Below are 54,900 nucleotides of genomic sequence, written 5' to 3'. Positions count from 1 at the left end.
CCCGAGGGCCTCGATGCCGGCCACGGCGGCCGCGGCGGCGAGACGGGTGGGTCGCGGGGTCTGCTCCGTACTGCTCATGGAAGGCAGGGTAGCCGGGCGGGTGGCGGCACCGGGTGGGCCGGGTGCGGGGCGGCCGGGCAAGGCTGGGCTGGGCCCCGGTACCGCCGGGTAGGTACGCTGGCGGTCATGCGCGCACTTCTCGTGGTCAACCCGGCAGCCACCACCACCAGTGCCCGCACCCGTGACGTGCTCATCCACGCGCTGGCGAGCGAGATGAAGCTGGAGGCGGTCACCACCGAGTACCGCGGGCACGCGCGCGACCTGGGCCGGCGGGCCGCCGAGGAGGGCAACATCGACCTGGTCGTGGCCCTCGGCGGCGACGGCACGGTGAACGAGGTGGTGAACGGGCTGCTGCACGGCGGGCCCGACCCCGACCGGCTGCCGGGCCTCGCGGTCGTGCCGGGGGGTTCGACCAATGTCTTCGCCCGCGCGCTCGGCCTGCCGAACGACGCCGTGGAGGCGACCGGCGCCCTGCTCGACGCGCTGCGCGAGCGCCGGGCACGCACGGTGAGCCTCGGTCTCGCCTCGGGGACGCCCGGCACCGAGGACGAGGGGGTGCCGTCCCGCTGGTTCACCTTCTGTGCCGGGCTCGGTTTCGACGCGGGCGTCGTCGGCCGGGTCGAACAGCAGCGGGAGCGCGGGAAGAGATCCACGCACGCCCTTTATCTGCGGCAGGTGGCGCGCCAGTTCCTGGAGGAGCCGCACCGCAGGCACGGCACGATCACCCTGGAGCGCCCGGGGGCCGAGCCGGTCGAGGACCTGGTCCTCTCCATAATCTGCAACACCTCCCCCTGGACCTACCTGGGCAATCGTCCGGTGTACGCGTCCCCGGAGGCTTCCTTCGAGACGGCGCTCGACGTGCTCGGGCTGAGCCGTCTGTCCACTCCGGCGGTGGCCCGGTACGCCACGCAATTGCTCACCTCGACCCCCGAGCGGGGCCCGCGGGGCAAGCATGCCGTGACTCTGCACGACCTGACCGACTTCACCTTGCATTCGAAGGTTCCCCTCCCTCTGCAGATGGACGGAGACCACCTGGGACTGCGTACGAGCGTGACGTTCACAGGCGTACGCCGTGCACTGCGTGTGATTGTGTGAGTGGAAGGGCCCAAAGTCCTTTCACTCGAACGTTTAGGCGCGCATCCACCCCTTAGAAGTACGGCTGTGACCTAGCCGACACCGAGGAATCAAAAAAAACTTTCCGGAAGGGGTTGTATCCGTTGCTGGGGTTTGGGAGTCTCTTCTTGGCGATCGGGACGGCCCGCAAGACCGGCCTCCACTGAGAGCCAGAACCCCTCCTCAGTAACCAGGACCACACCAGTTCACCTGGCAGTCGGCCCTTCCCTTGCGGGGGGATTCGTGAAAGCGTTCACATTCACAAGCAACTGGCACGTAACACTGAGAGAGGTAGCAGCCATGGACTGGCGTCACAACGCCGTTTGTCGTGAGGAAGACCCCGAGCTGTTCTTCCCCATCGGCAACACCGGTCCTGCGCTGCTGCAGATCGAGGAAGCCAAGGCCGTCTGCCGCCGCTGCCCCGTCATGGAGCAGTGCCTGCAGTGGGCGCTCGAGTCCGGCCAGGACTCCGGCGTCTGGGGTGGCCTCAGCGAGGACGAGCGCCGCGCGATGAAGCGCCGTGCCGCTCGCAACCGGGCGCGCAACGCCAGCGCCTGACCACCGACAGCCTGAGGCCTGCGGCGCATACATCGCGTATGCATTCACCGCCCTTGAGCCGCAGCGCGCAGCAGTAACCCACAGCATTCGAGCCCCGGCCGATTCACTTCGGCCGGGGCTCGCTGCTCTGCGCCCGCGGGTACACATGCCCTCCGCGCGCGGGGAATTGCCTCCCCCGCGCGCGCGTACGGCTATTTCTGCGGCTGTACGGGAATGTCGAGGATCACCTTCGTGCCGCGCTCGGCGCCCGGGAGCATGTCGAAGGAACCGCCCAACTCCCCTTCGACCAGGGTCCGTACGATCTGGAGACCGAGATTGCCGGCCCGCTGCGGGTCGAAACCCTCGGGCAGACCGCAGCCGTCGTCCTGGATCGTGATCAGCAGCCGGGCGTCGGCCCTCGGCTCGCCGCGCACGGCGGACACCTCGACGGTGCCCTGCTCGCCCTGGGAGAAGGCGTGTTCCAGCGCGTTCTGCAGGATCTCGGTGAGGACCATGGAGAGCGGGGTCGCGACCTCGGCGTCGAGGATGCCGAAGCGGCCGGTGCGCCGGCAGGTGACCTTGCCCGGGGAGATCTCGGCGACCATCGCGATCACCCGGTCGGCGATCTCGTCGAACTCCACCCGCTCGTCCAGGTTCTGGGACAGCGTCTCATGGACGATGGCGATCGAACCGACGCGCCGCACGGCCTCGTTGAGGGCCTCGCGGCCGCGGTCGGAGTCCATCCGGCGGGACTGGAGGCGCAGCAGGGCGGCCACCGTCTGGAGGTTGTTCTTCACCCGGTGGTGGATCTCCCGGATGGTGGCGTCCTTGGTGATCAACTCGCGCTCGCGGCGGCGCAGTTCGGTGACGTCGCGGAGCAGGACGAGCGAACCGATGCGGGTGCCCTTGGGCTTGAGCGGGATGGCCCGCAGCTGGATGACGCCGCCGTTGCCCTCGACCTCGAACTCGCGCGGCGCGTAGCCGGAGGCCAGGGTGACCAGGGCCTCGTCCACCGGGCCGCGCGACGGGGCGAGTTCGGCGGTGATCTGGCCGAGGTGCTGGCCGACGAGGTCGGCGGCGAGGCCGAGGCGGTGGTACGCGGAGAGGGCGTTGGGCGAGGCGTACTGGACGATGCCCTCGGCGTCGAGCCGGACGAGGCCGTCGCCGGCCCGGGGCGAGGAGTCCATGTCGACCTGCTCGCCCGGGAAGGGGAAGGTGCCGGCCGCGATCATCTGGGCGAGGTCGGAGGCCGACTGGAGGTAGGTGAGCTCAAGGCGCGAGGGGGTGCGGACGGTGAGCAGGTTGGTGTTGCGCGCGATGACGCCGAGGACCCGGCCCTCACGGCGTACGGGGATGGACTCGACCCGCACCGGGACCTCCTCGCGCCACTCGGGGTCGCCCTCGCGGACGATCCGGCCCTCGTCGAGCGCGGCGTCGAGCAGCGGGCGGCGGCCGCGCGGGACCAGGTGGCCGACCATGTCGTCCTGGTAGGAGGTGGGGCCGGTGTTCGGCCGCATCTGGGCGACCGAGACGTACCGCGTGCCGTCGAGGGTCGGGACCCAGAGGACGAGGTCGGCGAAGGAGAGGTCGGAGAGCAGCTGCCACTCCGACACCAGCAGGTGGAGCCACTCGAGGTCGGAGTCGCTCAGGGCGGTGTGCTGGCGCACGAGGTCGTTCATGGAGGGCACGGTGCGAGCGTACCTGCGGAATTCAGGGGCGGTGAACCTGGATCTCCGGGCCTCCGTGTTGGAGGATGGGCCCGGAAGCACCGCGTTCGCATGGATGGACAGACAAGAATGGTCTAGTCCACAATGAACGCAACAGAGCCTCCATCCTCCCCGCACAGGAGGATGGAACGAGGTACCCGACGCTCTCTGCCCTGACTGCGTCGAGACCTCCCACAACGGCCGAGGGACCGCACACCCCCGGCCGGGCAACTCCGGGCTGCGGTGCCGGACGGGCTGAGGGTCCCGTCAGGCGCCGCGGCCCGCGGGTGTTTCCGGGGCCTTTTCGCCCCCCTCTCCCTTGAAGTACGCCAGGCGGCCGGCCTCCTTGAAGGACCTCAGGCGGCCGGCCTCCTTGAAGGACGTCAGGCGACCGGGACCGGCCAGGCCCGCATCGCGGCGGCGGCCACGGCCTCCAGCTCTTCGGCCGTGGCGCCGTCGCGGGCCTGCTGGGAGAGGCCCTGGAGGACGGCGCCGCTGAAGCGCGCGAGAGCGCGGGCGTCGGTGGCGGGCGGGAGCTCGCCCGACTCGACGTCCCGACGGATGCGGGCCTCGAAGGAGGCCAGGTTGGCGTTGCGACGGTCCCTGAGGGCCTCCTCGACCTCCGGGGTCGAGCAGTTGACCGCCGCCGAGATCATCAGGCAGCCGCGGGGGTGACCGGGCTCGGTGAAGAGCGTGGCGGCCTCGTGCAGCATCCGCCCTATGGCCTCGCGCGCGGTCGGCGCCTCCGCGAAGGCCCGGCCGCCGTAGGCGCCGTAGGACTGGGCGTAGGCCTCGACGACCTCCTCGAAGAGGGTCTTCTTGTCGCCGAAGGCCGAGTAGAGGCTGGGCGCGCTGATGCCCATGGCCCGGGTCAGGTCGGAGACCGAGGTCGTCTCGTAGCCGTGCTCCCAGAAGGCCAGGGTGGCCTGCTCCAGGGCCGTGAGCCGGTCGAAGGAGCGGGGCCGGCCGCGCTTGCTCGTCACCATGGAGTGAATTCTATAGCGCGCGCTACGAAAAGTGGGGTACGGTCTTTTCGTAGCGACCACTACGAAATTGAGAGGGGCGTGCCATGGGTGCGTTCGCAGGAGAGTCCACGGGGGAGCTCGCGGGAAAGCTCGCGGGGAAGACGGCGCTGGTCACGGGCGGCAGCCGGGGCATCGGGCGGGGCATCGCCGAGCGGCTCGGCCGCGAGGGGGCCCGGGTCGCGGTGCACTACGGGGGCAACGAGGCGGCGGCGAAGGAGACCGTCGCCGCGATCGAGGCGGCCGGCGGCGAGGCCTTCGCGCTCGGCCAGGAGCTGGGGGTGCCGGGGGACGCGGCGGCGCTGTGGAAGGCGTTCGACGCCCAGGCGGACGGCCTCGACATCCTGGTGAACAACGCCGGGATCGGGGCCTCGGAGCCCTTCGCGACGATCGGCGAGGAGGAGTACGACCGGATCTTCGCGGTCAACGCCAAGGCGCCCTTCTTCCTGGCACAGCTGGGCGCGGAGCGGCTGCGTGACGGGGGCCGGATCATCAACGTCTCCAGCGGCCTGAGCAAGTCCGCGGCCATGCCGCACCTCATCGCGTACGCGATGTCGAAGAGCGCGCTCGACACCTTCACCCGCAATCTGTCGAAGGTCCTCGGCCCGCGCGGGATCACGGTGAACTCGGTGGCGCCCGGGATCGTGGACACCGATATCAACGCGGCCTGGCTCCGCGGCGACGAGGCCGCCTGGGCCGGGGCGGCGGCCATGTCGGCGCTCGGCGGGGTCGGCACTCCCCCGGACATAGCCGACGTCGTGGCCTTCCTCGCCTCCGACGACGCGCGCTGGATCACGGGCGACTGGATCGACGCGTCGGGCGGCTCGCTGACCTGACGGGAGCCCGGAGGAGAGGAGTCGGGGCAGGCGCGGACGAGAGGAGTCGGGGCAGGCGCGGACGAGAGGAGTCGGGGCGGGCGCGGACGGAGAGCTCGGAAGGGGCTCGGACGAGGGTCGGGGAGGGTGTCGGGAGGGGTTCGAGTGGCTGAGGGGTCGGGGGCGGCCGACGATGGATGCGGTGGCCGTCCGTGGGGTGGAACGGCATGAGGAGAAGGCCCCTCCTCTGCTAGATTTGACCTTAGATTGGTCTATACCACCAGCCTCTCATCAGCCCCCTCACCAGCCCCTCACCAGATCGGCAGGCACAGCGTGGAAGTTGTCATCGTCAAGGACGCCAAGGCGGGCGGCGAGCTCATCGCGGACGGCATCGCCGACCTCCTGCGCCGCAAGCCCGACGCGCTGCTCGGCGTGGCCACGGGTTCGACTCCGATCCCGATCTACGACGCCCTTGTCGCCCAGGTCACGTCCGGCTCCGTGGACGCCTCCAAGGCCCGGATCGCCCAGCTGGACGAGTACGTCGGCCTGCCCGCCGGGCACCCGGAGTCGTACCGCTCCACCGTGCTCCGCCAGGTCGTCGAGCCGCTCGGGCTCTCCCAGGACGCCTTCATGGGCCCCGACGGCTCGGCCGAGGACGTCCAGGCGGCCTGCGAGGCCTACGACAAGGCGCTGGCCGAGGCCGGCGGCGTGGACCTGCAGATCCTCGGGATCGGCACCGACGGGCACATCGGCTTCAACGAGCCGTGCTCTTCGCTCGCTTCCCGGACCCGGATCAAGACGCTCACCGAGCAGACCCGGGTGGACAACGCGCGCTTCTTCGACAACGACATCGAGCAGGTCCCGCACCACGTCATCACCCAGGGCATCGGCACCATCCTGGAGGCCCGTCACCTGGTGCTGCTCGCGACCGGCGAGGGCAAGGCCGAGGCCGTGGCGCAGACCGTCGAGGGCCCGGTGGCGGCGCTGGTGCCGGCCTCCGCGCTGCAGCTGCACCCGCACGCCACGGTGGTCGTCGACGAGGCCGCCGCGTCCAAGCTGAAGCTCGCCGACTACTTCCGCCAGACCTTCGCGGCCAAGCCCGCCTGGCAGGGCATCTGAACGAACCGGCTTCCCCCGGTCACGCGAGAAGCGAGAGAGGGGCCCGGCACCTGTTCAGGTGCCGGGCCCCTCTGTCATACGACGCTCGTACAAGCCCCGTGCGTCAGGCGCCGGTGCCCACGACGGCCTCGGCGGCGGCGCGGCCGCAGACACGGGCCGCTCCGTGCGTGGCGATGTGCAGGGCCCCGCGGGGCTCCGCCTCGTTGAGGCCCATCTCGACCACGACGGTGTCGGGGCGGGCGGCGAGCAGCGCGTCCAGGGCGGCGGTCATCCACGGGTAGCGGTGGACGTCCCGGACGACCGCGACGATCCGCCGCTCCCCCGCCGCCGAGAGGACGGCGTCCACGGAGCAGGACTCGTCGTACGAGCCGGTCTCCGTGCCGGGCAGCAGGCGCTCCAGCTCCGCCGCGATGCCCCAGGGGGTCTCGTCGCCGACCGCGAAGTTCGCGACGGGGGTGAAGGAGGCCACGAAAGGAGCGCTGGTCATCGGCGTGTAGGGACGCTCCCCGCGGGTCACCTTGAGGGCCCGGCGGGCGGCGACGAGACCGATGTCGGTGCCGGGCGCGGTCCCCTCCTGCACTGCCGCGCCCGGCACCGTCTCAGCCCCGCCCCTCGCCCGGTGCGCCTGGGTCCAGGCCGCCAGGGCGCGCACGCGCGCCGCGGCGTCGGCCAGCCGCTCCTCGGGCAGTTCACCGGTCCGTACCGCGTCGACCAGCGCGTCGCGCAGTCGCAGCACGGTGTCCTCGTCGCACAGCCCGCCGCCGACACAGATGGCGTCGGCGCCCGCGGCGATCGCGAGGACGGATCCGCGCTCGATGCCGTACGTCGCCGCGACGGCCTGCATCTCCATGCCGTCGGTGACGATCAGGCCCTCGAAGCCCAGCTCCTGGCGCAGCAGACCGGTGAGGATCTGCGGGCTCAGGGTGGCCGGACGGTTCGGGTCGAGCGCGGACAGCAGGATATGCGCGCTCATGACCGCTTTGGTACCCGCGGCGATGGCGGCGCGGAAAGGTACCAGCTCACGGGCGTGCAGTGTGGCGAGGTCCACATCGATCCGGGGCAGGGCGTCGTGGGAATCCACGTTGGTGTCGCCGTGTCCGGGGAAGTGCTTGGTGCAGGCCGCGACCCCGACGCCCTGGAGGCCGTCGACGTACGCCACGGTGTGACGGGCGACCAGGTCCGGGTCGGGTCCGAAGGACCGGACGCCGATGACCGGGTTCTCGGCGTTGGAGTTGACGTCCGCCGAGGGGGCCCAGTTGAGGTCGACGCCGCAGGCGGCGAGCCGGCGGCCGAGCTCGCGGGCGACGGCCCGGGTGAGCTCGACGTCGTCGACGCTGCCCAGGGCGTAGTTGCCCGGGAAGGACGAGCCCTGCTTGACCTCGAGGCGGGTGACGTCCCCGCCCTCCTCGTCGATGGCGACGAGGACGTCGTCCCGCTCGGCCCTCAGCTGAGCCGTGAGCGCGGCGAGCTGGCGCGGGTCGGCGATGTTCCGGCCGAAGAGGCCGACCGAGGACAGGCCCTCGCCGATGCGGCGGAGCAGCCAGTCGGGGGCGGTGGTGCCGACGAAGCCGGGCTGGAGGACCGTGAGCGCGTCACGCGTCAGGGTGTCCGAGCCGTGTACGAGTGTGGTCATGGGGCGCGGTTATCCCTTCACCGCGCCGGCGGTCAGGCCGGCGGCCATCTTGCGCTGGACGAGCAGGAAGAGGATCACGATGGGGACGGCCATCATGGTGGAGCCGGCCATCATCGGGGCGTACTCGGTGCCGTTCTTGGTGATGAAGTTGCTGAGCCAGACGGTGGCCGTCTGGTTCTGCTGGCTCATCAGCATCAGGGCGTAGAGGTACTCGTTCCAGGCCTGGATGAAGCCGTAGACCGAGGTGGCGACCATGCCGGGCGCGAGGAGCGGGAAGACGACCCGGATGAAGGCGCCGGTGCGGGTGCAGCCGTCGACCATGGCCGCCTCCTCCAGCTCCTTCGGGATGTTGACGATGAAGCCGCGCAGCGTCCACACCGTGAAGGGGAGGATGAAGGTCAGGTACGTGATGATCAGGCCGCTGAGCCTGTCGTACTGGCCGAGGTCGTTGAGCAGCAGGAAGACCGGGATGATCATGGCGACCAGCGGGACCATCTGGACCGCGAGGATGCCGACGATGACGATCTTGCGGCCGCGGAAGGCGAAGCGGGAGATCGCGAGGGCGGCGAGCAGGCCGACCGCGATGCCGATGACGACCACGACGAGCGAGACGACGAGGCTGCGCAGGACCGGGCCCCAGAAGTCCGCGATGTCGAGGGCGCGCTTGAAGTTCTCCAGCGTGAACGTCGACGGGAAGAAGTGCGGGTCCGGGTCGATCGCGTCCTTGGCCGGCTTGAAGGCCGTGTTGATCATCCAGTAGACCGGGAAGCCGGCCGTGAGGACGACGAGCAGGCCGAGGAGGTTCCAGCCGAGCTTGGACTTGCGGCGGTGGGTGACGGCGGGCACCGGCTTCTTGGCCGGGGCTGCCGTGGCGTTGGCGGCGCTCACTCCACGTCTCCGATCTTGAGCATCTGGCGCATGTAGACGGCGACGACGCCGAGCAGCAGCAGGACCGTGACGAGCGCGATCGCGGAGCCGGTGCCGTAGTCGTTGACGACGAACGCCCGGTCGAAGGAGTACGTGGTGAGCAGCTGGAACTCGGGCTCGGGGTGGCCGTTGCGCATCACGTAGACCTGCGGGAAGACACCCATGTCCCAGATCACCGACAGCGTGGTCAGCATGACGATGATCGGCTTGAGGATGGGCAGGGTGACGAAGCGGAAGACGCCCCAGGCGCCGGCTCCGTCGAGGCGGGCGGCCTCTTCGAGCTCCTTGGGCACCTGCGTGAGGCCGGCGCTCAGGGTGATCACGACGAAGGGGACGGCGCCCCAGACGACCAGGAGCATGATCACGGCGAGGCCCTGGGGGCCGCTGGCGAACCAGTTGTGGCCGATCATGTCGACGCCGGGGATGCGGCTGAGCAGCCAGTTCAGCACGCCGTAGTCGGCGTCGAAGAGCCACTTGAAGATGGCGGTGGCGACGATGATGGGCATGCCCCAGCTCGCCACCAGCACGATGTTGATCAGTGCCTTGACCCAGCCCGAGACGCGCTGGAGGAGCAGGGCGATCATCATGCCGAGGACCATGGTGACGATCACGGCACCGGCCGCGAAGAGCACGGTGCGCAGGACGACGGCCCAGAACTCACCGTCGGTGAGGATCTTGGTGAAGTTGTCGAAGCCGGCCGACTCCGCTTCCTGGAAGCCCCACAGCTGGGGCTGGCCGAACTTCTGGAACGAGAGGGCGACCAGGCGGACCAGCGGATAGCCCAGCACCAGGAGCAGGACGAGGAGGCATGGCGCGAGCAGCAGCCATGGGACGCCTGCCCCGCCGTTCTTCTTGCCGGGCTTCCCCGGACCACCGGCTGTGGAGCCGGAGGGTGGCGATTGCCGCACCGGCGGCACCTTCGCGGTGGTTGTGTCTGCGGCACTCATCCCGTGCTCCTCAGCGATCCCTCTCGTGGTACGGGCGGCAGGGCCCCGTCACGGTGACGGGGCCCTGCCCATAGGTCACTTGGTGTTGATGACCTTGTCGATCGCGGTGTCGGCGGCCTTGGCGGCCTCCTCCACGGACTTGCCCTTGGCGATGTCGATGAGCATCGTCTTGAGGATCTGGGCCTTCTCGACCTGGCCCCAGCCCGGAGCGGTCGGGACGAAGTAGCTCGACTCGGCGGCGGTGGCCGCGACGGTCGTGGCCGGGTCGGCCTTCAGCGGGGCGAGGTCCGCCTTGTTGTTCGGCAGGTTGCCCTTGGCGACGAGGCCCTTCTGGCCCTCGGCGCCGGTGAAGGCGGCGATCCACTCGCCGGCGACGCCCTGCGCCTTGGACTTGACCGGGATGGCCAGGTCGGAGCCGCCGAGGAAGACCGGGAGCGGCTTGCCGGACGGGCCGGGCATCACGAAGTTCTCGAGCTTGTCCTTCAGCCCGCCGACCTTGTCGGACTTCGGGTCGGCGGCGGTGGCGCCCTCCCAGCCGGCGGCGAAGATCGTGGCGGACTTGCCCTGGCCGAAGACGACGGGACGGTCGGACTCGTCCTTCGTCTTGTCGCCGTGCATGTACTTGTCGAGGATGTTCTTGTACTCGGTGAGGCCCTTGAGGGACTCGGGCGAGGAGAGGTTCGACTTCCAGTTCTCGCCGTCCTGCTTGGCGATGGAGCCGCCCGCGTCGAAGACGAAGGACATCGCGGCGTACCAGTCGGGCGACGGCTGGTACCAGGCGCTGAACTTGTCGCCCTTCTTCTTCTGGATGGCGTCCAGGGCGGCGGTCAGCTCGGCCCAGGTCTTCGGGGCGGCCTTGACGCCCGCCTCGGCGGCGACGTCCTTGCGCCAGGTGCCGACACGGCCACCGGCGTAGTAGGGGACACCGTAGGTCTTGCCGTTGTAGGTGACCGAGTCCTTGAGGGCGTCGAGCCACTTGTCGGAGTTCTCGAACTTCGACGCGTCGACCTCGGCGAAGGCACCCTTCACCATGTAGCTGATCATCTCGGTGTTGCCCATTTCGACAACATCCGGGGCCTTGTCCGTGGCGAGCACCGCGTCGAGCTTGGTGTTCTTGTCCGGCCAGCCGTAGTACTCGTGCTTGATCTTGATGCCCGGGTGCTTCTTGGTCACCGCGTCGTCGGCGGCCTTGACCAGCTCGGGCCAGTTGTTCTGGGCGTCGACCGTCAGCCAGACGGTGAGCTCCTTGGCGTCTCCGCCCGCGTTGTCTCCGGACTTGTCGGAGCCGCCACACGCCGCGATCGAAACCATCATGCCCGCGACGCCGATCGCCGCGATGAGCTTGCGCTTCACGCCACCCTCCTCAGGGATGCCTGCAACCCCTGCCCACCGCGCGAAGACATACGTCGGGTAGTGCTCGTGGGGCTGGGACCTGGTCTTTAATGGTTTAGACCAGTACCCGGAGCTTGGCCTAGACCTTTTGGGGTGTCAAGAGTGTGTAAGACGGGTAGTGGCGTCCGTTATCGGACCGACACCTCACCCCCGGCGCGCCCCCCGGCGGCGGGTGGAGGACCCTGAAAGAGACCCGCACCTCTCGGCCTGAATGGCCTAGACCAACGAGGGACTCCTCGGTGTATAAGAGGCAGGGAACGACTCCTCCTCGCCGAACCGGCACATATCGGCAGGAGAAACGGTGAGGGCACACGAAGCGTGCCACCATGTGAGCCGCGACAGACGGAGGAGCCGGTGACGGCAGCAGCACAGGAGTCGGGAAGGCAGGCCATGGCCACGGACGCGGGGGGCACAGAGACAGAGGGCGGGGCGGTCACCCGCACCGCGCGCGTGCCCAAGTACTACCGGCTGAAGCGCCACCTCCTCGACATGACGGAGACCCTCCCGCCCGGTACGCCGGTGCCGCCGGAGCGCACCCTCGCCGCCGAGTTCGACACCTCGCGCACCACCGTGCGCCAGGCCCTCCAGGAGCTGGTCGTCGAGGGGCGCCTGGAGCGCATCCAGGGCAAGGGCACCTTCGTCGCGAAGCCCAAGGTCTCCCAGGCCCTGCAACTCACCTCGTACACGGAGGACATGCGGGCCCAGGGCCTGGAGCCGACCTCCCAGCTGCTCGACATCGGGTACGTCACCGCCGACGACACCCTCGCCGGCCTGCTCGACATCTCCACCGGCGGCCGCGTCCTGCGCATCGAGCGGCTGCGCCTCGCGAGCGGCGAGCCGATGGCCATCGAGACCACCCACCTCTCGGCCAAGCGCTTCCCCGCGCTGCGCCGGTCCCTGGTGAAGTACACCTCTCTCTACACCGCGCTCGCCGAGGTGTACGACGTGCACCTCGCCGAGGCCGAGGAGACCATCGAGACCTCCCTCGCCACCCCGCGCGAGGCCGGCCTGCTCGGCACCGACGTCGGCCTGCCGATGCTGATGCTCTCCCGCCACTCCCTCGACGGCCAGGGCGAGCCCGTGGAGTGGGTCCGCTCGGTCTACCGCGGCGACCGCTACAAGTTCGTCGCCCGCCTCCAGCGCCCCAACGGCTGATCCGGGCCCCTGGCACCTTCCGCCCGGCAGGAACGTGACACCTCCGCCGCACCGCAGGTCACCCCGCCGCCCCCGGCGTCCGGGACGGCGGCACCAAGTGACCGGGCGGAGGCTGCCACCCCCTCCTCGATGACAGCGCGGGCTCCACGGCGCGAGCCTTGAGCCCCGCACACGAGGAGAGAACCATGGAGTACACCACCCTCGGGGGCCCGTCGGGCCCGCGAGTGAGCGCCCTCTGCCTGGGCACCCTGCCGTTCGGCACCCGGATCGACGAGGCCGCGGCCTTCGCCGTCCTGGACCGCTTCCACGAGGCCGGCGGCACGTTCATCGACACCGCGAACACCTACGCCTTCTGGGAGCCCGGCGCGACCGGCGCCGAGAGCGAACTGGTCATCGGCCGCTGGCTGCGCAGCAGGGGCGTACGGGACGAGATGGTGCTCGCCACCAAGGTCGGCGCGCTGCCCGACCCGCCCGGATCCGCCTGGCCCGAGTGCGCGGAGGGCCTCTCCGCGCCGGTGATCCGCCGCCAGGTGGAGGAGAGCCTGCGCAACCTGGGCACGGACCGGATCGACCTCTACTACGCCCACATCGACGACCGCTCGACGCCCGTCGCGGAGACCATGGGCGCCTTCGGCGAGCTGGTGGCGGCCGGGAAGATCGGCCGGGCCGGCTGCTCCAACTTCGCGGCCTGGCGGATCGAGGAGTCGCGGGGTGCGGCGGTGGCCGCCGGCGTGCCGGACTACGCGGCGGTGCAGCAGCGGTACACCTATCTGCGGCCGCGCCCCGGGGCGGAGTTCGGGGTGAACCCGCACGCCTCGGACGAGCTGCTCGACTATCTGGGCACCCGGCCCGAGCTGGGCCTCGTGGCGTATACGACCCAGCTGTCCGGCGCGTACACCGATCCGCGCAAGGAGGTGCCGGAGCAGTACCGGCACGAGGGTTCGGGGCGGCGTCTCGCGGTGCTCGCCGAGGTGGCGAAGGAACTGGGGCTGACCGCGAACCAGGTCGTGCTCGCCTGGGCGCTGGGCGGGAGGCTTCCGGTCCTGCCGGTGATCGGGGCGAGCTCGGTGGAGCAGCTCGACGAGTCGCTGGACGCGGTGGGCGTACGGCTCGACGAGGAGCTCAGGCGGCGGCTCGACCGGGCCGACTGACCGGCAGGACAAGCTCATTGGTCTAGACCTGACTGGTTCTCCCCCTCTACGATCGCTCGCGGCACGGCCGGCGACGAGGGGGAAACACCGGATGCTGGAAGCACTCGGCATAGAGAAGCCGGCGGAGGCCGTCTACCGGCTGCTCCTGGAACGGCCCCGGTCCGCCACCGCGGAGCTCGCGGCCACCCTCGGCCGCCCCGAACCCGAGGTGCGCGAAGAGCTCACCCGCCTCGCCGCGCTCGGGCTCGTCCGCCTCGACGACCCCTCCGGCACCGCCGAACCCCTCACCCCGGACGTCGGCTTCTCCTTCCTGCTCGCCCGCGCCGAGGCCGAACTGGGCAGGAACAGACGCCGGTTCGAGCAGGCCGGCCGTACCGTGGCCGACATCCTCGCCGCGTACGGCGACGGCCCCGGAACCGGCGTCCGGCACGACGTCGTGGACCGCATCACCGGCCTCGACCGGGTCCGCGAACGCCTGGAGGACCTGGCCGCCAACGCCCGCACCGAATGCCTCTCGCTGCTCACCGGCGGGGCCCAGCTCCCCGACACGATGGACGCGAGCCGCCCCCTCGACCAACTGGCCCTGGAACGCGGGGTGCGGATCAGGTCGATCTACCAGGAGAGCCTGCGCAACGACCCGCCGACCGTCGACTACGTCCGCTGGTACCGCGACCTCGGCGGCGAGGCCCGGACCGTCCCCGTCGTCCCGATGCTCATGGTGATCGTCGACCGCGAGGCCGCGCTCGTCCCGGTCGACCCGCGCGACGGACGCGCCGGCGCCCTCGAAGTGCGCAGCCCCGGCCTGGTCCACGCGCTCGTGGTGCTCTTCGACCGGCTGTGGGAGTCGGGCACCCCGTTCGGCGAGGCCCCGCGCCGCGACGAGCACGATCTCTCGCCGCAGGAGCGGGAGTTGCTGCTGCTCCTCGGCATCGGCTGCACCGACGACGTGGCGGCCAGGCGGCTCGGGATCTCGCTGCGGACGGTCCGCCGGATGAGCTCGGAGCTGATGAACCGGCTGGGGGCGCGCAGTCGTTTCGAGGCGGGCGTGCGGGCGGCCAAGGAAGGCTGGCTCTGAAAATGCGGTTCCGTTATGCGGACAGGGGTTCCCAGCAAAGAAACCGTCCCCTAGATTTCCCCAGCATTACCGAGGTGATCAGTGAGGGGACGGAATCGCCATGTCAGAAGCGACACAAGGGAAACAACCGGCCATCACGCCAGTGAGGGTGGTGATCGGGCTCTGCCTGTTCGCCCCGTTCGTGGCGATGCTCTGGGTGAGTTCGTACGCGAAGGTCGAACCGCTCTTCGCCGGCATCCCGTTCTTCTACTGGTACCAGATGCTCTGGGTGCTGATATCCACCGCGCTCACCATGGTCGCGTACAAGCTGTGGCAGCGGGACCAGCGTGCCCGCAAGGGGGGTGACGCGCGATGAACGACGGCGTGAACGGCGTGGCGCTCGGCGTCTTCGTCTTCTTCTTCCTGGCCGTCACGGTCATGGGCTTCCTGGCCGCGCGCTGGCGCAAGGCCGAGAACGAGCACAGCCTCGACGAATGGGGCCTCGGCGGCCGGTCGTTCGGCACCTGGGTGACCTGGTTCCTGCTCGGCGGCGACCTCTACACCGCGTACACCTTCGTCGCCGTCCCGGCGGCCATCTACGCGGCGGGCGCGGCCGGCTTCTTCGCCGTGCCGTACACGATCCTGGTGTACCCGCTGATCTTCACCTTCCTGCCGCGCCTCTGGTCGGTCTCGCACAAGCACGGCTACGTCACCACCTCCGACTTCGTGCGCGGCCGCTTCGGTTCCAAGGGCCTCTCGCTCGCGGTCGCGGTCACCGGCATCCTCGCCACGATGCCGTACATCGCGCTCCAGCTCGTCGGCATCCAGGCCGTCCTGGACGTGATGGGCGTCGGCGGCGGGGAGAACACCCACTGGTTCGTCAAGGACCTGCCGCTGCTGCTCGCCTTCGGTGTGCTCGCGGCCTACACGTACTCCTCGGGTCTGCGCGCCCCGGCGCTCATCGCCTTCGTCAAGGACACCCTGATCTACATCGTCATCGCGGTGGCGATCATCTACATCCCGATCAAGCTGGGCGGCTTCGACGAGATCTTCGCCAAGGCCGGCGAGGCGTACGCGCAGACCAACCCGGCGACCGGCAAGCCGCGTGGCGCCCTCGTCCCCGGTGAGGCAGGCCAGTGGACGTACGCGACGCTGGCGCTCGGCTCGGCGCTCGCGCTGTTCATGTACCCGCACTCCATCACGGCGACCCTGTCGTCCCGGAGCCGTGAGGTCATCCGCCGCAACACCACGATCCTGCCGCTGTACTCGCTGATGCTGGGCCTGCTCGCGCTGCTCGGTTTCATGGCGATCGCCGCCGGCATCAAGGTGAAGAACGGCCAGCTCGCCATCCCGCAGCTGTTCGAGACCATGTTCCCGGCCTGGTTCGCGGGCGTCGCGTTCGCCGCGATCGGCATCGGCGCGCTCGTCCCGGCCGCGATCATGTCGATCGCCGCGGCCAACCTCTTCACCAGGAACATCTACAAGGACTTCATCAAGAAGGACGCGACCCCGGCGCAGGAGACCAAGGTCTCCAAGCTGGTCTCGCTCCTGGTGAAGGTCGGCGCGCTGGTCTTCGTCCTCACCATGGACAAGACGGTCGCGATCAACTTCCAGCTGCTCGGCGGCATCTGGATCCTGCAGACCTTCCCGGCCCTGGTCGGCGGTCTGTTCACCCGCTGGTTCCACCGCTGGGCGCTGCTCGCCGGCTGGGCCGTCGGCATGGTCTACGGCACGGCGGCCGCGTACGGCGTCGCCAGCCCGACCCAGAAGCACTTCGGCGGCTCGGCCGCCGAGATCCCCGGCATCGGCGAGATCGGCTACATCGGTCTCACCGCCTTCGTCCTCAACGTCGTCGTCACGGTCGTCCTGACCTTCGTCCTCAAGGCCCTCAAGGCCCCCGAGGGCATCGACGAGACCTCCCCCGAGGACTACACGGCCGACGCGGGCGACGCCGTCTCCCGCACCGCGGCCCCGAAGGTCGGCGCCGGCGCGCACTGACCCGTAGGCACGGCGGGGGCCCGGGGGAAATCCCCGGGCCCCTTCGCGCGCCGCCGGGGCAGACTGGCGTCATGGACTTCACGATCAGGGCGGTACGGCCCGAGGAGTACGAGGAGCTCGGCGACCTCACCGGCTTCACGTATCTGAACGACGGGCTGCTGCTGCACGGCGAGGACGATTTCTACCTGGCCGTACTGCGCGACACGGAGCGCCGGGCGCGCGAGAGCGAGGTCCTGGTCGCCGCCGACGCGGACGGCCGGATCATCGGCGGGGTGACCTTCGCCCCCGGCGGCACCACCTGGGCGGACATCGCCGTCCCCGGCGAGGCCGAGTTCCGGATGCTCGTGGTCGCGCCGGAGGCCCGCGGCAGGGGCGTCGGAGAGGCGCTCGTACGGGCCTGTGCGGACCGGGCGCGGGCCCTTCCCGACTGCGCCCGCCTGGTGCTCTCCACGGACGCCAAGATGGTCTCGGCGCACCGGATCTACGAGCGGATGGGCTTCGTCCGCACGCCGGAACGGGACTGGCAGCCGATCCCCGAGCACTCCCTGCGGACCTACGCCCTGGAGCTGTAGCCCCCGGACCGACACAACATGTGGGGGGTGCCGTCAGCGGCGCCCCCCACATGTATGCTCATCCTCGCTGTCGACGCAGGGAAATCCGGCGCGAATCCGGAACTGTCCCGCAACGGTGTGCTTCGTGCGGTTTCGTACGGAGCGAGTCCGAGGACCTGCCGGCGGCGCACCCGGTCCGTCCGTTCCGGGTGTCACTGACGTCCGGGCCTCGCGGAGTGGGCCGGTGGACGCGGCGCATCCGCGCGTACGGATGCCTCGCCCGCCTTCCCCCGCCCGCGGCCAGGAGCCGAGCGAGGGAGAGCCCCCACGTGACCATCGCGCCCGCCGATCCGGCCACGGAGATCGAGAGCGACGGACCCGGCACCGTACTGCTGCGGACCCTGACCGATCTCACCGCCGATCTCCCCGACACCGACCCCGGCAAGGTCGCCGCCGCCGCGCTGCGCGGCCGCAGCGCCGCGTCGGACGAGGCGGAACTGCGCGAGCTGGCCACCGAGGCGGCCGCGGGCCTGATCGCCGAGGACCCGGCGTACTCCCGGCTCGCCGCCCGGCTCCTGACCCTCACCATCGCCGACGAGGCGGCCGGCCAGGGCGCGGTCTCCTTCTCCGCCTCCGTGGCCGTCGGTCACCGCGAGGGCCTGATCGCCGACCGCACCGCCGACTTCGTCGCGCTGCACGCCGACCGCCTCGACGCCACGATCGACGCCGCCGGCGACGACCGCTTCGGCTACTTCGGTCTGCGCACCCTCTACTCGCGCTACCTGCTGCGCCACCCGATCACCCGCAAGGTGATCGAGACCCCCCAGCACTTCATGCTCCGGGTGGCCTGCGGCCTCGCGGAGGACGAGAGCGTCCGCGCGCTCGACGAGGTGGCGGCCCTCTACGGCCTGATGAGCCGCCTGGACTACCTGCCCTCCTCCCCCACGCTCTTCAACTCGGGCACCCGCCACCCGCAGATGTCCTCCTGCTACCTCCTGGACTCCCCCCAGGACGAGCTGGACTCCATCTACGACCGCTACCACCAGGTCGCGCGCCTCTCGAAGCACGCCGGCGGCATCGGGCTGTCCTACTCCCGCATCCGCGCCCGCGGTTCGCTGATCCGCGGCACCAACGGCCACTCGAACGGCATCGTCCCGTTCCTGAAGACCCTCGACGCCTCCGTCGCCGCCGTGAACCAGGGCGGCCGCCGCAAGGGCGCCGCCGCGGTCTACCTGGAGACCTGGCACGCCGACATCGAGGAGTTCCTTGAGCTCCGCGACAACACGGGCGAGGACCAGCGCCGTACGCACAACCTGAACCTGGCGCACTGGATCCCGGACGAGTTCATGCGCCGGGTCAACGCGGACGCCGACTGGTCGCTGTTCTCCCCCTCGGACGTGCCCGAGCTCGTCGACCTGTGGGGCGACGAGTTCGACGCCGCCTACCGCGCCGCCGAGGCCAAGGGCCTGGCCCGCAAGTCGATGCCGGCCCGCGACCTGTACGGCCGCATGATGCGGACCCTGGCGCAGACCGGCAACGGCTGGATGACCTTCAAGGACGCCTCGAACCGCACGGCCAACCAGACCGCCGAGCCGGGCTCGGTCGTGCACTCCTCGAACCTCTGCACCGAGATCATCGAGGTCACGAACGACGGCGAGACCGCGGTCTGCAACCTCGGCTCGGTCAACCTCGGCTCGTTCGTCGTGGGTTCGGACATCGACTGGGACCGCCTGGACGAGACCGTCCGCACGGCCGTCACCTTCCTCGACCGGGTCGTCGACATCAACTTCTACCCGACCGAGCAGGCCGGCAACTCCAACGCCCGCTGGCGTCCGGTCGGCCTGGGCGCCATGGGTCTCCAGGACGTCTTCTTCCAGCTGAAGCTGCCGTTCGACTCCGCCGAGGCGCGCGCGCTGTCCACCCGTATCGCCGAGCGGATCATGCTCGCCGCCTACGAGGCCTCCGCCGACCTCGCCGAGCGCAACGGCCCGCTCCCCGCCTGGGAGAAGACCCGCACGGCCCGCGGCGTCCTGCACCCGGACCACTACGACGTCGAGCTGAACTGGCCGGAGCGCTGGGCCGCCCTGCGCGAGCGGGTCGCCGCGGTCGGCATGCGCAACTCGCTGCTCCTGGCGATCGCGCCGACGGCGACCATCGCCTCGATCGCGGGCGTCTACGAGTGCATCGAGCCGCAGGTCTCCAACCTGTTCAAGCGCGAGACGCTCTCCGGCGAGTTCCTCCAGGTCAACTCGTACCTCGTCGACGAGCTGAAGAAGCTCGGCGTGTGGGACGCGCAGACCCGGGACGCGCTGCGCGACTCCAGCGGTTCGGTCGCCGGCTTCACCTGGATCCCGGCCGAGACGCGCGAGCTGTACCGCACGGCCTGGGAGATCCCGCAGCGCGGCCTGATCGACATGGCCGCCGCCCGTACGCCGTTCCTGGACCAGTCGCAGTCGCTGAACCTGTTCCTGGAGACGCCGACGATCGGCAAGCTGTCGTCGATGTACGCGTACGCCTGGAAGCAGGGACTGAAGACGACGTACTACCTGCGCTCGCGCCCGGCGACCCGGATCGCCCGCGCCGCCCAGGCGTCCACCACGGCCGCCGCCCCCATCCCCGTCCAGCAGGCGGTCCTCGACGCCGACGCGCTCGCCTGCTCCCTTGAGAACCCCGAGTCCTGCGAGGCCTGCCAGTAATGAGCACCAACGAGAAGAAGAACCTGCTCGACCCTGGCTTCGAGCTGACTCTCCGCCCCATGCGCTACCCGGACTTCTACGAGCGCTACCGGGACGCGATCAAGAACACCTGGACGGTGGAGGAGGTCGACCTCCACTCCGACGTCGCCGACCTCGCCAAGCTGACCCCGGCCGAGCAGCACATGATCGGCCGTCTGGTCGCGTTCTTCGCGACGGGCGACTCGATCGTCGCGAACAACCTGGTCCTGACGCTCTACAAGCACATCAACTCCCCGGAGGCGCGGCTGTACCTGAGCCGTCAGCTCTTCGAGGAAGCGGTCCACGTCCAGTTCTACCTGACCCTCCTGGACACCTACCTGCCCGACCCGGACGACCGCGCCGCCGCGTTCGACGCCGTCGAGAACATCCCCTCCATCCGCGAGAAGGCGCAGTTCTGCTTCAAGTGGATGGACTCGGTCGAGAAGATCGACCGGCTGGAGACGGCCTCCGACCGCCGCCGCTTCCTGCTGAACCTGATCTGCTTCGCCGCCTGCATCGAGGGCCTGTTCTTCTACGGCGCCTTCGCGTACGTGTACTGGTTCCGGTCCCGCGGCCTGCTGCACGGCCTGGCGACCGGCACCAACTGGGTGTTCCGCGACGAGACCATGCACATGAACTTCGCGTTCGAGGTCGTCGACACCGTCCGCAAGGAGGAGCCCGAGCTCTTCGACGCCGAACTCCAGCAGCAGGTCACGGACATGCTGAAGGAGGCCGTCGAGGCGGAGCTCCAGTTCGGCCGTGACCTGTGCGGCGACGGCCTGCCGGGCATGAACACCGAGTCCATGCGCGAGTACCTCCAGTGCGTCGCCGACCAGCGCCTCCAGCGCCTCGGCTTCGCCCCGGTCTTCGGCTCCGAGAACCCCTTCTCCTTCATGGAGCTCCAGGGCGTCCAGGAGCTCACCAACTTCTTCGAGCGCCGCCCGTCCGCCTACCAGGTGGCCGTCGAGGGCTCGGTGGACCTGGACGAGGACTTCTAGGTCTCCGCTGTACGAGGAAGGGCCCCGCACTCGACGAGTGCGGGGCCCTTCCTCGTAGGCCCCTTCCTCACAGGCCACTTCCGCATAGGCTCACCGGCATGGGTGATCTCGTACGGATGCGTGTCCTGGCCGGAGCCGCGGCCCTGGCGACGGTGGCGGCGGGCCTGGGGACCAGATCCGTGGCGTCCGGAGAGATCGCCAAATACGCGGGGGACGCGCTCTACACGGTGCTGATCGCGGCCCTGGTGGTGCTGGTCGCGCCCCGGACGCGGCCCCTGCTCGCGGCGGGGATCGCCCTCGGGTTCAGCTGCGCCGTGGAGTTGTTCCAGCTGACCGGCCTGCCGGCCTCGATGGCCGCGCACAGCACCCTGGCGCGGCTGGTGTTCGGCACGTCGTTCAACGCGCCGGACCTGTTCTGGTACGCGATCGGCGCGGCGGTCGGCTGGGCCGGCCACCGCGCCGTGAGCGCGAGAAGGCGAGATCAGGCGTTCGGCACCGTCTCGTAGCGGGGGGTGCCCTCCGCCATCTGCTTCAGGGCGTCCTTGCGGTCGCGCTTGGAGAGGCGGTCGATGTACAGGTAGCCGTACAGGTGGTCCGTCTCGTGCTGGAGGCAGCGGGCGAAGTAGCCGGTGCCGCGGACCTTGATCGGGTTGCCCTGGGCGTCCTGGCCGTGGACCTCCGCGTAGTCGGGGCGGGCCAGCTCGGCGTAGGCGGTCGGCACCGAGAGGCAGCCCTCGTTGGACTCGTCCAGGACGCGCAGGTCGGCCGGGAGCTCCTGGAGGACCGGGTTGACGACGACGCCGGTGTGGCGGACGCCCTCGTCGTCGGGGCAGTCGTAGACGAAGACCTTGAGGTCGACGCCGATCTGGTTCGCGGCCAGGCCCACGCCCTCGGCGGCCTTCTGGCTGGCGAACATGTCGTCGATGAGCTTCGCGAGCTCGTCGTCGAACTCGGTGACGTCCTTGCACTCCTTGTGGAGGACCGGGTTGCCGACCACCGTGATCGGACGCGCGGTGCCGCGCTCGCGGTACGCGAGCTCGCGCGCCTCGCAGTCCTCCGTGTCGACGACGAACCCGTCGTTGATCTGCTCGTCAGTCTCCTGCTGCGCCATTCCGCCGCACGCCTTCCTCAGAACCCCAGTCGATGGTCCTGTACAGCCTAAGGGCAGGCTCAGCAGACCTCTTCCAGATCCCGCCACTCACGGCTGTCCGGACTGTCCGCCACCCAGCCGTCGAGGAGCCCGCGGACCAGGCCCGCGGGGGCCGCGATGCCGCACTCGCGCTCCGGCACCCACAGCTCGCCGGGCGAGCGGTGGCCGAGCGGTCCTGGATGGCCCGGCTCGCTGTGGTCGTGCGGGTCGGAGTGCTCGCCCTCGCCCTCGGCGCTCGGCATCGTCGACTCCGAACAGGCGCGGCAGAGCAGCCGCACGGACGACGACCAGTCCTCGGCGGCGAAGCCCGCCTCGGCGGCGAGCTGCTCCAGGGCGTCCCGGTCGGCCTCGGTGGCGGCCTCCAGGAGGACCACCCAGGTGGGGACGGGGGACGGCGCCCACAGCTCGATCTCGTCGAAGACGGGGTAGGAGGGGCCGGCGGTGGTGGTCCGCTCGCCGTTCGGCACACCGTCGTGGAGCACGACCTCGCCCCAGCGGCGCCCGGAGGACGGCAGCGGGATGGAGAGGACCTCGATCCGGGCCGGGTCGAGCCTGCGGCCCCACACGACCTCGGCCTCGCCCTCGGGCGAGAGCCGGACGGCGGCGCTGCCCAGCTCCATGCCGGCGGGCTCGCCGGTGCCCGCGGCGGCCCCCGGCACCTTGAGGCCGTAGGCCTGCCAGGCGCGGCGGGCCAGCGGCCAGTCCTGGAGCGCGGTGGCGGCGATGCCGACGTTCCACCAGTCGGGGGCGCCGGACTCCTTGTCGAGCAGCGCGACCGCGCGCAGCCCGGCGGCCCTGGCCTGCTCCCAGTCGTGCCGGAACTTGTGCAGCAGCGCCAGGTTGAACCAGGACTCGGAGAGCCAGGGCTCCAGATCCGCCGCACGCGTCAGAAGGGCGCCCGCGTCCTCGTACCGGCCGTCGCCGATCAGCGTGAACGCCCGGTCGGTGGCCTGCCGCCACGAGGCGGAGGGCCGATGCCGTACCTTCCCGAAGATCTTCACGATTCCCGCCTGCCGGTCGCTTCACCCTCTTGTTCGCATCCAACCATGCCCGGTCGGAGGCGCGCTCATTACCCATGGGTTACCCCAGAGGGACGGAGGTCACCCCAGCGGCTCCACCTCGCGCCAGGACCCTGGCCAGGCATTCGACGACATCCGGGTGATAGTCGCGGGCGGTGCCGAGCCTGAGGCGTTCGAGCGCGTCCAGGGCCGCGCCCGCCCCGTCGCCGGCGAGGTCGTCGTAGGCGTTGACCGCGCGGACGATCCGGGCGGGCACCGGCTGCTCGCGGTAGGGGTCGGCCTGCCGCTCGACGATCACGGCGACGGAGGCGGCTACGCCGGTCATGCGGACCACCTCGCCGCCCAGGAGGGCGATCCTGCGCTGTTCCTCGGCGGGCAGCAGGGCGGTGGCTCCGCCCTCGACCGGGTCGACGAGGGAGAGCTGTCCGATGTCGTGCATGAGCGCCGCGTGCTCGAGGACGGTCAGCTCGGGCCCGGAGAGGCCCAGCTCGCGCCCGACGGCGGTGCTGAGCGCGGCCACCCGGCGGGCGTGCCCGGGCGGGGTGCAGCCGGCGATCTCGGTGGCGCGGGCCAGGGAGGCGATGGTCTGCCGGTTGACGGTCCGCACGGCCGCGTACCGCCGGAAGGAGACCTGGGTGAGCAGCAGGGGCACGGCGAGCACGGGCAGCGCCCACAGGCCCGCGCCCGCCACGCCGAGGGCCATGACGGCTCCGGTGGCGCAGACGGCGGAGCCGATGCCGAGGAGCGCGCGCAGTTCGTCGCGGAGGAGGGGGCCGTACGGGAATCCCGTGCGGGCGCGGAGCACCAGGGCGGCGAGCACCGCGTCGCACAGGGCGGTGAGGACGAGCAGGAGCAGCAGGAACAGGGCGTACCAGGGGCCCTGGCCGAGGTACTCGACGACGGCCCCCGAGTTGTAGAGGGGCTGGAAGCAGAGGGCGGCGAAGCCGACGGTGAGGACGCGGCGGGCGAGGTGGTCGAGGCCGGGTCCGTGGCCGCGGGCCAGGTGGGGGACGATCCCGGCGAGCCCGGCGGCGACGACGACGGCGACGATCTGGAGGACGCCGTGCGTGGTGACGCCGCCGGCGCTCTGTCCGAGCAGGGCGTACGCGAGGGCTCCGGCGGCGGCCAGCGGGGCGGGTTCCCGTTCCCCGGTCTCTCCCGCGGCGGAGCCGGGCCCGGGGGCGGCGCCCCAGCGGGCGAGCTCGCCGAGGACGATGAGGGTGCCGAAGGCGAGGGCGTTGCCGGGTTCGTCGACGCCGTACCAGAGGGTGGAGCCGAGGCCGGCGAGGCTGAGCAGCGCCGCCGCCCCGTACAGGGTGCCGACGGTGACGGTTCCCGGTCTCACGCGCGCTCCTTGGGGCGGTCGGCGGCGGGGGCGGCCTCGTCGCGGGGCGGCGGCACCCGGTCGGGCTGGGGTGCCTCGTCGGCGGTGACGGCGGGCTGCCAGCCGTGCCGGTCGAGGGCGCTGACGAGGGCGGCGACCATCCGGGGGTCGAAGTGGGTGCCGGCGCACCGCTCCAGTTCGGCGACGGCCGTGGGCACCGGGCGGGCCCTGCTGTAGGAGCGGGTGGAGGTCATGGCGTCGAAGGCGTCGGCGACGGCGACCACCCGGGCGAATTCGGGAATCTGCTCACCGCTCAGGCCGTACGGGTAGCCGCTGCCGTCCATGCGTTCGTGGTGGTGGAGGATCGCGTCCCGTGCCTCGCCGAGGAAGCCGATGCCGCGGACCATCTCGTGGCCGTACTCCGGGTGCAGTTCGATGACCCGGCGCTCCTCGGGGGTGAGGGGCCCGTCCTTGCGGAGGACCCGGGTGGGCACGCCGAGTTTGCCGACGTCGTGCAGGATGCCGGCGAAGCGGACGACGTCCAGGCGCTCCTCGGCGAGTCCGAGTTCACGGGCGATCAGGACCGAGGCGTGGCCGACCCGTTCGCTGTGGCCGCGGGTGTAGCGGTCCTTGATGTCGACGGCCTGCACGAGGGCGCGGATGGTGGCCTGGTGGGCGGCGCGCTCGCGGTGGTACTGGGCGAAGACCCAGCAGGAGATGTACATCGGGAGCATCACGAAGAGGGCGGCGACGGGTCCGTAGGTGCTGCGCCAGAGGACGGCCATCATCAGTCCGGCGAGCCCGTGCACGAGGTGCGGGGCGACCGCCCGGCCGAGCGGGCCGCGCCAGGCGGAGCGGAGCGGCAGGGCGTCCGCGGTGGCCCGGATGCCGCCGTCGAGGGCGGTGAGGACGAGGCAGAAGGCGAGCGCGGCGGCGCTCGCGGGCAGCAGCGCGTACGGCAGGTCGGGGGCGGCCGCGCCGCGGCCGAGGGCGGCCGGCCCGCCGAGGGCGCCGGCGGTGACGGCGGCGGCCCAGACGGCGAGGGCGGTGGAGGCGGCCCGCCAGGCGCGGCGGGGTGCGACGGGCGGCTCGTCGACGCGGGCGAGGAGGCTGCCGGGCAGCGCGGTGAGCACCGCGGCGGCGGGTGGCAGCAGCAGTGCGGCGGCGAGGAGTACGGGGAAGAAGGAGCCGGTGCCGGCGGGGACGGAGCCGCCGAGCGCGCGGCCGATGAGCCGGCAGCGGGCGGGCAGCTCGCAGAGCGCGTACAGGGCGGCGAGGAGCGCGACCGTCCCCCAGGGGACGCCCGCGCCGGGCCGCAGCGCGGGCAGCGCGGAGGCTCCGGCGGCGAGCAGGGCGCAGCCGATGTACACGCGTGCCGCTCGCGGAATGACCTTCACGCCCATCACGGCTGTCACGCTAGCGAGTCGAACGGCGTCGTACGGCCGGGTACAGGCGATTCGCACCATCGGGTGATACAAGCTGATATATGCGTAAGGCCGCCGTGAGCATGCCCCGGCGGCCTTCGTCCCCGCACGGGAGGGTGCTACTCCTGCGGGGCCGGCGTCGCCGGAGCGCTCGCCGTGATGTCCTGCTCCGGCACCAGGTGCCCGGCGCGGATCAGGTCGATCCGGCCCATGACCTTGGCGCGCAGGTCGGTGGGCACGTCGTCACTGCCGCAGCAGCGCTTGACGAGCTTCTTCACCGCCTGCTCGAGGCCGTACTTCTCCAGGCACGGGGAGCACTCCTCGAAGTGCACCTCGAACTTGGTGCAGTCCGTGTCGGGCATCTCGTTGTCGAGGAACTCGTAGAGATGATCGAGGACCTCAGAGCAGTCCGTCTCGTGCGGCTCTCCGCAGCTCATGAGCCCGAGCCTTTCAGATCGTTCGACGACTCACCGGCGCCCGCGGGAACGAGCCCGCGGTCACGGGCGTAGTCCTCGAGCATGCCGCGCAGCTGGCGGCGACCCCGGTGCAGTCGGGACATCACCGTACCGATGGGTGTCCCCATGATGTCCGCGATCTCCTTGTACGCAAAGCCCTCGACATCGGCGAGATAGACGGCGATGCGGAACTCCTCGGGAATCGCCTGGAGCGCTTCCTTCACGTCCGAGTCCGGCAGGTGGTCGAGGGCCTGCGACTCCGCCGAGCGCAGCCCGGTCGACATGTGCGACTCGGCGCGGGCGAGCTGCCAGTCCTCGATCTCCTCGGCGGCGCTGCGCTGGGGCTCGCGCTGCTTCTTGCGGTACGAGTTGATGAAGGTGTTCGTGAGGATCCGGTAGAGCCACGCCTTGAGGTTCGTGCCCTCACGGAACTGGTGGAAGGATCCGTACGCCTTCGCGTAGGTCTCCTGCACCAGGTCCTCCGCGTCCGCGGGGTTGCGCGTCATGCGCAGCGCGGCCGAGTACATCTGGTCGAGGAATCCGAGGGCGTCCCGCTCGAAGCGCGCGTTGCGCTCAGCGGTCGTCTCCTCGGGGCCGTCGTCGGTCCCTGTGTCGGTCCCAGTGACCGGACCCACCTCCTCCAGCGCGGCGGCGAGCCCGAGGGCGGACCCGCTCGTTTCGGAGGATAGACGAGGAACCGCTCCGCCCGCCGCCCGAATAGGGGCCGCCTTGGGCGCGGGCAGCACTGTCCAGTCGAGGTCAGCGGCCTGCGCGCGCTCCGGGCAGATGGTCGAACCCATGCGACGGACTCCCTCTTCCTTGCTCTCACACCGACGCACCGAACAACAGCGGCCCCCCCGCTTCGCATTCCCGGTTCCGGGCGGTGTGTCAGCGGAGTCCGTCGATCCACTCGGCGACCCCGTCCACCAGGAGGCCGAGCGCCTCCTCCTGGCCGAGCGGCGCCCGCTTCGGGAGCGCGAAGCCGTGGTCCCCGTACGGGATCTCCACCAGCCCGTACGGACCTTCCGGGTACTCCTCGGGCCGACCGAAGGGGTCGTTGCCGCCCTGGACGACCAGGGTGGGCAGCCCGGTGCCGAGGAGCTCCTCGGCGCGGGACCGCTCCGGCTTGCCCGGCGGGTGCAGCGGGAAGCTCAGCGCGAGGACAGCCCGCGCGCCCAGCTCCCGCCCGGTCCGGCAGGCGACCCGGGCGCCGGCGCTGCGGCCGCCCGCGACGACCGGGAGTCCCGGCTTCGCGAGGGCGGGCCAGAGTCCGCGCCAGCCGGTGTCGAGGGTCTTGGGCGCGGGGGCGACCTTCTTGCCGGCGACCCGCCACGGCTGTTCGACGAGGGCGACGGTCACCCCGCGCGCGGGGAGCGCGCCGGCGAGCGCCTGGAGGTCGCGGGCCTCGATGCCGCCGCCGGCGCCGTGGCCGAGGGCGAGGACGGCCCAGGGCTTCGTCGCCTCGTGCCAGGTGACGCGGGCCTCGCCGGCGTCGGTGGAAACGGTCTCGTACTGTGTCACGTCCTTGGTCACGCCCCCATCCTGCCGCGCGCGACCGGCCCGGGGGCGGCGCTCAGAACAGCGTGCCGAGCTCCGGGCCCGACAGCTCCGCAAGCAGCTCGGGGCCGTTGTTGCGGACGCTGCTGACGGCGGTGGCGACGGGATAGGCCCGCATCAGGCCCTGCGGTGGCGGCGCGAGCAGGCCCCGCAGCTCGTCCGGGTCCGTGCGCGCCGGGTCGAGCCAGGCGTCCCAGCGCTCCGGGGTCAGCATCAGCGGCATCCGGGGGTGGATGTCGTGGAGCGAGCGGGGGCCCTCGGCCGGGGCGACGCCCAGAGGCCCGGTCTCGGCCTCGGTGGTGATCACCGAGCAGGTCACCCACCAGGCGTTCGGATGCCCGGCGGGCATCGTCGGGTCCCGCCAGAACTCGTAGAGCCCGGCCATCGCGAAGACCGAGCCGTCGGCGGGGGTCACGAAGTACGGCTGCTTGCGCGCCCGCTTCCGCTTCCCCTCGACCTCAAGGTCCCGCTCGTCCACGCCGGTCACCCACTCGTAGTAGCCGTCGGCGGGCAGGATGCAGCGGCGGGAGGCGAAGGCGCTCTTGAAGGAGGGCTTCTCGTGCAGGGTCTCCGCCCGCGCGTTGATCATCCGGGCGGCGCCCTCGGGCGACTTCGCCCAGGACGGCACGAGTCCCCACTTCAGCGCGCGCAGCTGGCGAACCGGACGGGGGGATCCGGCGTCTTTCACAGCACGCTCCAGGACCACCCAGACGTCCTTGGTGGGCGCCACGTTCCAGTCCGGGGCCAGGGTCTCCGCCGGCACCCCCGTCTCCACCCCGAACAGCCCGACGAGGTCCTCGGGCCGCCGGCTCGCTGCAAACCGTCCGCACATGCGTGCCACACTGCCACGATCCCGAACCCCATCGAGGAGCCGTCCGCGAAATGACCGAGATCCTCGGCACCCAGCCCGCTCCCGACCTGTGGATCGTCTACGTCACCGCCGCCTGCGCGCTGGCCCTGGTCGCGTTCCGCACCCTCTGGCTGCCGGCCCGCAACGCGATCACGATCGCCCACGAGGGCGGCCACGGGCTCGTCGCGGTCGCCACCGGCCGCCGGCTCGAAGCGATCCGGCTGCACTCGGACACCAGCGGGCTGACGGTGAGCCGCGGCCGTCCGACCGGCGTCGGCGTCGTCCTCACCCTGGCCGCCGGATACCCGGCGGCCCCGCTGCTCGGCCTCGGCGGCGCCGCCCTGCTCGGCACCGGCCACGTCACCCTGCTGCTGTGGGCCGCGACCGCCCTGCTCCTCGCCCTCCTGGTGATGGTCCGCAACGCGTACGGGATCCTCACCGTCGTCCTGACGGGCGCCGCCTTCCTCCTGATCTCCCTGCTGACCGGCCCCGACGTCCAGTCGGCCTTCGCCTACGCGGTGGTGTGGTTCCTGCTCCTCGGCGGCGTCCGGCCGGCCTTCGAGCTCCAGGCGAAGCGGCGCCGCGGCGGCGCCCCCGACTCCGACGCGGACCAGCTCGCGGGCCTCACCCACGTGCCCGCCGGGGTGTGGCTCCTCTTCTTCCACACGGTGTCGATCTGCTGCCTGATCGGCGGCTGCCGCTGGCTCCTGCGGTTCTGACACCCCCGTACAGTGAGGACATGACCGCAGCAGCTTCCGCGCACACCGACCCGCCCGCCGACCTCTGGCCCGCCCCGCACGCGAGCGGCGCCGTCGACGCGACCGTCACCGTGCCCGGATCGAAGTCGGTCACCAACCGGGCCCTGGTGCTCGCCGCGCTCGCCTCCGAGCCCGGCTGGCTGCGCCGCCCGCTGCGCTCCCGCGACACCCTCCTGATGGCCGAGGGGCTCCGTACCCTCGGCGTGAAGATCGAGGAGGGCGTCGGCCCGGACGGCTCTGGTGAGGCCTGGCGGATCATCCCCTCGCCGCTGCGCGGCCCCGCCGGCGTCGACGTCGGCAACGCCGGCACGGTCATGCGCTTCCTGCCCCCGGTCGCGGCGCTCGCCGAAGGCCCGGTCCGCTTCGACGGCGACCGCCGCTCCCACGAGCGCCCGCTGCACGGCGTGATCGACGCGCTGCGCGCGCTCGGCGCCCGGATCGACGACGACGGCCGGGGCGCGCTCCCGATGACCGTGCACGGCGCCGGGGGTCTGGACGGCGGCACGGTCGAGATCGACGCCTCCTCGTCCTCCCAGTTCGTCAGCGCCCTGCTGCTGTCCGCGCCCCGCTTCAACCAGGGCGTCGAGGTACGGCACGTGGGCGGCCGGCTCCCCTCGCTCCCGCACATCCGGATGACCGTGGACATGCTGCGCGCGGTCGGCGCCAAGGTCGACGAGCCGGAGCACGGCGGCGCGCCGGACGTGTGGCGGGTCGCGCCCTCCGCGCTCCGCGGCCGGGACCTGGTCGTCGAGCCCGACCTGTCGAACGCGCAGCCGTTCCTGGCGGCGGCGCTCGTGACCGGCGGCCGGGTGACGATCCCCGACTGGCCGCGCCGGACCACCCAGCCGGGCGACGAGCTGCGTCGGATCTTCACCGAGATGGGTGGCTCCTGCGAGCTGACCGACGAGGGCCTGACCTTCACCGGCACCGGCCGGATCCACGGCATCGACGTCGACCTCGGCGAGGTCGGCGAGCTGACCCCGGGCATCGCGGCCCTCGCGGCCCTGGCCGACTCCCCCTCCACCCTGCGGGGCGTGGCACATCTGCGGCTGCACGAGACGGACCGGCTCGCCGCGCTCACCAAGGAGATCAACGAGCTGGGCGGCGACGTGACCGAGACCGAGGACGGTCTCCACATCCGCCCGCGCCCGCTGCACGGCGGCGTCTTCCACACGTACCACGACCACCGGATGGCGACGGCGGGCGCGATCATCGGCCTCGCGGTCGAGGGCGTGCTGATCGAGGACGTGGCGACCACGGCGAAGACCTTGCCGGACTTCCCCGGGATGTGGACCGAAATGCTCGGGGCCTGACCATGCGGCGTTACGGCAAGCACACCGACGAGGACGACATCCGCCAGCGGCCCAACCGCAAGGGCACCCGTCCCCGTACCACCATCCGGCCCAAGCACGAGGACGCCGTCGAGGGCATGGTCCTCACCGTCGACCGCGGCCGGCTGACCTGTCTGGTCGACGACCGGATCGTGACCGCCATGAAGGCGCGCGAGCTGGGCCGCAAGGCCGCCGTGGTCGGCGACCGGGTCTCGATCGTCGGCGACCTGTCCGGCGAGAAGGACACCCTGGCCCGGATCGTGCGGATCGGCGAGCGCAGCTCGGTGCTGCGGCGCACGGCCGACGACGACGACCCGTTCGAGCGGGTGGTCGTCGCCAACGCCGACCAGCTGGCGATCGTCACCGCGCTCGCCGACCCGGAGCCGCGCCCCCGGCTGATCGACCGCTGTCTGGTCGCCGCCTACGACGGGGGGCTCTCCCCGCTGCTCGTGCTCACCAAGTCGGACCTGGCGCCGCCGGACTCGCTCCTGGAGATGTACGGGGCGCTCGGCGTGCCGTACGTGGTGACCACCCGCGACGAGTTCGTCGACGGGGTGGCCGCCGAGCGGGTCCACGAGCACCTCAAGGGCCGGACGACCGCGTTCGTCGGCCACTCCGGCGTCGGCAAGACGACCCTGGTGAACGCCCTGGTGCCGCCGGAGCGGCGGCGTACCACCGGGGTGGTCAACGCGGTCACCGGCCGCGGCCGGCACACCACCACCTCGGCGCTGGCCCTGCCGCTCAACGACAAGGAGGGCGGCTGGGTCATCGACACGCCGGGCGTGCGCTCCTTCGGTCTGCACCACGTCGACCCGTCCCGGGTCATCCACGCCTTCCCCGACCTGGAGCCGGGTACGGAGAACTGCCCGCGCGCGTGCAGCCACGACGAGCCGGACTGCGCGCTCGACGCGTACGTGGCGGAGGGGCACGCCGATCCGGCGCGGCTCGTGTCGCTGCGGCGCCTGCTCGCGACCAGGGAGCGACGCGAGGGCGACTGAGCCACCGGCGTTTACGGCCGAGCGCCGGCGGATAAGGGCATAATCGCACCAAGTGCGACGAAGCAGTCACCGACGGCGTGGGAGGCACTGACGATGGCGTGGCTGCTGGTGGTGATCGCGGGGATCCTGGAGACGGGCTTCGCGGTCTGCCTGAAGCTCTCGCACGGTTTCACCCGGCTGTGGCCGACGATCGCCTTCGCGGCCTTCGCGCTCGGCAGCTTCGGCCTCCTCACCCTCGCGCTGCGGAAGCTGGACGTCGGCCCGGCGTACGCGGTGTGGACGGGGATCGGCGCGGCCGGGACGGCGATCTACGGCATGGTCTTCCTCGGTGACGTGGTCTCCACGCTCAAGATCGTCTCGATCAGCCTGGTCATCGCCGGCGTCATCGGGCTCCAGCTCTCCGGCTCGGCGCACTGACCCTCGGGCGGCACCGGCGCCACCACATGGCTGAGCGCGAGCCGTACGGCGAGTTCGCAGCCGGCGGCCCACCGCTCCCCCGCACAGGCCGCGGTCTGCGCCACGAGCTCGCCGGGCGCGGGCGGTCCCGCGTCGGCTCGCCGCTGCGCGGGTACGGGGGCGGGCCGGGCGCCGGGCCTGGCCGGCCGGGGCGCGGGCAGCCGCTCGTCCCAGGCGCCGGTGAGCAGGGCCCGCAGTATCGGGCGCACGGCGGCCTCGGCGACGATCCACTCGGCCACGGCGACGACGTTCCGGCCGGGCGGCGCCGGGGCGGCGAGCAGGGTGCGGACGCCCTGGAGATAGCCGTCGGCCTCCCTCCGTACCAGCGCGCGGGCGAGTCCCTCCTTGCTGCCGAACTCGTTGTAGAGCGTCTGCCGGGAGACGCGTGCGGCGGCGGCGAGGTCGGCCATGCGGATCGCGGACCACGGCCGGTGGGCGAGCGCGGCCAGCGCGGCGTCGAGCAGGGCGGCGCGGGCGTTCGCCATCGTCACCTCCGGGAGGGAACGGTTCTCCGCTCAGGTACCGCCCCAGCGTCGACAGCCGCCCGTCCCCTGTCAAGGGTCTCCGGCGGGGTCGCGCGGGGCGCCCGTGGACGCTTCCCCGGGCGTTCGCGCCACGGGGATAGAGTGCCGGTCATGGCCGATTACCACGATGATCTGCGTCTCGCCCACGTCCTCGCGGATGCCGCCGACGCGGCCACCATGGACCGATTCCAGGCGCTCGACCTCAAGGTCGAGACCAAGCCGGACATGACCCCGGTGAGCGAGGCCGACAAGGCCGCCGAGGAGCTGATCCGCGGACAGCTCCAGCGGGCCAGGCCGCGCGACGCGATCCTGGGCGAGGAGTACGGCGTCCAGGGCTCGGGCCCGCGCCGCTGGGTGATCGACCCGATCGACGGCACCAAGAACTACGTGCGCGGGGTGCCGGTCTGGGCGACCCTGATCGCGCTGATGGAGGCCGGCGACACCGGGTTCCAGCCGGTGGTCGGCGTGGTGTCGGCCCCGGCGCTCGGGCGCCGCTGGTGGGCCGCGAAGGGCAGCGGCGCGTACACCGGCCGCAGCCTCTCCTCGGCGACCCGGCTCGGCGTCTCGAAGGTCGCGTCCCTGTCGGACGCCTCCTTCGCGTACTCCTCGATCAGCGGCTGGGAGGAGCAGGGCCGGCTCGACGGCTTCCTCGACCTCACGCGCGCGTGCTGGCGGACCCGCGCCTACGGCGACTTCTGGCCGTACATGATGGTCGCCGAGGGCTCCGTGGACATCTGCGCCGAGCCCGAGCTCTCCCTCTGGGACATGGCCGCCGTCGCGATCGTCGTCCAGGAGGCCGGCGGCACCTACACCGGCCTCGACGGCCGCCACGGCCCCCACAGCGGCAACGCCGCCGCCTCCAACGGCCTCCTCCACGGCGACCTCCTCAGCTACCTCAACCAACAGCCCGCCGAGGCCTGAGCGCCCGCCGCACCCCCGGGGGCGCCTCGCGCGCCCCCTTGTCGGCCTCCTCCCCCGGTGTCACTCTGAGAGTCCCCCCACTTGTGAACTTGTGAATTCCTTCTCGTTGAAGGCGGGAGGGGTTCACCAAGGAGGTGGCTCCGTCCATGCTCGTCCGTGACGCCATGAGCACCGTGGTCCTCACCATCGGCCCCGCACACACCCTCCGGCAGGCGGCAAGGCTGATGTCGGCGCGCCGCGTCGGCGCGGCGATCGTCCTCGACACCGACGCAGGCGGGCTCGGGATCATCACCGAGCGCGACATCCTGAACTCCCTGGCCCGCGACCAGGACCCCGACCTGGAGACGGCGGGCTCGCACACCACCCGGGACGTCGTCTTCGCCGCCCCCGGGTGGACCCTGGCGGAGGCGGCCGAGGCGATGACGCACGGCGGCTTCCGCCACCTGGTGGTCCTCGACGACCGGGGGCCCGTCGGCATCGTCTCCGTCCGCGACATCATCCGCTGCTGGATCCCGGTGCACAGCGTGGCCGGGTGAGCGGACCCGGCGCGTGACACGAAAGCGGGCCGGGACTCCGTACGGAGATCCCGGCCCGCTCTCTGTCTACGGCAAGCGCCCTCAGCCGCGGAGGGCCTGGACCGCGGCGTCGAGCCGCTTGCCGAAGTCGCCGTCCGCCTGGCGGAAGTTGTCGATCGCCCGCTCGGCGATGTCGTCGCGCGAGACCTTGGCGATGAAGCCGGCCAGGTTCGCGACCAGACGGCCCTTCTCGTCCTCCGACATCAGGCGGTAGAGGTTGCCGGCCTGGACGAAGTCGCTGTCCTCGGCGTGCGAGGGGGCGGCGTGGTCGCCCGTGACGCCGGAGACGGCGGTCGGCTGCCACAGCGGCCGGTCGGTCTGGTGCGGGCCGCCGAAGCTGTTCGGCTCGTAGTTCTTCGCGCCCTTGTGGCGGCCGTCGTAGAGGTAGCCGTCACGCGAGTTGGTGCGCGCCTCGGTGGCGTGCGGGCGGTTCACCGGCAGGTGGTCGGCGTTGATGCCGACGCGGTAGCGGTGGGCGTCGCCGTAGGCGAAGAGGCGGCCCTGGAGCATCTTGTCCGGGGAGGGGCCGATGCCGGGCACGAAGTGCGCGGGGCTGAAGATCGACTGCTCGACCTCGGCGAAGATGTTCTCCGGGTTGCGGTTGAGCTCCAGCTTGCCGATCTCGATCGGCGGGTAGTCCTCGTGCGGCCACACCTTGGTGAGGTCGAACGGGTTGAAGCGGTAGTTCGCCGCGTCGGCCGCGGGCATGATCTGGACCTGCACGGTCCAGCTCGGGAAGTCGCCGCGCTCGATGGCCTCGCGCAGGTCGCGCTGGTGCGAGTCCGGGTCCTCGCCGGCGAGGCGGTTGGCCTCGTCCTGGGTGAGGTTCTTGATGCCCTGGTCGGTCTTGAAGTGGTACTTGACCCAGAAGACCTCGCCGGCCTCGTTGTTCCACTGGAACGTGTGCGAGCCGTAGCCGTTCATGTGGCGGTACGAGGCGGGGATGCCGCGGTCGCCGAAGAGCCAGGTGACCTGGTGGGTCGACTCCGGGGAGAGGCCCCAGAAGTCCCAGACGTTGTCGGCCTCCTGCGAGCCCGAGTACGGGTCGCGCTTCTGGGTGTGGATGAAGTCGGGGAACTTGATGGCGTCCTTGATGAAGAACACCGGGGTGTTGTTGCCGACGAGGTCGTAGTTGCCCTCTTCGGTGTAGAACTTCAGCGCCCAGCCGCGGGGGTCGCGGACCGCGTCGGCCGCACCGAGGTTGCCGGCGACGGTGGAGAAGCGCAGGAAGGTCTCGGTCTCCTTGCCGACCTCGGAGAGGAACTTGGCGCGCGTCCACTGCGAGACGTCACGGGTCAGCGTGAAGGTGCCGTAGGCGCCCGCACCGCGCGCGTGGACCACGCGCTCCGGGATGCGCTCGCGGTTGAAGTGGGCGAGCTTCTCGAGCAGGAGCTGGTCCTGGACCAGGACCGGACCGCCGACGCCCGCCGTCTCGCTGTTCTGGTTGTCGGCGACCGGCGCGCCGGCCTCCGTGGTGAGCGGTCCCTGCGTCACGTGCGCCTCCTGCGTCATTCCTGCGAGTCCTGTCTCTCGACCCGGCCCCTGAAAGGGCTCTTGGCCAATCCCGGTTTCGATCCTACGATAGACAATGTCTAAGTCAAGTGAACTTCCAAACTCACACCCGTTCGGGACCCCGCTCCCCCGGCTGTTAGGCTGGCCCTCATGAGTGACCTGTTGGAACGACTGCGCGGACGCGGCTGGCGGATGACCGCGCAGCGGCGTGTCGTGGCCGAAGTCCTCGACGGGGACCATGTGCACCTCACCGCCGACGAGGTCCACGCCCGCGCCGTGACGAGACTCCCCGAGATCTCCCGCGCGACCGTCTACAACACGCTGGGCGAGATGGTCACGCTCGGCGAGGTCATCGAGGTCGCCACCGACGGACGCGCCAAGCGCTACGACCCCAACGCGCACCGGCCGCACCAGCACCTGGTCTGCGGCCGTTGCGGTGCCATCCGCGACGTCCACCCGGCCGGCGACCCGATGGCGGACCTCCCTGACACCGAGCGCTTCGGCTTCACCATCTCGAACGTCGAGGTCACCTACCGGGGCATCTGCCCGAGCTGCGCGACCACGGCCTGACGCACCGGACTTCCGAGAACAAGCCCCCCGCCCGCGCGGGGGGCTTCTTTCGGTGCCGACGCATACGACGAAGGCCCGGATCCAGTGACTGGATCCGGGCCTTCGTTGCTACTGAGTAGCGGGGACAGGATTTGAACCTGCGACCTCTGGGTTATGAGCCCAGCGAGCTACCGAGCTGCTCCACCCCGCGTCGGTGAACCCAACCTTACGGGACCGTTCGGAGCAGGGCAAATCCATTAGGCGGTGAGCTCCTGGTGGAGCGCCTCGCTGAGCCGGGCCGCCCGCTCGGCGACCTCCGCGGGGCCGAGCTCGACCGCGCGGGCGCACCAGTGGCGCCCCTCGGTGAGCTCTCCCCGGCGTGCCGCGAGGAGCGCGAGCCGGAGCGCGGCGCGGCCGTGGCCGGCCCGGGCGGCCCGGGTCCACCAGAGAGCGGCCTCGCGCTCGCTGCCCTCGCGGGCGAGGAGCAGGCCGAGGTTGAAGGCGCCGTTGCGGCTGCCCGCCTCGGCCGCCTCGCGGTACCAGCGGTCGGCCTCGGCGAGGTCACCGCGCCCGGCGGCGAGCATGCCGACCCGCACCTGGGCGCGCCGGTGCCCCTGCTGGGCGGCGCGCTCGTACCACTCCTCGCACTCGGACTTCTCCTCGCGGGGCGCGCCGAGCACGGCGGGGCCGGGCTCGGGGCGGCGGGCGTCGAGCACGGAGGCGAGCCGGAAGGCGGCCTCGGCGCTGCCGCCGCCGGCCGCGCAGCGCAGGTGCCGCTCGGCGGTCCGCTCGTCGCCGTCCCTGAGGGCGGCGATGCCGACCTGGAGGGCGGCCTCGGTGTGCCCGGCGGCCGCGGCCCGCTCGTACCAGACCAGGGCCGTACGGTCGTCGTCGCGTCCGGCGTGCAGGATGCCCAGGTTGAAGGCGGCGTCGACGCTGCCGGCCTCGGCGGCCTTGGAGAACCAGGGCTCGGCGCCGTTGGCGTCGCCGGCCTGGAGCAGCAGGACGGCCAGCGCGTTGGCGGCCTCGCGGTGGCCGGCGTAGGCGGCGCGGCGGTACCACTGCTCGGCCTGCGGGATGCGGTCCTGGGCGGCGCAGAGCAGCCCGAGGTTGTAGGCGCCGTTGACGTCGCCGGCGTCCATGGCGGCCCGGTACCAGCGCTCGGCGGTCTGCTGCTCGCCGCGGGCGGCGTGCAGCGCGCCGAGGGCGTTCGCGGCGTTGCCGTCGCCGTCCTGGGCGGCACGCAGCCACCACACGGCGGCGCTCTCCTCGTCGCCCGCGTCGCGGAGCAGGAAGCCGAGGGCGCAGGCGGCCTTGGCCTCGCCCTCCTTGGCGGAGCTGAGGTACCAGCGGCCGGCCTCCTTGAGCTCGCCGCGGTGCTCCAGGATCGCGCCGAGGTGCAGCGCGGCCCGCCGGTGTCCGCGCGCGGCGGCCTGCCGGAACCACTGCTCGGCCTCGGCCGCCTCTCCGCTGGGCTCGCCGACGGCCGCCCCGGGCGCGGGCGCGCCCGCGACGCCGTCGGGGCGGACGCCCGGGGGCACCCGGAGGCGGCTGCCGGTGTCGTGCGGGCCGCGGACGGTGTCGGTGGCACGGCGTTCGAGGGCGACGGCGAGCCGGTAGGCGGCCTCGCGGTGGCCTTGTTCGGCGGCGGCGCGGAGCCAGCGCTCGGCGCCGACGTCGCTGCGGTGCTCCAGGAGGTCGGCGAGGGCGTAGGCGCCGAGGGCGTGGCCCTGCTCGGCGGCCTGGCGCAGCCAGTACTCGGCGGCCGGTTCGTCGCCGCGCTCGCGGTGGTGGCGGCCGAGCGCGTGGGCGGCGGGGGCGGATCCCGCGACGGCGGCGACCCGCCACCAGCCGGCGGCCTCGTCGGCGTACCCACGCTGGTGCAGCAGGACGCCCAGGTTGTTGGCGGCGGCCCGGTCGCCTTCGGCGGTGGCGCCGCGCAGGAAGGGCTCGGCGCCGTCGAGGTCGCCGCGGCGCAGCAGCAGCGCGCCGAGGGCGCTCATCGAGGCGAGGTCACCGCGCTCGGCGGCCCGTCGGTGCCGGGCCTCGGTCTCGGTCTCGGTCTCGTTCTCGGCGTCGGTGGTGCCGGCGCCGGTCGTGGCGGTGGTGTCGACGACCGCATCGACGGCCCCTACTGCCTCGATGATCTCGTCTGCGGCGTTTCTGGCGTGCCGCTGCACAAACCGCCCTGTCTCCAACAGAGTTGCCCTGTCCCCCATAAATACCATCGTCGCACCACCCGCAACCCGAGCACACCTGGTATACCGCAGCCAGTGAGGTCACTCAGCGTTTTGTCGACATGCCCACAGAGAGACAAGTCAAACACGCCTCACGCCAACTCGCCCCTTCCGTACCGCTCTTCGCACCCCCATGCAATACCGACACACGACGAGGGCCCGGATCCTGATGGATCCGGGCCCTCGTCCTCTGAGTAGCGGGGACAGGATTTGAACCTGCGACCTCTGGGTTATGAGCCCAGCGAGCTACCGAGCTGCTCCACCCCGCGTCGGTGAACCAACAGTACCACGACGCGGGGCAGAAACCCTCAGGTCAGCCGCCTGAGGGGCTCGTCTTGAGCTTCGCCCCGGCGTCCGCGGCCCGCTGGAGGGCCGCCTGCAGGTCCTCCTGCGCCTTGCCGTACGCGGTCCAGTCGCCCTTCTGCAGGGCGGCCTCGCCGGCGTCGTACGCCTTCTGGGCGTCGGAGATGGCCTGCTGCAGCGCGGCGTCGTTGGACGCCGGCGGCGGGGTGGTGCCCGGCGGCTTGGTGGTGCCCGGCGGGGTCGTCGGCGTGCTGGGCGCCTCCACCCCGAAGACCGCGTTGAGCGCCTTGGTGAGGTTGTCCTCGAACACCGTGGTGTCCTTGGTGGTGTCACCGTCCGGCTGGTCCGCGTCCACGTACGACACCGCGACCTTCTTCAGGAGCGGGTAGAGCGCGTTGCGGCCCTGGGCGTAGACCGGCTCCACGTACAGGAAGCCGCCGTCGAGCGGGACGGTCAGCAGGTTGCCGTACTGGATGTCCGAGTCGGCGCCCTTCATGTCCCGGACGAACTGGGCGACGGACGGAAGGCCGTTGAGCTTGCTCTGGACCTGTGCCGGGCCCGGCACGTCCTCGGTGACCCGCAGCAGTCTCAGCCGGCCGTACTCCTTGCTGGTGGCGTCGGCGTCGACCGCCATGAAGCCGCCCAGGTTGGGCCGCCCGTTCGGGGTGAACGTCGTCGTCAGCGAGAAGCGCTGCGCCGCGTCCCCGGGCATCTTCATGCTCAGGTAGTACGGCGGGACCGCGTTGCCGTCCTTGTTGGTCGGGTCGTCCGGCACCTGCCAGGCGTCCGAGCCGCTGTAGAACTGCGCGGGGTCGGTGACGTGGTAGCGGGTCAGCAGCTCGCGCTGGACCTTGAACATGTCCTGCGGGTAGCGCAGGTGTGCCATCAGGTCGCCCTTGATCTCGGACTTCGGCTTGACCGTGTCAGGGAAGGCCTTCATCCAGGTCTTGAGGACCGGGTCCTGGGTGTCCCACTCGTAGAGCTTCACCGTGCCGTCGTAGGCGTCGACGGTGGCCTTCACCGAGTTGCGGATGTAGTTGACCTGGTTCTGCTGGGCGACGACGGCGCGCTGCTGGTTGCCGACGGTCAGCGAGTCGGCCGTGGTGTCGCCGAGCGTGGTGCGCGAGGCGTACGGGTAGCCGTTGGTCGTCGTGTAGGCGTCGATGATCCACTGGATCCGGCCGTCGACGACCGCCGGGTAGGCGTCGCCGTCGATGGTCAGCCACGGGGCGACGGCCTCGACGCGCTCCTTCGGCGTGCGGTTGTAGAGGATCCGCGAACCCTCGCCGATGGCCCCCGAGTAGAGGATCTGCGGCTCGCTGAAGGCCACCGCGTACGCGGCGCGGTTGAAGGTGCTGGAGAGGCTGACGCCGCTCTTCTCCTTGTAGCTGGTGGTCTTCTCGCCGTTCTCCTCGTAGTCCAGCTCCTTCTGCGGGCCGCCCACGATCGAGTACTGGTCGGTCTTCTCGCCGTAGTAGATCCGCTGCTGGTACGTGCCGAGGGAGCCGGTCGTCGGCAGTCCGGACTCGGTGAAGACCGGGGAGCCGTTGGCGTCCGTCTGGGTGCCCGCGGCCATGATCGCGCCGAAGCCGTGGGTGTAGGTGAAGTGGTCGTTGATCCAGTTCCGCTTCGGGATGCCCTTGATGTTGAGCTCACGCAGACCGACGACGGTGTCCTTGCCCTGGTAGCGGTCGACGTCCAGGGTGGTCGGGAACTGGTAGTACTTCCGCTTCTGCTCCAGCTGCTGGAACGTCGGCGACACGATGTTCGGGTCGAGGACGCGGTAGCTGGCCGCCGTGTCGGCGTCCGTGCGCAGCTGGTCCTTGGCCTTCACCGTCGACTTGCCCGAGTAGTTCTCCGGCTTGGTCGAGTCGATCGCGTACGCCTTGCGGGTCGCGTCGATGTTCTTCTGGATGTACGGCGCTTCCTTGGCCTGCTCGTTCGGCTGGACCTGGAACTTCTGCACGATGGCCGGGTAGAGGCCGCCGATCAGGATCGCCGAGAGGACCATCAGGCCGAAGCCGATCACCGGCAGCTGCCAGGTGCGGCGCCAGAGCGTCGCGAAGAACAGCAGCGCGCAGATGACGGCGATGCAGAACAGGATCGTCTTCGCCGGCAGGTACGCGTTGGCGTCGACGTACCGCAGGCCCGTCCAGTTGCCGGTCGCCTTGAAGTCGCTGGACTTCACCGCGAGGCCGTACCGGTCGAGCCAGTAGGCCACGGCCTTCAGCGACACGAAGACGCCGAGCAGCACCGAGAGGTGGCCGGTGGCGGCGGCGGTCGCGCGGGCACCGGGGCTGGTGATCCGCAGTCCGCCGTACAGGTAGTGGGTGAGCGCGGCGGCGATCAGCGACAGGACCGCTGCGGCGAAGCCGAAGGCGAGGAGGAAGCGGTACCAGGGCAGGTCGAACGCGTAGAACGCCACGTCGAGGTCGAACTGCGGGTCCTTCTGGCCGAACTTCACTCCGTTGACCCACATCAACCAGGTCCGCCACTGCCCGGAGGCGGAGGCGCCGGCGATCAGGGCCACCAGGGCGGTGACCGCGAGCAGCACCCACTTCTTGAAGGGGGCGAGGCCCATCCGGTACCGGTCGAGGCTCTGCTGCTCCAGGGACATCGCGCTGAGCGGCGGCCTCAGCCGGTACGCCAGCCAGATGTTCAGGCCGACGGCCAGCCCCATCAGCAGGCCGAAGACCGCGAACAGGCCGATCTTGGTCCACAGCGTGGTGGTGAACACGGACGAGTACTTGACCGAGCGGTACCAGAGCCAGTCCGTCCAGAACCCGGCGAACATCACGAACGCCATGGCCAGCACGGCCAGCACGCCGAGCGTCATGAGCAGGGTACGGGCCCGCCGGGACGGCCGGCCGACTCTCATCCTTGGCCCGGACGGGCTCCCGCCGCGGTCCGGCATCTGGAAAGCCAACGTGCGCCCCTCGATGTTGATGCGTCTGAAAGCAGGCCCCGCGATCGTAGAGCCCACTGGTGCAACTTACTGAGGCTTTACCTAGTTCCCGTCTTCAGGGGAAGACGAGGCAGGATATTGCTCATGTCCAACGTTTCCCCCTCCGGCCCGGCGATGGCCGCGAGCCCCCTCACCCGCGCGGTGCTCGAGATCGACGAGTACGCGTCGGGTCTCGGCTGGGATCAGCCGGCCCGCCTCTTCGCCCTGGTCGACACCGCACGGCTGCGCGCCCAGGAACCCAAGCTCGCCTCCCAGCTCGGCCTGGGCGACGACGCCACCGCCTACACCCCCATCGAGCAGGACAAGCTGCCCCGCGGCAAGGCCCTCGACGAGTTCCTCGGCACGATCGCCTGGCCCGCGGGCGTCGCGGGCTGCGCGCTGACCGTCGAGCGGCTCATGCTGCCCCCGTCCGCCGAGGCCCAGGTCCCGCAGGGCCTGAACGAGAAGCAGCTGGCCAAGTGGGTGGCCGGCCACCCCGACCGCCAGGAGGTCCGGATGACCGTGGCGGTGCTGCGCGGCGGCGCCCGCGAGGCGGCGATCCGGCTCCGCGAGAAGGACAGCGCCACCGAGGTGCTGACCGGCCCCGACCTCGTGCCCGGACTCGCCGAGGCACTGGCGGCGACCTTCGAGTCCTGATCCGCCGCCGATCCGCCGTTACGCCGAAGGGGCGCCCGTCATGTCGACCGGGCGCCCCTTCGGCGTAACTCCGAGGCTCAGTTCTCGAACGGCTCAGTTCTCGAACGGCTCAGTTCTCGAACGGCTCAGCTCTTCGAGCAGCTCGGCAGGGACTTCGTGTCGCCCTTGCGGAGCTTCTCCAGGGACTTGGTGGCGTCGTCGATGGTGTCCACCTTGACCAGGGTGAGGCCGTCGGGCGTGTCGGAGGCCGCGGCCTCGCAGTTGTCGGCGGGGGTGAGGAAGTACTCGGCGCCCGCGTTCCGCGCGCCGACCAGCTTCATCTCGATGCCGCCGATCGGGCCGACCTTCCCCTTGTCGTCGATGGTCCCGGTGCCGGCGATGAACCGGCCGCCGGTGAGGCTCTCCGGGGTGAGCTTGTCGACGATGCCGAGGGCGAACATCAGTCCGGCGCTCGGGCCGCCGACATCCGCCAGGTTGATGTCGATGGTGAACGGGAAGACGTGGTCGGTGCCGGCCTGGATGCCGACGACCGCCCGGTCGCCCTCCTCGGACGTGGTGGTCTTGATGACCACCTTCTCGGTGACCTTCGGCTCCCGGCGCGCCTTCTCGGCGGCGGCCGCCTCCTTGGCGGGGACGATGGTGAACTCGACGTCCTGGCCCGGCTTGCGCTTCGTCACCTGCTTGGCGACGTCGGTCTGTTCCTTGACCGGCACCCCGTCCACGGCCTTGATCACGTCACCGGCGTGCAGCTTGCCCTCGGCCGGGGAGCCCTTGATCACGGTGGCGACGACGACCCTGGCGACCACCGGGATGCCCAGCTCCCCGAGCGCGGCCACCTTGGCGCTCTCCTGGGACTGGCTGAACTCCTCGGCGTTCTCCTGGCTCGACTCCTCCTCGGTCTTCCCGTCCGGGTAGAGGGTGTCGTGCGGCACCACCACGTTGTCGTGGGCGAGCCAGCCGTAGACGGCCTCGACGGCGTTCATCTTGTAGTCCGCGCTGGTGACCCGGACGGTCGTCATGTTGAGGTGTCCGTCGGTCGGGTACGTCTTGCGTCCCGAGATCCGGAGGACCGGTTCTCCCCTGGCCTCACCGAGGGTGTTGACCGTGGGCCCCGGGCTCATCTCCGCGTACGGCACCGGGATCAGAACACCCGCGATCAGCAGACAGATCAGGACCAGGGTGGAGGCGAGCATCGTCGCGGTGCGGCGTGGCATGGAACGACAGTACGGGACTCGTCTGTGGGTGCACCCCTGGGGCGGGTCCGTACGAGGGCGCCCGGGGGTCAGCTCGACGGCGAGGTGCTCACACCGCCGGTCGCGGCGGCCGGTTCGCGCTCGGCCCGGGCGGAATCCGGGGTGGTGGGGTGGGCGCGTTCCATCGCGTCCCTGAAGCGTGCGTAGCCGGCGAGTTCGGCCACGTCACCTATCGTCTTGTTCCTCGAAGCCCAGCTTCCCCATATCGCCGCGCCGACGACTGCGAAAAGCGGAATCAGCAACCAGGCCAGCGCTGCCATCCCGACCTCCCATCCCCAGTGAGTTGATCAGCAGACTGTGTCATCTGTGAGACCAACGCTCGCGCCTGGGGGCCGGTTACGCAAATCGGGCGTTCGGCTACGCCCTGTCGGCGCGCCTGCTTGCCGCGTCAGCAGGCGCGGGTGAGCGCTCAGCAGGCGCCGACCCTCCCCCAGCCTTCGGCCGGGGGCACCCCCAGTCTCCGGGTGAGCGCTCAGCAGGCGCCGACCCACTCTTCTGTGCCGTCCGAGAAGGTCTGGTGCTTCCAGATGGGCACTTCGTGCTTGAGGTCGTCGATGAGCTTGCGGCAGGCCTCGAAGGCCTCGCCGCGGTGGGGGCAGGAGACGGCGACGACGACCGCGATGTCGCCGACGCGCAGGTCGCCGACGCGGTGGACGGCGGCCAGGGCGCGGACCGGGTAGTTCGCGACGACCTTCTCCGCGACCCGGCGCAGCTCCGCCTCCGCGGTGGGGTGGCAGGAGTAGCCGAGCGCGTCGACGTCCGCGCCGCCGTCGTGGTTGCGCACGGTGCCCACGAAGAGCGTCGTGCCGCCGGAGGCGTCGTCGCCGACGGCCCGGAAGACCTCGTCGACGGAGAGCGGGGTGTCACGGATCGCGAGCAGCTTGATCGGGTCGTCCGCCGCCTGCTCACCGGGGTGGTCGTGCTTGTGCGCCATGAGGCCATGGTGCCGCACGGCGCCGACATCCGGTAAGAGACCTTTCGACCTGTGGACGAGACCCTCCGTAGGAGAGTCCTACAAGCCGCGCCGCTTCCTCATCTGGCGGACCAGTGCCGCCGTGCCCAGCAGGGCCACCGTCGCACCGGCCGCGCCCGCCGCCGTGGCGTCCTTGCGGCCCAGCCTGCGTCCGGCGACGGTGTGACGGCCCTCGGCCTCGGCGAGGAGCGCCGCGAGGACCTCCTCGTTGGTCCACTTCGGCCGCCAGCCGGCGTCGTGCAGCCGCCCGACGCTGACCACCCAGGGGTGCATCGTGTACGCAAGGTCGCCCGCCGGGGACGGGGTGAGGCCGATCCGGTGGAGCCGGGCCGCCGCGCCCAGGGCGACGGCGGAGGGGAGCTCCATGCGCCGGATGCCGGAGAGCTCCTCGACCTCCTCCTGCTCCAGCCAGCCCTCGCAGCCGACCGCGAGCTCCCCGTCGACCTTCTCCAGGGCCGCGTACTCGAGCGCGCTCACCAGGTCCTCGACGTGGCAGAACTGCCAGGTCGGCCGGGATCCGGCGACGACGAGCAGCCGGGGCGACTCGAAGTAGCGGGTCAGCGCCGTGTCCGTACCGCCGACGAGGACGGCCGGGCGGACCACGGTGACGTTGAGGCCGGGGTGCGCGCGGGGCGCGCGGCGGCCGAGGCGCTCGATCTCCAGCATGTCGCCGACGCCGGTGGCCTCGGCGGTGGCCCGGAGCTCGGCGTCCTCGGAGAGCGGGATGTCGTTGTCGGGCAGCGCGCCGTAGACCATCGCCGAGGTGCACAGCACCACCCGGCGGACGCCGGCGGCCGCGGCGGCGGTGAGGACGGTCTGCGTGCCGCGCACGTTGTAGGCCGTTCGGGCGGCGGGGTCGGTCTCCAGGTCGAGGTCGACGGCGAGGTGCACGACGACGTCCGCGCCGCGCAGCTTCTCCGCGATGGCCGGATCGCGCACGTCGAGGATGTGCCACTGCGCCTCGGCGACCTCGCCCCGGCGTTCGTCGATCGCGACGACCCGCTTGACCTCGCCGGAGGCCACGAGGCTCCTGGTCAGCAGGTCGCCGACGCCGGAAGCGGCGCCGGTGACCGCGACGACGGGGCCGCGCACGGCGGACCGGGTTGAGGGGTTTCGCGCTCCGCGAACCTGAGGATCTGGGGAACTCACCGGGCGTCTCCAGCGGTTGTCTTCAGTACGTACGCCGCATGACGCGTACGGACCAGGTGGCGTCCATCCTGCCGCAGGGCACGGCCCGGCGGAGCACCGAGCCCATTTCCGGCCCGGATGTCTACGCTGGTGGTGTGCGGGTCTGTCTGACAGGCCTGGTCGGGCAGTCGCCGTCGGCAGGAGGCCGGCGGCCCTACGAGCCGAGGAAACCTGTGAGTGACACCCCATTCGGATTCGGCCTTCCGCCGGAGGAGCCGGAGAACGGCGACGAGGGCAAGAAGAAGGACCCCGCCGGAGGTGGGCAGGGGTCCGGCGGCAACCCGTTCGGGGCGAACCCGTTCGGCTTCGGCGGACTGCCGGGCATGGGCGGCCCCGGCGGCGGCGCGGACAACCCGTTCGCCGCGATGTTCGGCTCGCTGAACCCCAACGACCTGGGGGCGGCCTTCCAACAGCTCGGCCAGATGCTGAGCTACGAGGGCGGTCCCGTGAACTGGGACATGGCCAAGCAGATCGCCCGCCAGGTGGTGGCCCAGGGCACCCCCGACGGCACCAAGGACGCCAGCGTGGGCCCGGCCGAGAAGTCCGCGGTCGAGGAGGCCGTGCGCCTCGCCGACCTCTGGCTCGACCAGGTCACCTCGCTGCCCTCGGGCGCGGGCATCGCGGTGGCGTGGAGCCGCGCCGAGTGGGTCGAGGCGACGCTGCCGGCGTGGCAGCAGCTCGTGGACCCGGTCGCCGAGCGCGTCGGCTCGGCGATGGGCGACGTCCTGCCGCAGGAGATGCAGGCGATGGCCGGCCCGCTGATCGGCATGATGCGCTCGATGGGCGGCGCCATGTTCGGCCAGCAGATCGGGCAGGCCGTGGGGGCGCTCGCCGGTGAGGTCGTCGGTTCGACGGACGTCGGCCTGCCGCTCGGCCCGGCCGGGCGCGCGGCGCTGCTCCCGCTGAACATCGAGGCCTTCGGCAAGGACCTCGGCGTGCCCTCGGACGAGGTGCGGCTCTACCTGGCCCTGCGCGAGGCCGCTCACCAGCGTCTCTTCGCGCACGTGCCGTGGCTGCGGGCGCACCTCTTCGGCGCGGTCGAGGGGTACGCGCGGGGGATCAAGGTCGACACCTCGAAGCTGGAGGAGGCCGTCGGTCAGCTCGACCCGACGCACCCGGAGCAGCTGCAGGAGGCGCTCCAGCAGGGCATGTTCCAGCCGGAGGACACTCCGGAGCAGAAGGCGGCCCTGGCCCGTCTGGAGACGGCGCTCGCGCTGGTCGAGGGCTGGGTGGACGCGGTGGTCCACGAGGCTGCGAAGTCGCGGCTGACCTCGGCGGACGCGCTGCGCGAGACGCTGCGCCGGCGCCGGGCCTCGGGTGGTCCGGCCGAGCAGACCTTCGCGACTCTGATCGGTCTGGAGCTGCGTCCGCGGCGGCTGCGGGACGCGGCGCGCCTGTGGGCCTCGCTCACCGACGCGCGCGGGGCGGACGGCCGCGACGCGCTGTGGGAGCACCCGGACATGCTGCCGACCGCGACCGACCTGGACGACCCCGACGGCTTCGTCCACCGCGAGACCCTCGACTTCTCCGAGCTCGACAAGATGCTCGGTGAGGCCGCCAAGGGCGAGAACCCGGAAGACGGAGACGCCGAGAAGTGAGCCTGTACGACGACGCCGTCCTCGTCCTGAAGCGGTACGAGGACCAGTCCGAGCTGCGCGATGTCTATCTGGCGCACCTCGCCGAGCACCCCGACGGCATGTACAAGCCCTGTGAGGCCGGGCATCTGACCTCCAGCGCGCTGGTGATCGACCCCTCGCGGGGCCGGGTGCTGCTCACCCTGCACAAGAAGCTGAACATGTGGCTGCAGATGGGCGGCCACTGCGAGGCGGACGACACGACGGTGGAGTCGGCGGCGCTGCGCGAGGCGGCCGAGGAGTCCGGGATCTCGGGCCTGACGCTGCTGCCCGGTGGCCCGGTGCGGCTCGACCGGCATCCGATCCCGGCGCCGTGCAACTGGCACCTGGACGTGCAGTACGCGGCGCTCGCGCCGGCGGACGCGGTGGCGGAGATCAGCGACGAGTCGCTCGACCTGCGCTGGTTCGCGTACGACGAGGTGGCGGGCGTGGCGGACGAGTCCGTGGTCCGTCTCCTGGAGGCGACGCTGGCGCGGCTCGCCTGAGGGACGCCTGAGGGACGGCGAAGGGGCGGCCTCCGGTGGAGGCCGCCCCTTTCCCGTGCGTACTCAGTTCCAGGCGTTGTTCTGGTTCTGCGCGTGGGAGCCGTGCTGTCCGGCGCCGAACTGGGCGGCGATGCCCTGCCCGATGCCGGCGTTCTGCGGGGGCATGACCTCGCTGGGCTGGACCAGCGCGAAGCCCTGGCCGAGGAAGCTGAGCTCCCAGCCCTCGCCGGTGTTGCCCCGGCGGCGCATGACGCTGGAGTTGGTCGTCTGGGCCTGCATCTGCACGCGCAGCCCGGTGGACCAGGCGACGATCGCGTCCGCGTCCACGTTGACGTACTTGTCGGGCGTGACGTGCATCATCAGCGGCTGCCCGGAGGTCATCAGGGCGACCTTGCCGCGGCCGGAGATGTTGAGCTGGTACTTGCCGGAGCCGGAGATGCCGTACTGGCTGTCGACGGCGATGACCTCGGTGTGGAGGGTCGAGTCGAGCGCCAGGACGTAGGCGCTGTCGACGGTGAGGCCCTCCTGCTCGACCTCCACGATGTGGACGTACTGGGCGAGGTTGGCGAAGTAGACCGTGCCCTGGCCGGAGCAGCGCATCAGGTCGAGGCCCTCGCCGGTGCGGGCCTGGGCCCGGCGCTGGCTCGGGGTCTTGTACTCGCCGTCGAAGTCGACGAGTCCCTGGTACGCGACCATGGCGCCCTTGCGGGCGAGGATGTCGTCCTGCCCGGTGAGCGTGATCCGCAGGAGCTGCGGGTTCTGGATGACGTACCGCTCCTGGCTCTGCTGTTCGGCGTGGTTGAAAAGCGGGCTCTGCATGGTGTTCTCGCTCCCCCTCAGCCCCGGACCCGAAGGCGGTCGGTGCTGTCCTCGCTCGGCTGTACGACGACGATGCCCTGGCCCGAGAAGGCCATCTGCATGGCCTCGCCGCTGCCCCGCCCGATGAGGGCGGAGGCCTTGAAGCTGCGCTTGGCCTTGACCTTGAGCGCCGGCGACCAGGCGACGAGCGCGTCGGGGTCGACGTACGTCTCGTCCTCGCCGCGGCCGCAGTCGACGACGATCGGCGTGCCGCGCGAGGTGAGCGCGACCCAGCCGGTTCCGGCGATCTCGACGTTGAACAGGCCCTGTCCGGCGAACTTGGCGAGGCCCTTGACCCGCTCGACGCCCCACTGGAGGTGGGCGTCGAAGGCGAGCAGGTTGGTGCCGTTGACCGAGATCGAGTCGTTCTGGAGGTTGATCACGACCACGTCGGCGCCGTAGTCGGCGAGGTAGAGCAGGCCGTCGCCGGCGCACTTCATGATCGGCGTGCCTTCGCCGGTGGCCCACTCCCTGGCGACCTGGCGGGCGGCGGGCGGGTTGGGCTCGTAGGTGATGAAGCCCTCGTAGGCGACCATCGAGCCGGCTCGGGCGTACAGGTCCTGGCCGGAGGCCATGGCGACCTTCAGCATGGTGCGGCCGTGGTTCTCCATCCGGGCCGCGACGGGGGTCGGGGCGTAGCCCGCGAGTTGCTGGTTCATGACTTCGGGCTCCCTCAGACCTCGTAGGGCTGGACGACGATGAAGTTGCCGGGGGCGCCCCGGAACTGGAGGTTCACGGTCTCTCCGCTGTGGCCGGGGTAGGCGTTGCGCCGGAGCCTGACCTGGCTGGAGAGGATGACCTGGGACGCGGACGACCAGGCGACGACCGCGTTGCAGTCGGCGAAGGTGGTCGGTGTGACGGGCAGGACGACGGGGACGCCGTGGGTCTTCACGACGACCGTGCCGGTGCCCTGGAACTGCATGGTGAACAGCGCGCCGCCGGGGATGCCGTGGCCCTCGATGCGACGGACCTCGTACTGGAGGGACTCGTCGAACGCGAGGACGTTCTCGGCGGAGACGCAGATGCCGTCGCCCTGGAGCTCGATCGGGTGCAGATGGGCGCCCTGCTCGGCGAGGAAGACCTGGCCGCGGCCGGTGCACTTCATGAGCTGCATCTCCTGGCCGGTGGCGTTGCCCACGATCCGGCCGGCGAAGCCCGCGCTCTTGTAGGAGAAGTCGACCTTGCCCTGGTACATGACCATGGAGCCCTGCCGGGCGAGCACGGGCACCCCGCCCATGGCCAGGTCGACCCGCATGAGCTGCTGGTTCTGCGGCGTCCAGCGGGCGCCGGTGGCGGTCTCCTTGTACGGCGCGAGCGCGGCCGCGAGCCCGGCGCCGGTCGCCGGGACGCCCTGCGGGACGCCGGCGGGCTGCCCGTAGGCGGGGGGCTGCTGCCCGTAGGCAGGGGGCTGCTGCCCGTACGCCGGGGGCTGCTGGCCGTACGGGGGTGCCTGCGGCGGCTGGCCCTGGCCGGGGTACTGCCCCGGGACCTGGCCGTACTGCGGCTGCTGGGGCGGCTGCGGCGGCTGGCCGTACGGGCCGGGGGCCGGCGCGGGCGGCGGGACGGTGGCGGGTGCCATCGGCGCCACCATCGTGGGCGCCGCGTGGACCGGCTGCGCGGGCGCCGGGGGCTGCGGGGCCGGCGGCGCGCCGAACGCGGGCGCGGGGGCCGGGGCCTGCGCGGGCGCGCCGAAGGCCGGGGGCGCCGCGCCCTGCGGCGGCGGGGCGAAGCCGGGGGCCGCGGCCTGCTGCTGCGGAGCCGCGGGCTCCTCCTCGGCGACCTCGCCGCCGAAGTTCCGCAGGAGCGCGTCGAGGCCTCCGTCGAAGCCCTGGCCGACGGCGGCGAACCGCCAGACGTCCTTCAGATAGAAGTCGCCGAGCATCACGGCGCGCTCGGTGGAGAACTCCGCGCCGGTGAACGCGTACCGGGCGACCTCCTCGCCGCCCGCCACGATCCGCAGATGGCCGGGGCCGATCTGGGACATCTGTCCGGCGCCGTCGATCGTCGCGGTGAACGACAGCTTGTGGATGTTCGCCGGGATGCGGTCGAGGGTGACGCGGAACGACTCGGTGTCTCCGGCCTGCGCCCCGAGCAGCTGGACGGACTCCTCGGGCGTCTTCGGCTGGTTGAAGAACACGAAGTAGCGGTCGTCCGAGAGCCGCTCGTCCGCGTCGAGGCCGAAGCAGCTGATGTCGAAGGTCAGTCCGGGCGCCGCGATCTGCACGCCGACGTACAGATCGGTTCCCGCGGTCAGATCACTGATCTTGGCCTTGTGGCCGCGTTGGAATTCCCTGGCCATGCGTAACGTCCGTCCCCCATCCCGAATGGCGAATGCTCGCGCCAGGCTAACGGCTGAGTGCGACATTGAGACAGGGCGGGTCGTTTTCGGTACTGAATCGGGAAACCCGCGCACCGATGCGTACCGGAGTGGTCACTCCCGGCTGGTCGTCACTCCTCGCGGGCGGCCGGGAGGTGCGGCAGCCGGCCGGCGGCGACCACCCCCTCCAGGTAGCCGCGCGCACGCTCGGTGCGCGGGTACGCCTCCAGGAGCCGCCAGAAGCGCGGGCCGTGGCCCGGCACGAGCAGATGGGCCAGCTCGTGGAGGAGGACGTAGTCGACGACGTACTCGGGCATGCCCTGGAGCCGGTGGGAGAGCCGGATGCTGCCCTCCGAGGGGGTGCAGGAACCCCAGCGGGTGTTCTGGTTGGTGACCCAGCGGACCGAGCCGGGCCGGGCCCGGCCGTCGAAGTACTGCTCCGACAGGCGCAGCGCCCGCTCGGTCAGCTCGCGGTCGCCGAGGACGCTCCGGCTCTCCTGCGCGGCGAGCTTGTCCAGCATCACGCCGACCCAGCGCCGCTCCTCCGCCTCCGACATCCGGGCCGGGATGAGCACGATGGTCCGGTCGCCCTCGCGGTACGCCGACACGGTTCTGCTCCGCCGCGGGCTTCTGCGGACCTCGACCGCACTCGTCCCGGCACCGCGGGGCGGCTGGCTGGTCACGCTGCGCTGTGGGTCGGCGGGCACGGCCCCGACGTTACCCGCTGGCGGCGCGGGAAGTCCCGCCCGCGGGGATGGTTTCGGGAACGTTCCGGCCTCACCGCGCACCATTTGAATGACTATTCCCCCGGCCTGTGGACAACTTTCGGCGACCGTCACGACAGCGGGGCATTGTCGTCACGGACGGCGAAAGAGCCGTTGTCGATCATGAAATGCGATCACGGGCGGGGGCGGGGAAATGCATCCGATGGTGAAGCCGGCGCTGCGGCGGGCCTGGCGGAGTCTCCAGTGCGTGCAGTTCGGAGTCACTCCCGCGCACGCGGTGGTCCTCGGCCCGGTCGACCAGCTCACCGGAACCCTGCTCGGACTGCTCGACGGCACCCGCGGGACCGAGCTGCTCCGCGCCGAGGCCCGGACGCTCGGCCTGCCGGACGGCCGCCTCGAAGGCCTCCTCCGCCGGCTGGCCGCGGCCGGGCTCCTCGCCGACGCCACGGCCGGACGCCCCGGCCGCGCCGCCCCGCCCGCCGGGGCGGCCGACCCCGCCCTCGACCCCCTCCGCGCCGACCTGGCCTCCCTCTCCGTCGTCCACCCCGAGCCCGAGCGAGCGGCCAGGACGCTCACCGCCCGGCGGGCCCTGCGCGTCCAGGTCAGAGGCGCCGGCCGGGTGGGGGCGACGGTGGCCGCCCTGCTCTCCGCGGCCGGCGTGGGCGAGGTCGAGGTCCTGGACTCCGGCCGCGTCGCCCCCTGGGAGACGGCCCCCGGCGGCCTGCCCGCCGAGTCCGTCGGCGAACGCCGGGCGACCGCGGCCCGCCGCCTGGTCCGCACCTGGGCCCGGGACGGGGCGGCCCGACGACGCGGTGCGGGTGGCCGCGCGGGAAGGGACGAGGCCGGCGGGCGGGGTGAGGAGCCCCGGGAGCACGGGCTTTCACTCGTGGTGGTGACGCCGAGGGACGGGCTGGGGGCGTACGTCCCCGATCCGCTGACCTCCGACCCGTGGGTCTCGGCCGGCATCCCCCATCTGTACGCGGGGGTCCTGGAGGCGACCGGATCGGTCGGGCCGCTCGTGCTGCCCGGTGGGACGGCGTGCGCGCGGTGTCTCCAGGAGGAGCGGACCGACCGGGAGCCGTTCTGGCCCCGGCTGCTCGCCCAGTGGCGTTCCGGTGCGCCGCATCCGCTGCCGGCCTGCGACCTGGGGCTGGCGACGGCGGTGGCGGGGCTGGCGGCCGCGCACGCGCTGGCGTTCCTGGACGGCGGCCTCCCGGCGAGCACGGGCACCCGCTGGGAGACGTCGCCGCCGCTGTTGGAGTGGCGGGCCGAGCGGCTGAGACCCCATCCGGCCTGCCCCTGCGGGGCGGCGCGCGGCGGAGAGGGGGAGCGCACCTCGGCGGCCGGGGACACGCAGGACACAATGGCGGGGTAACGGCCCTGCGCGGCACGGCAGTCTGGGTTTTGGAGGGGCGTATGTCTGATCTTCCCCGGAAGGCGGTCACCCGGACCGCCAAGTTGGCCGCGTTGCCTCTGGGCTTCGCGGGCCGGGCCACCTGGGGTCTGGGCAAGCGGATCGGCGGGAGATCGGCGGAGCTCGTCGCCCGCGAGCTCCAGCAGCGCACGGCCGAGCAGTTGTTCAAGGTGCTCGGGGAGCTCAAAGGCGGGGCCATGAAGTTCGGGCAGGCGCTGTCCGTCTTCGAATCGGCCCTTCCCGAGGAGGTGGCCGGGCCCTACCGGGCCGCGCTGACGAAGCTTCAGGACGCGGCGCCGCCGATGCCGACCCGCACCGTACACACGGTCCTCGAGGAGCGGCTCGGCGCGCGGTGGCGCGAGCTGTTCCTGGAGTTCGAGGACAAGCCGGCGGCGGCCGCCTCGATCGGTCAGGTGCACCGGGCCGTGTGGCACGACGGGCGCGAGGTCGCGGTCAAGGTGCAGTACCCGGGCGCGGGCGAGGCGCTGCTCTCGGACCTGACGCAGCTGAGCCGCTTCGCCCGGCTCCTCGGCCCGCTGATCCCGGGCATGGACATCAAGCCGCTGATCACCGAGATGCGGGACCGCGTATCCGAGGAGCTGGACTACGCCCTGGAGGCGGAGGCCCAGCAGCGGCACGCGGAGGAGTTCGCGGACGATCCCGACGTGGTGGTGCCGGCCGTGGTGCACCGGGCGGACCAGGTCCTCGTCACCGAGTGGATGGACGGGATCCCGCTGGCGGAGGTGATCGCGGACGGCACGGAGGCCCAGCGGGACAGGGCGGGCCAGCTCCTCGCCCGCTTCCTCTTCTCCGGCCCCGCGCGCACCGGTCTGCTCCACGCCGACCCGCACCCGGGGAACTTCCGGCTCCTGCCCGGCGCGGACGAGGAGGCGGGGCCGGAGGGCTGGCGGCTCGGGGTCCTCGACTTCGGCACCGTCGACCGGCTGCCGGGCGGGCTGCCGGAGACGATCGGCACCTGTCTGCGGATGGCCCTCACCGGCGACGCCGAGACCGTCTACGAGCTGCTGCGCGCGGAGGGCTTCGTCAAGGAGTCCGTCGCCCTCGACCCGGACGCGGTCCTCGCCTATCTGCTGCCCATCATCGAACCCGCCGAGGTGGAGGCCTTCGAGTTCACCCGCGGCTGGATGCGCGCCCAGGCCGCCCGGATCGCCGATCCCCGCTCCCCCGCGCACCAGCTCGGCAAGCAGCTCAACCTGCCGCCCTCCTACCTCCTCATACACCGCGTCACCCTCAGCACCATCGGCGTCCTCTGCCAGCTCGGTGCCACGGTCCGTCTCCGCGACGAACTCCACACCTGGCTCCCCGGCTTCCGGCCGCCCGCCTGAGGAGGGCGTCACCACCAGGCGGAGTCGAGGCGGCCTTCGATGGAGCGGATGTTGGCGCGGGCGCAGTCCTCGCAGAAGTAGGTGCGCCGGCCGTTCTCGACCGAGCAGGTCCAGGTCAGCGGCAGGGTCTCGGTGGTCTTGCCGCAGCGCGCGCAGACGAGGCGCTCCTCGGGATCACGGGCGTCGTTCACCCTGGTGACGATAACCCCGGCGGGGCGCGGTCGCGCGGTCAACGCACCGGGGGGGCCGGTCCGTTCGGACCGGCCCCCGC

The 54,900-nt window shown here is 71.6% G+C and carries 53 protein-coding genes, 2 tRNA genes and 1 riboswitch (1 of these 56 running past the window's edge); of the genes, 25 read left to right on the top strand and 30 right to left on the bottom strand.

Annotated features, from left to right (window positions below):
- A protein-coding gene (locus tag ACZ7G1_RS10645; protein ID WP_470872453.1) for a hypothetical protein crosses the window boundary here: on the bottom strand, positions 1-78 show its beginning. It extends 339 nt beyond the left edge of the window; 78 of the gene's 417 nt are visible here — the first part of the coding sequence; the start codon lies at positions 76-78; the stop codon falls past the left edge of the window.
- 108 nt (positions 79-186) lie between these two features.
- Here ACZ7G1_RS10645 and ACZ7G1_RS10640 point away from each other — a divergent pair, with 108 nt between their 5' ends.
- Together ACZ7G1_RS10640 and ACZ7G1_RS10635 are read left to right on the top strand one after the other, a co-directional pair.
- A complete protein-coding gene (locus ACZ7G1_RS10640) occupies positions 187-1,155 on the top strand; it encodes a diacylglycerol/lipid kinase family protein (protein ID WP_470872454.1) in 969 nt (322 codons plus the stop codon).
- Positions 1,156-1,473: 318 nt separating this feature from the next.
- A complete protein-coding gene (locus tag ACZ7G1_RS10635) occupies positions 1,474-1,731 on the top strand; it encodes a WhiB family transcriptional regulator (protein ID WP_003953983.1) in 258 nt (85 codons plus the stop codon).
- 191 nt (positions 1,732-1,922) lie between these two features.
- On the opposite strand, the gene ACZ7G1_RS10630 is transcribed toward ACZ7G1_RS10635, so the two are convergent.
- Entirely contained in the window at positions 1,923-3,389 is a 1,467-nt protein-coding gene (locus ACZ7G1_RS10630; RefSeq protein WP_470872456.1) for a sensor histidine kinase, read from the bottom strand.
- 410 nt (positions 3,390-3,799) lie between these two features.
- Positions 3,800-4,402, bottom strand: coding sequence for a TetR/AcrR family transcriptional regulator (locus ACZ7G1_RS10625; protein WP_470872458.1), 603 nt, complete (start codon positions 4,400-4,402; stop codon positions 3,800-3,802).
- A gap of 83 nt (positions 4,403-4,485) precedes the next feature.
- On the opposite strand from ACZ7G1_RS10625, the gene ACZ7G1_RS10620 reads away from it, so the two are divergent.
- On the top strand, positions 4,486-5,274 hold the full coding sequence (locus ACZ7G1_RS10620) for an SDR family oxidoreductase (RefSeq protein ID WP_470872460.1): 789 nt from the start codon (positions 4,486-4,488) through the stop codon (positions 5,272-5,274).
- A 312-nt stretch (positions 5,275-5,586) separates the two neighbouring features.
- Positions 5,587-6,372: a glucosamine-6-phosphate deaminase gene (gene nagB / locus ACZ7G1_RS10615; RefSeq protein WP_470872461.1), complete on the top strand. Its 786-nt coding sequence runs from the start codon at positions 5,587-5,589 to the stop codon at positions 6,370-6,372.
- Positions 6,373-6,475: 103 nt separating this feature from the next.
- On the opposite strand, the gene ACZ7G1_RS10610 is transcribed toward nagB, so the two are convergent.
- From ACZ7G1_RS10610 to ACZ7G1_RS10595, 4 genes are all read right to left on the bottom strand, one after another.
- Positions 6,476-8,005, bottom strand: coding sequence for a glycoside hydrolase family 3 protein (locus ACZ7G1_RS10610; protein ID WP_470872463.1), 1,530 nt, complete (start codon positions 8,003-8,005; stop codon positions 6,476-6,478).
- A gap of 9 nt (positions 8,006-8,014) precedes the next feature.
- On the bottom strand, positions 8,015-8,851 hold the full coding sequence (locus ACZ7G1_RS10605) for a carbohydrate ABC transporter permease (RefSeq protein ID WP_470872776.1): 837 nt from the start codon (positions 8,849-8,851) through the stop codon (positions 8,015-8,017).
- A gap of 38 nt (positions 8,852-8,889) precedes the next feature.
- On the bottom strand, positions 8,890-9,879 hold the full coding sequence (locus tag ACZ7G1_RS10600) for a carbohydrate ABC transporter permease (protein WP_470872464.1): 990 nt from the start codon (positions 9,877-9,879) through the stop codon (positions 8,890-8,892).
- Between the two features lie 75 nt (positions 9,880-9,954).
- Positions 9,955-11,232: an extracellular solute-binding protein gene (locus tag ACZ7G1_RS10595; protein WP_470872465.1), complete on the bottom strand. Its 1,278-nt coding sequence runs from the start codon at positions 11,230-11,232 to the stop codon at positions 9,955-9,957.
- A gap of 429 nt (positions 11,233-11,661) precedes the next feature.
- Here ACZ7G1_RS10595 and ACZ7G1_RS10590 point away from each other — a divergent pair, with 429 nt between their 5' ends.
- From ACZ7G1_RS10590 to ACZ7G1_RS10550, 9 genes are all read left to right on the top strand, one after another.
- Complete coding sequence (locus ACZ7G1_RS10590; RefSeq protein ID WP_033201233.1) at positions 11,662-12,426, top strand: GntR family transcriptional regulator; 765 nt, start codon at positions 11,662-11,664, stop codon at positions 12,424-12,426.
- Between the two features lie 185 nt (positions 12,427-12,611).
- On the top strand, positions 12,612-13,577 hold the full coding sequence (locus tag ACZ7G1_RS10585; protein WP_470872466.1) for an aldo/keto reductase: 966 nt from the start codon (positions 12,612-12,614) through the stop codon (positions 13,575-13,577).
- Between the two features lie 91 nt (positions 13,578-13,668).
- The gene (locus ACZ7G1_RS10580; protein ID WP_470872468.1) at positions 13,669-14,652 is read left to right on the top strand and encodes a LuxR C-terminal-related transcriptional regulator; all 984 of its coding nucleotides are present in this window, start codon (positions 13,669-13,671) and stop codon (positions 14,650-14,652) included.
- A 100-nt stretch (positions 14,653-14,752) separates the two neighbouring features.
- On the top strand, positions 14,753-15,007 hold the full coding sequence (locus ACZ7G1_RS10575) for a DUF3311 domain-containing protein (RefSeq protein WP_470872470.1): 255 nt from the start codon (positions 14,753-14,755) through the stop codon (positions 15,005-15,007).
- The gene (gene mctP / locus ACZ7G1_RS10570; RefSeq protein ID WP_470872472.1) at positions 15,004-16,629 is read left to right on the top strand and encodes a monocarboxylate uptake permease MctP; all 1,626 of its coding nucleotides are present in this window, start codon (positions 15,004-15,006) and stop codon (positions 16,627-16,629) included. The genes ACZ7G1_RS10575 and mctP overlap by 4 nt, the downstream gene beginning before the upstream one ends.
- A 71-nt stretch (positions 16,630-16,700) precedes the next feature.
- Positions 16,701-17,201 carry a GNAT family N-acetyltransferase gene (locus ACZ7G1_RS10565; protein WP_470872473.1) on the top strand — a complete coding sequence of 167 codons (501 nt, stop codon included), beginning with the start codon at positions 16,701-16,703 and terminating at the stop codon, positions 17,199-17,201.
- Between the two features lie 17 nt (positions 17,202-17,218).
- Positions 17,219-17,378, top strand: a riboswitch (cobalamin riboswitch).
- 131 nt (positions 17,379-17,509) lie between these two features.
- Positions 17,510-19,876 (top strand): ribonucleoside-diphosphate reductase subunit alpha, encoded by a 2,367-nt coding sequence (locus ACZ7G1_RS10560; protein WP_470872475.1) that lies wholly within the window; start codon positions 17,510-17,512, stop codon positions 19,874-19,876.
- On the top strand, positions 19,876-20,892 hold the full coding sequence (locus ACZ7G1_RS10555; protein ID WP_470872477.1) for a ribonucleotide-diphosphate reductase subunit beta: 1,017 nt from the start codon (positions 19,876-19,878) through the stop codon (positions 20,890-20,892). The genes ACZ7G1_RS10560 and ACZ7G1_RS10555 overlap by 1 nt, the downstream gene beginning before the upstream one ends.
- 98 nt (positions 20,893-20,990) lie before the next feature.
- Positions 20,991-21,398 (top strand): ribosomal maturation YjgA family protein, encoded by a 408-nt coding sequence (locus tag ACZ7G1_RS10550; RefSeq protein ID WP_470872478.1) that lies wholly within the window; start codon positions 20,991-20,993, stop codon positions 21,396-21,398.
- Here ACZ7G1_RS10550 and def read toward each other — a convergent pair.
- The 8 genes from def to ACZ7G1_RS10510 all read right to left on the bottom strand — a co-directional run bounded on the left by def (position 21,374) and on the right by ACZ7G1_RS10510 (position 28,653).
- Positions 21,374-22,003, bottom strand: a complete 630-nt coding sequence (gene def, locus ACZ7G1_RS10545) for a peptide deformylase (RefSeq protein ID WP_470872480.1) — start codon at positions 22,001-22,003, stop codon at positions 21,374-21,376. The two genes, ACZ7G1_RS10550 and def, sit on opposite strands and share 25 nt — an antisense overlap.
- A gap of 59 nt (positions 22,004-22,062) precedes the next feature.
- On the bottom strand, positions 22,063-23,043 hold the full coding sequence (locus tag ACZ7G1_RS10540) for a tetratricopeptide repeat protein (RefSeq protein ID WP_055600922.1): 981 nt from the start codon (positions 23,041-23,043) through the stop codon (positions 22,063-22,065).
- 79 nt (positions 23,044-23,122) lie between these two features.
- Positions 23,123-24,406 carry an HD-GYP domain-containing protein gene (locus ACZ7G1_RS10535; RefSeq protein WP_470872482.1) on the bottom strand — a complete coding sequence of 428 codons (1,284 nt, stop codon included), beginning with the start codon at positions 24,404-24,406 and terminating at the stop codon, positions 23,123-23,125.
- Positions 24,403-25,782 (bottom strand): HD-GYP domain-containing protein, encoded by a 1,380-nt coding sequence (locus tag ACZ7G1_RS10530; RefSeq protein WP_470872777.1) that lies wholly within the window; start codon positions 25,780-25,782, stop codon positions 24,403-24,405. Before ACZ7G1_RS10530 ends, ACZ7G1_RS10535 begins: the two co-directional genes overlap by 4 nt.
- A 146-nt stretch (positions 25,783-25,928) precedes the next feature.
- Positions 25,929-26,246 (bottom strand): mycothiol system anti-sigma-R factor, encoded by a 318-nt coding sequence (rsrA, locus tag ACZ7G1_RS10525; RefSeq protein WP_470872484.1) that lies wholly within the window; start codon positions 26,244-26,246, stop codon positions 25,929-25,931.
- Positions 26,243-26,899, bottom strand: coding sequence for a sigma-70 family RNA polymerase sigma factor (locus tag ACZ7G1_RS10520; RefSeq protein WP_055641410.1), 657 nt, complete (start codon positions 26,897-26,899; stop codon positions 26,243-26,245). The genes rsrA and ACZ7G1_RS10520 overlap by 4 nt, the downstream gene beginning before the upstream one ends.
- Before the next feature lie 253 nt (positions 26,900-27,152).
- A complete protein-coding gene (locus ACZ7G1_RS10515; protein WP_470872485.1) occupies positions 27,153-27,797 on the bottom strand; it encodes an alpha/beta hydrolase family protein in 645 nt (214 codons plus the stop codon).
- A gap of 40 nt (positions 27,798-27,837) precedes the next feature.
- A complete protein-coding gene (locus ACZ7G1_RS10510; protein ID WP_470872779.1) occupies positions 27,838-28,653 on the bottom strand; it encodes an SOS response-associated peptidase in 816 nt (271 codons plus the stop codon).
- Between the two features lie 50 nt (positions 28,654-28,703).
- Here ACZ7G1_RS10510 and ACZ7G1_RS10505 point away from each other — a divergent pair, with 50 nt between their 5' ends.
- From ACZ7G1_RS10505 to ACZ7G1_RS10490, 4 genes are all read left to right on the top strand, one after another.
- Positions 28,704-29,390 (top strand): M50 family metallopeptidase, encoded by a 687-nt coding sequence (locus ACZ7G1_RS10505; protein ID WP_470872486.1) that lies wholly within the window; start codon positions 28,704-28,706, stop codon positions 29,388-29,390.
- Between the two features lie 20 nt (positions 29,391-29,410).
- Positions 29,411-30,742, top strand: a complete 1,332-nt coding sequence (gene aroA / locus ACZ7G1_RS10500; RefSeq protein WP_470872487.1) for a 3-phosphoshikimate 1-carboxyvinyltransferase — start codon at positions 29,411-29,413, stop codon at positions 30,740-30,742.
- A gap of 2 nt (positions 30,743-30,744) precedes the next feature.
- Positions 30,745-31,758: a ribosome small subunit-dependent GTPase A gene (rsgA, locus tag ACZ7G1_RS10495; protein WP_470872488.1), complete on the top strand. Its 1,014-nt coding sequence runs from the start codon at positions 30,745-30,747 to the stop codon at positions 31,756-31,758.
- A gap of 93 nt (positions 31,759-31,851) precedes the next feature.
- A complete protein-coding gene (locus ACZ7G1_RS10490) occupies positions 31,852-32,175 on the top strand; it encodes a DMT family transporter (protein ID WP_017236286.1) in 324 nt (107 codons plus the stop codon).
- Here the strand turns inward: ACZ7G1_RS10490 and ACZ7G1_RS10485 are convergent.
- The gene (locus ACZ7G1_RS10485) at positions 32,067-32,699 is read right to left on the bottom strand and encodes a TetR/AcrR family transcriptional regulator (RefSeq protein ID WP_470872781.1); all 633 of its coding nucleotides are present in this window, start codon (positions 32,697-32,699) and stop codon (positions 32,067-32,069) included. The genes ACZ7G1_RS10490 and ACZ7G1_RS10485 overlap by 109 nt on opposite strands.
- A 150-nt stretch (positions 32,700-32,849) precedes the next feature.
- Between ACZ7G1_RS10485 and hisN the strand changes: the two genes are divergently transcribed.
- Both hisN and ACZ7G1_RS10475 read left to right on the top strand, forming a co-directional pair.
- On the top strand, positions 32,850-33,659 hold the full coding sequence (gene hisN / locus ACZ7G1_RS10480) for a histidinol-phosphatase (protein WP_470872489.1): 810 nt from the start codon (positions 32,850-32,852) through the stop codon (positions 33,657-33,659).
- 146 nt (positions 33,660-33,805) lie between these two features.
- A complete protein-coding gene (locus ACZ7G1_RS10475) occupies positions 33,806-34,195 on the top strand; it encodes a CBS domain-containing protein (RefSeq protein WP_470872490.1) in 390 nt (129 codons plus the stop codon).
- Positions 34,196-34,276: 81 nt separating this feature from the next.
- Here ACZ7G1_RS10475 and ACZ7G1_RS10470 read toward each other — a convergent pair whose 3' ends face one another.
- Entirely contained in the window at positions 34,277-35,746 is a 1,470-nt protein-coding gene (locus ACZ7G1_RS10470) for a catalase (protein ID WP_470872491.1), read from the bottom strand.
- Between the two features lie 150 nt (positions 35,747-35,896).
- On the opposite strand from ACZ7G1_RS10470, the gene ACZ7G1_RS10465 reads away from it, so the two are divergent.
- A complete protein-coding gene (locus tag ACZ7G1_RS10465) occupies positions 35,897-36,316 on the top strand; it encodes a Fur family transcriptional regulator (RefSeq protein ID WP_150266252.1) in 420 nt (139 codons plus the stop codon).
- Positions 36,317-36,432: 116 nt separating this feature from the next.
- Here the strand turns inward: ACZ7G1_RS10465 and ACZ7G1_RS10460 are convergent.
- From ACZ7G1_RS10460 to ACZ7G1_RS10445, 4 genes are all read right to left on the bottom strand, one after another.
- Positions 36,433-36,506: transfer RNA gene (locus ACZ7G1_RS10460), tRNA-Met, on the bottom strand.
- A 46-nt stretch (positions 36,507-36,552) separates the two neighbouring features.
- Positions 36,553-38,523: a tetratricopeptide repeat protein gene (locus ACZ7G1_RS10455; RefSeq protein WP_470872492.1), complete on the bottom strand. Its 1,971-nt coding sequence runs from the start codon at positions 38,521-38,523 to the stop codon at positions 36,553-36,555.
- 204 nt (positions 38,524-38,727) lie between these two features.
- Positions 38,728-38,801, bottom strand: a tRNA-Met gene (locus ACZ7G1_RS10450).
- 44 nt (positions 38,802-38,845) lie between these two features.
- Positions 38,846-41,749: a UPF0182 family membrane protein gene (locus ACZ7G1_RS10445; protein WP_470872783.1), complete on the bottom strand. Its 2,904-nt coding sequence runs from the start codon at positions 41,747-41,749 to the stop codon at positions 38,846-38,848.
- A 135-nt stretch (positions 41,750-41,884) separates the two neighbouring features.
- Here ACZ7G1_RS10445 and ACZ7G1_RS10440 point away from each other — a divergent pair, with 135 nt between their 5' ends.
- The gene (locus ACZ7G1_RS10440) at positions 41,885-42,436 is read left to right on the top strand and encodes a PPA1309 family protein (RefSeq protein WP_470872493.1); all 552 of its coding nucleotides are present in this window, start codon (positions 41,885-41,887) and stop codon (positions 42,434-42,436) included.
- 125 nt (positions 42,437-42,561) lie between these two features.
- Here the strand turns inward: ACZ7G1_RS10440 and ACZ7G1_RS10435 are convergent, their stop codons facing one another.
- The 4 genes from ACZ7G1_RS10435 to ACZ7G1_RS10420 form a co-directional block, all read right to left on the bottom strand.
- Positions 42,562-43,650, bottom strand: coding sequence for a YlbL family protein (locus ACZ7G1_RS10435; RefSeq protein WP_470872495.1), 1,089 nt, complete (start codon positions 43,648-43,650; stop codon positions 42,562-42,564).
- 68 nt (positions 43,651-43,718) lie between these two features.
- Positions 43,719-43,853 carry a hypothetical protein gene (locus tag ACZ7G1_RS10430; RefSeq protein WP_470872793.1) on the bottom strand — a complete coding sequence of 45 codons (135 nt, stop codon included), beginning with the start codon at positions 43,851-43,853 and terminating at the stop codon, positions 43,719-43,721.
- Between the two features lie 308 nt (positions 43,854-44,161).
- A complete protein-coding gene (locus ACZ7G1_RS10425) occupies positions 44,162-44,623 on the bottom strand; it encodes a molybdenum cofactor biosynthesis protein MoaE (RefSeq protein ID WP_470872496.1) in 462 nt (153 codons plus the stop codon).
- 78 nt (positions 44,624-44,701) lie between these two features.
- The gene (locus tag ACZ7G1_RS10420; RefSeq protein ID WP_470872498.1) at positions 44,702-45,811 is read right to left on the bottom strand and encodes an SDR family oxidoreductase; all 1,110 of its coding nucleotides are present in this window, start codon (positions 45,809-45,811) and stop codon (positions 44,702-44,704) included.
- 212 nt (positions 45,812-46,023) lie between these two features.
- On the opposite strand from ACZ7G1_RS10420, the gene ACZ7G1_RS10415 reads away from it, so the two are divergent.
- Together ACZ7G1_RS10415 and ACZ7G1_RS10410 are read left to right on the top strand one after the other, a co-directional pair.
- Positions 46,024-47,448, top strand: coding sequence for a zinc-dependent metalloprotease (locus tag ACZ7G1_RS10415; RefSeq protein WP_470872500.1), 1,425 nt, complete (start codon positions 46,024-46,026; stop codon positions 47,446-47,448).
- Entirely contained in the window at positions 47,445-47,969 is a 525-nt protein-coding gene (locus ACZ7G1_RS10410) for an NUDIX hydrolase (RefSeq protein WP_470872502.1), read from the top strand. The genes ACZ7G1_RS10415 and ACZ7G1_RS10410 overlap by 4 nt, the downstream gene beginning before the upstream one ends.
- Positions 47,970-48,032: 63 nt before the next feature.
- On the opposite strand, the gene ACZ7G1_RS10405 is transcribed toward ACZ7G1_RS10410, so the two are convergent.
- The 4 genes from ACZ7G1_RS10405 to ACZ7G1_RS10390 form a co-directional block, all read right to left on the bottom strand.
- The gene (locus ACZ7G1_RS10405) at positions 48,033-48,788 is read right to left on the bottom strand and encodes an AIM24 family protein (protein ID WP_470872504.1); all 756 of its coding nucleotides are present in this window, start codon (positions 48,786-48,788) and stop codon (positions 48,033-48,035) included.
- Between the two features lie 17 nt (positions 48,789-48,805).
- A complete protein-coding gene (locus ACZ7G1_RS10400) occupies positions 48,806-49,486 on the bottom strand; it encodes an AIM24 family protein (RefSeq protein ID WP_470872506.1) in 681 nt (226 codons plus the stop codon).
- Positions 49,487-49,500: 14 nt separating this feature from the next.
- Positions 49,501-51,126: a TerD family protein gene (locus ACZ7G1_RS10395; protein ID WP_470872507.1), complete on the bottom strand. Its 1,626-nt coding sequence runs from the start codon at positions 51,124-51,126 to the stop codon at positions 49,501-49,503.
- Between the two features lie 149 nt (positions 51,127-51,275).
- A complete protein-coding gene (locus ACZ7G1_RS10390) occupies positions 51,276-51,851 on the bottom strand; it encodes a M48 metallopeptidase family protein (protein WP_470872509.1) in 576 nt (191 codons plus the stop codon).
- A 211-nt stretch (positions 51,852-52,062) separates the two neighbouring features.
- On the opposite strand from ACZ7G1_RS10390, the gene ACZ7G1_RS10385 reads away from it, so the two are divergent.
- Together ACZ7G1_RS10385 and ACZ7G1_RS10380 are read left to right on the top strand one after the other, a co-directional pair.
- Positions 52,063-53,244, top strand: a complete 1,182-nt coding sequence (locus ACZ7G1_RS10385) for a ThiF family adenylyltransferase (protein ID WP_470872510.1) — start codon at positions 52,063-52,065, stop codon at positions 53,242-53,244.
- A 41-nt stretch (positions 53,245-53,285) separates the two neighbouring features.
- A complete protein-coding gene (locus ACZ7G1_RS10380; RefSeq protein ID WP_470872512.1) occupies positions 53,286-54,629 on the top strand; it encodes an ABC1 kinase family protein in 1,344 nt (447 codons plus the stop codon).
- Between the two features lie 8 nt (positions 54,630-54,637).
- On the opposite strand, the gene ACZ7G1_RS10375 is transcribed toward ACZ7G1_RS10380, so the two are convergent.
- The gene (locus ACZ7G1_RS10375) at positions 54,638-54,820 is read right to left on the bottom strand and encodes a hypothetical protein (RefSeq protein WP_470872514.1); all 183 of its coding nucleotides are present in this window, start codon (positions 54,818-54,820) and stop codon (positions 54,638-54,640) included.
- Positions 54,821-54,900 lie beyond the last annotated feature (80 nt).

It is taken from the genome of Streptomyces sp. NPDC037273 (genome assembly GCF_055603625.1).
The sequence above is the reverse complement of the archived record's forward strand: the minus strand, read 5'-3'. Positions and strand labels throughout refer to the sequence as shown.

Coding starts and splice junctions, on each gene's coding strand:
- ACZ7G1_RS10640 (WP_470872454.1), top strand. CDS start 187: ATGCGCGCACTTCTCGTGGTCAACCCGGCAGCCACCACCACCAGTGCC.
- ACZ7G1_RS10635 (WP_003953983.1), top strand. CDS start 1,474: ATGGACTGGCGTCACAACGCCGTTTGTCGTGAGGAAGACCCCGAGCTG.
- ACZ7G1_RS10630 (WP_470872456.1), bottom strand. CDS start 3,389: ATGAACGACCTCGTGCGCCAGCACACCGCCCTGAGCGACTCCGACCTC.
- ACZ7G1_RS10625 (WP_470872458.1), bottom strand. CDS start 4,402: ATGGTGACGAGCAAGCGCGGCCGGCCCCGCTCCTTCGACCGGCTCACG.
- ACZ7G1_RS10620 (WP_470872460.1), top strand. CDS start 4,486: ATGGGTGCGTTCGCAGGAGAGTCCACGGGGGAGCTCGCGGGAAAGCTC.
- ACZ7G1_RS10610 (WP_470872463.1), bottom strand. CDS start 8,005: ATGACCACACTCGTACACGGCTCGGACACCCTGACGCGTGACGCGCTC.
- ACZ7G1_RS10600 (WP_470872464.1), bottom strand. CDS start 9,879: ATGAGTGCCGCAGACACAACCACCGCGAAGGTGCCGCCGGTGCGGCAA.
- ACZ7G1_RS10590 (WP_033201233.1), top strand. CDS start 11,662: ATGGCCACGGACGCGGGGGGCACAGAGACAGAGGGCGGGGCGGTCACC.
- ACZ7G1_RS10585 (WP_470872466.1), top strand. CDS start 12,612: ATGGAGTACACCACCCTCGGGGGCCCGTCGGGCCCGCGAGTGAGCGCC.
- ACZ7G1_RS10580 (WP_470872468.1), top strand. CDS start 13,669: ATGCTGGAAGCACTCGGCATAGAGAAGCCGGCGGAGGCCGTCTACCGG.
- ACZ7G1_RS10575 (WP_470872470.1), top strand. CDS start 14,753: ATGTCAGAAGCGACACAAGGGAAACAACCGGCCATCACGCCAGTGAGG.
- mctP (WP_470872472.1), top strand. CDS start 15,004: ATGAACGACGGCGTGAACGGCGTGGCGCTCGGCGTCTTCGTCTTCTTC.
- ACZ7G1_RS10565 (WP_470872473.1), top strand. CDS start 16,701: ATGGACTTCACGATCAGGGCGGTACGGCCCGAGGAGTACGAGGAGCTC.
- ACZ7G1_RS10555 (WP_470872477.1), top strand. CDS start 19,876: ATGAGCACCAACGAGAAGAAGAACCTGCTCGACCCTGGCTTCGAGCTG.
- ACZ7G1_RS10550 (WP_470872478.1), top strand. CDS start 20,991: ATGGGTGATCTCGTACGGATGCGTGTCCTGGCCGGAGCCGCGGCCCTG.
- def (WP_470872480.1), bottom strand. CDS start 22,003: ATGGCGCAGCAGGAGACTGACGAGCAGATCAACGACGGGTTCGTCGTC.
- rsrA (WP_470872484.1), bottom strand. CDS start 26,246: ATGAGCTGCGGAGAGCCGCACGAGACGGACTGCTCTGAGGTCCTCGAT.
- ACZ7G1_RS10510 (WP_470872779.1), bottom strand. CDS start 28,653: ATGTGCGGACGGTTTGCAGCGAGCCGGCGGCCCGAGGACCTCGTCGGG.
- ACZ7G1_RS10505 (WP_470872486.1), top strand. CDS start 28,704: ATGACCGAGATCCTCGGCACCCAGCCCGCTCCCGACCTGTGGATCGTC.
- aroA (WP_470872487.1), top strand. CDS start 29,411: ATGACCGCAGCAGCTTCCGCGCACACCGACCCGCCCGCCGACCTCTGG.
- rsgA (WP_470872488.1), top strand. CDS start 30,745: ATGCGGCGTTACGGCAAGCACACCGACGAGGACGACATCCGCCAGCGG.
- ACZ7G1_RS10490 (WP_017236286.1), top strand. CDS start 31,852: ATGGCGTGGCTGCTGGTGGTGATCGCGGGGATCCTGGAGACGGGCTTC.
- ACZ7G1_RS10485 (WP_470872781.1), bottom strand. CDS start 32,699: ATGGCGAACGCCCGCGCCGCCCTGCTCGACGCCGCGCTGGCCGCGCTC.
- hisN (WP_470872489.1), top strand. CDS start 32,850: ATGGCCGATTACCACGATGATCTGCGTCTCGCCCACGTCCTCGCGGAT.
- ACZ7G1_RS10475 (WP_470872490.1), top strand. CDS start 33,806: ATGCTCGTCCGTGACGCCATGAGCACCGTGGTCCTCACCATCGGCCCC.
- ACZ7G1_RS10470 (WP_470872491.1), bottom strand. CDS start 35,746: ATGACGCAGGAGGCGCACGTGACGCAGGGACCGCTCACCACGGAGGCC.
- ACZ7G1_RS10465 (WP_150266252.1), top strand. CDS start 35,897: ATGAGTGACCTGTTGGAACGACTGCGCGGACGCGGCTGGCGGATGACC.
- ACZ7G1_RS10455 (WP_470872492.1), bottom strand. CDS start 38,523: ATGGTATTTATGGGGGACAGGGCAACTCTGTTGGAGACAGGGCGGTTT.
- ACZ7G1_RS10445 (WP_470872783.1), bottom strand. CDS start 41,749: ATGCCGGACCGCGGCGGGAGCCCGTCCGGGCCAAGGATGAGAGTCGGC.
- ACZ7G1_RS10440 (WP_470872493.1), top strand. CDS start 41,885: ATGTCCAACGTTTCCCCCTCCGGCCCGGCGATGGCCGCGAGCCCCCTC.
- ACZ7G1_RS10435 (WP_470872495.1), bottom strand. CDS start 43,650: ATGCCACGCCGCACCGCGACGATGCTCGCCTCCACCCTGGTCCTGATC.
- ACZ7G1_RS10425 (WP_470872496.1), bottom strand. CDS start 44,623: ATGGCGCACAAGCACGACCACCCCGGTGAGCAGGCGGCGGACGACCCG.
- ACZ7G1_RS10405 (WP_470872504.1), bottom strand. CDS start 48,788: ATGCAGAGCCCGCTTTTCAACCACGCCGAACAGCAGAGCCAGGAGCGG.
- ACZ7G1_RS10400 (WP_470872506.1), bottom strand. CDS start 49,486: ATGAACCAGCAACTCGCGGGCTACGCCCCGACCCCCGTCGCGGCCCGG.
- ACZ7G1_RS10395 (WP_470872507.1), bottom strand. CDS start 51,126: ATGGCCAGGGAATTCCAACGCGGCCACAAGGCCAAGATCAGTGATCTG.
- ACZ7G1_RS10385 (WP_470872510.1), top strand. CDS start 52,063: ATGCATCCGATGGTGAAGCCGGCGCTGCGGCGGGCCTGGCGGAGTCTC.
- ACZ7G1_RS10380 (WP_470872512.1), top strand. CDS start 53,286: ATGTCTGATCTTCCCCGGAAGGCGGTCACCCGGACCGCCAAGTTGGCC.